At 72.3% G+C, this 54,245-nt stretch carries 57 protein-coding genes (1 of these 57 running past the window's edge); 40 read left to right on the top strand and 17 right to left on the bottom strand.

From position 1 onward, the window contains the following. On the bottom strand, window positions 1–3,000 hold a 3,000-nt coding region (gene putA, locus ACE3UN_RS12005), incomplete at its 3' end, for a bifunctional proline dehydrogenase/L-glutamate gamma-semialdehyde dehydrogenase PutA (RefSeq protein WP_374675187.1). Window positions 3,001–3,109: 109 nt separating this feature from the next. Here putA and ACE3UN_RS12010 point away from each other — a divergent pair. After that, the gene (locus tag ACE3UN_RS12010; protein ID WP_374675188.1) at window positions 3,110–3,592 is read left to right on the top strand and encodes an Lrp/AsnC ligand binding domain-containing protein; all 483 of its coding nucleotides are present in this window, start codon (window positions 3,110–3,112) and stop codon (window positions 3,590–3,592) included. Window positions 3,593–3,686: 94 nt separating this feature from the next. Beyond that, window positions 3,687–3,953: a hypothetical protein gene (locus tag ACE3UN_RS12015; RefSeq protein ID WP_374675189.1), complete on the top strand. Its 267-nt coding sequence runs from the start codon at window positions 3,687–3,689 to the stop codon at window positions 3,951–3,953. Between the two features lie 19 nt (window positions 3,954–3,972). Here ACE3UN_RS12015 and ACE3UN_RS12020 read toward each other — a convergent pair whose 3' ends face one another. Continuing rightward, window positions 3,973–4,698: a YggS family pyridoxal phosphate-dependent enzyme gene (locus tag ACE3UN_RS12020; RefSeq protein ID WP_374675190.1), complete on the bottom strand. Its 726-nt coding sequence runs from the start codon at window positions 4,696–4,698 to the stop codon at window positions 3,973–3,975. A gap of 52 nt (window positions 4,699–4,750) precedes the next feature. On the opposite strand from ACE3UN_RS12020, the gene ACE3UN_RS12025 reads away from it, so the two are divergent. From ACE3UN_RS12025 to ACE3UN_RS12040, 4 genes are all read left to right on the top strand, one after another. Then, window positions 4,751–5,794: a type IV pilus twitching motility protein PilT gene (locus ACE3UN_RS12025; protein WP_374675191.1), complete on the top strand. Its 1,044-nt coding sequence runs from the start codon at window positions 4,751–4,753 to the stop codon at window positions 5,792–5,794. 25 nt (window positions 5,795–5,819) lie between these two features. Beyond that, window positions 5,820–6,512, top strand: coding sequence for a cyclic nucleotide-binding domain-containing protein (locus ACE3UN_RS12030; protein WP_374675192.1), 693 nt, complete (start codon window positions 5,820–5,822; stop codon window positions 6,510–6,512). Between the two features lie 42 nt (window positions 6,513–6,554). Further along, window positions 6,555–7,691, top strand: coding sequence for a PilT/PilU family type 4a pilus ATPase (locus ACE3UN_RS12035; RefSeq protein ID WP_374675193.1), 1,137 nt, complete (start codon window positions 6,555–6,557; stop codon window positions 7,689–7,691). Window positions 7,692–7,994: 303 nt separating this feature from the next. Continuing rightward, window positions 7,995–8,894, top strand: a complete 900-nt coding sequence (locus tag ACE3UN_RS12040; protein ID WP_374675194.1) for an NAD(P)-dependent oxidoreductase — start codon at window positions 7,995–7,997, stop codon at window positions 8,892–8,894. A gap of 25 nt (window positions 8,895–8,919) precedes the next feature. On the opposite strand, the gene ACE3UN_RS12045 is transcribed toward ACE3UN_RS12040, so the two are convergent. Genes ACE3UN_RS12045 through ACE3UN_RS12055 form a run of 3 tightly spaced genes read right to left on the bottom strand, consistent with a single transcriptional unit; the run spans window position 8,920 to window position 10,609 of the window. Then, window positions 8,920–9,543, bottom strand: a complete 624-nt coding sequence (locus ACE3UN_RS12045) for a BON domain-containing protein (RefSeq protein WP_374675195.1) — start codon at window positions 9,541–9,543, stop codon at window positions 8,920–8,922. Between the two features lie 41 nt (window positions 9,544–9,584). Further along, entirely contained in the window at window positions 9,585–10,196 is a 612-nt protein-coding gene (locus tag ACE3UN_RS12050) for an SIS domain-containing protein (protein WP_374675196.1), read from the bottom strand. A 44-nt stretch (window positions 10,197–10,240) separates the two neighbouring features. After that, window positions 10,241–10,609: a YraN family protein gene (locus ACE3UN_RS12055; RefSeq protein ID WP_374675197.1), complete on the bottom strand. Its 369-nt coding sequence runs from the start codon at window positions 10,607–10,609 to the stop codon at window positions 10,241–10,243. Between ACE3UN_RS12055 and rsmI the strand changes: the two genes are divergently transcribed. Then, window positions 10,608–11,534: a 16S rRNA (cytidine(1402)-2'-O)-methyltransferase gene (gene rsmI / locus ACE3UN_RS12060; protein WP_374675198.1), complete on the top strand. Its 927-nt coding sequence runs from the start codon at window positions 10,608–10,610 to the stop codon at window positions 11,532–11,534. The genes ACE3UN_RS12055 and rsmI overlap by 2 nt on opposite strands. Window positions 11,535–11,561: 27 nt before the next feature. Here rsmI and ACE3UN_RS12065 read toward each other — a convergent pair whose 3' ends face one another. Next, window positions 11,562–11,972 (bottom strand): hypothetical protein, encoded by a 411-nt coding sequence (locus tag ACE3UN_RS12065; RefSeq protein ID WP_374675199.1) that lies wholly within the window; start codon window positions 11,970–11,972, stop codon window positions 11,562–11,564. A gap of 149 nt (window positions 11,973–12,121) precedes the next feature. On the opposite strand from ACE3UN_RS12065, the gene tldD reads away from it, so the two are divergent. Continuing rightward, window positions 12,122–13,585 carry a metalloprotease TldD gene (gene tldD / locus ACE3UN_RS12070; protein ID WP_374675200.1) on the top strand — a complete coding sequence of 488 codons (1,464 nt, stop codon included), beginning with the start codon at window positions 12,122–12,124 and terminating at the stop codon, window positions 13,583–13,585. Window positions 13,586–13,610: 25 nt separating this feature from the next. On the opposite strand, the gene ACE3UN_RS12075 is transcribed toward tldD, so the two are convergent. Then, window positions 13,611–14,345, bottom strand: a complete 735-nt coding sequence (locus ACE3UN_RS12075) for a hypothetical protein (RefSeq protein WP_374675201.1) — start codon at window positions 14,343–14,345, stop codon at window positions 13,611–13,613. Between the two features lie 115 nt (window positions 14,346–14,460). Here ACE3UN_RS12075 and ACE3UN_RS12080 point away from each other — a divergent pair, with 115 nt between their 5' ends. Further along, the gene (locus ACE3UN_RS12080) at window positions 14,461–15,342 is read left to right on the top strand and encodes a Stf0 family sulfotransferase (protein ID WP_374675202.1); all 882 of its coding nucleotides are present in this window, start codon (window positions 14,461–14,463) and stop codon (window positions 15,340–15,342) included. On the opposite strand, the gene ACE3UN_RS12085 is transcribed toward ACE3UN_RS12080, so the two are convergent. After that, window positions 15,311–16,621, bottom strand: a complete 1,311-nt coding sequence (locus tag ACE3UN_RS12085) for a hypothetical protein (RefSeq protein ID WP_374675203.1) — start codon at window positions 16,619–16,621, stop codon at window positions 15,311–15,313. The genes ACE3UN_RS12080 and ACE3UN_RS12085 overlap by 32 nt on opposite strands. A gap of 585 nt (window positions 16,622–17,206) precedes the next feature. Between ACE3UN_RS12085 and ACE3UN_RS12090 the strand changes: the two genes are divergently transcribed. Further along, the gene (locus ACE3UN_RS12090; RefSeq protein WP_374675204.1) at window positions 17,207–18,352 is read left to right on the top strand and encodes a 3-deoxy-7-phosphoheptulonate synthase; all 1,146 of its coding nucleotides are present in this window, start codon (window positions 17,207–17,209) and stop codon (window positions 18,350–18,352) included. A 15-nt stretch (window positions 18,353–18,367) separates the two neighbouring features. On the opposite strand, the gene ACE3UN_RS12095 is transcribed toward ACE3UN_RS12090, so the two are convergent. Next, the gene (locus ACE3UN_RS12095) at window positions 18,368–18,961 is read right to left on the bottom strand and encodes a cob(I)yrinic acid a,c-diamide adenosyltransferase (RefSeq protein ID WP_374675205.1); all 594 of its coding nucleotides are present in this window, start codon (window positions 18,959–18,961) and stop codon (window positions 18,368–18,370) included. Window positions 18,962–19,050: 89 nt separating this feature from the next. On the opposite strand from ACE3UN_RS12095, the gene ACE3UN_RS12100 reads away from it, so the two are divergent. From ACE3UN_RS12100 to ACE3UN_RS12115, 4 genes are all read left to right on the top strand, one after another. Then, window positions 19,051–19,416 carry a YciI family protein gene (locus tag ACE3UN_RS12100; RefSeq protein WP_374675206.1) on the top strand — a complete coding sequence of 122 codons (366 nt, stop codon included), beginning with the start codon at window positions 19,051–19,053 and terminating at the stop codon, window positions 19,414–19,416. A gap of 86 nt (window positions 19,417–19,502) precedes the next feature. Then, window positions 19,503–19,916, top strand: a complete 414-nt coding sequence (locus ACE3UN_RS12105) for a YciI family protein (protein ID WP_374675207.1) — start codon at window positions 19,503–19,505, stop codon at window positions 19,914–19,916. 26 nt (window positions 19,917–19,942) lie between these two features. Then, the gene (locus ACE3UN_RS12110; protein WP_374675208.1) at window positions 19,943–21,253 is read left to right on the top strand and encodes an RNA polymerase sigma factor; all 1,311 of its coding nucleotides are present in this window, start codon (window positions 19,943–19,945) and stop codon (window positions 21,251–21,253) included. A 35-nt stretch (window positions 21,254–21,288) separates the two neighbouring features. Then, window positions 21,289–22,671 (top strand): FAD-binding oxidoreductase, encoded by a 1,383-nt coding sequence (locus ACE3UN_RS12115; protein WP_374675209.1) that lies wholly within the window; start codon window positions 21,289–21,291, stop codon window positions 22,669–22,671. Window positions 22,672–22,679: 8 nt separating this feature from the next. Here ACE3UN_RS12115 and ACE3UN_RS12120 read toward each other — a convergent pair whose 3' ends face one another. The 4 genes from ACE3UN_RS12120 to ACE3UN_RS12135 all read right to left on the bottom strand — a co-directional run bounded on the left by ACE3UN_RS12120 (window position 22,680) and on the right by ACE3UN_RS12135 (window position 28,791). Continuing rightward, entirely contained in the window at window positions 22,680–24,299 is a 1,620-nt protein-coding gene (locus ACE3UN_RS12120) for a SpoVR family protein (protein ID WP_374675210.1), read from the bottom strand. Next, on the bottom strand, window positions 24,296–25,582 hold the full coding sequence (locus tag ACE3UN_RS12125) for a YeaH/YhbH family protein (RefSeq protein WP_374675211.1): 1,287 nt from the start codon (window positions 25,580–25,582) through the stop codon (window positions 24,296–24,298). Before ACE3UN_RS12125 ends, ACE3UN_RS12120 begins: the two co-directional genes overlap by 4 nt. A gap of 3 nt (window positions 25,583–25,585) precedes the next feature. Beyond that, window positions 25,586–27,508, bottom strand: coding sequence for a PrkA family serine protein kinase (locus ACE3UN_RS12130; protein WP_374675212.1), 1,923 nt, complete (start codon window positions 27,506–27,508; stop codon window positions 25,586–25,588). A gap of 350 nt (window positions 27,509–27,858) precedes the next feature. Further along, the gene (locus ACE3UN_RS12135) at window positions 27,859–28,791 is read right to left on the bottom strand and encodes a ParB/RepB/Spo0J family partition protein (RefSeq protein ID WP_374675213.1); all 933 of its coding nucleotides are present in this window, start codon (window positions 28,789–28,791) and stop codon (window positions 27,859–27,861) included. A 159-nt stretch (window positions 28,792–28,950) separates the two neighbouring features. On the opposite strand from ACE3UN_RS12135, the gene ACE3UN_RS12140 reads away from it, so the two are divergent. From ACE3UN_RS12140 to ACE3UN_RS12250, 23 genes are all read left to right on the top strand, one after another. Beyond that, window positions 28,951–29,733, top strand: a complete 783-nt coding sequence (locus ACE3UN_RS12140) for a beta-ketoacyl synthase chain length factor (RefSeq protein ID WP_374675214.1) — start codon at window positions 28,951–28,953, stop codon at window positions 29,731–29,733. Further along, a complete protein-coding gene (locus ACE3UN_RS12145; RefSeq protein ID WP_374675215.1) occupies window positions 29,726–30,511 on the top strand; it encodes a lysophospholipid acyltransferase family protein in 786 nt (261 codons plus the stop codon). Before ACE3UN_RS12140 ends, ACE3UN_RS12145 begins: the two co-directional genes overlap by 8 nt. Next, window positions 30,492–30,767, top strand: coding sequence for a phosphopantetheine-binding protein (locus tag ACE3UN_RS12150; protein WP_374675216.1), 276 nt, complete (start codon window positions 30,492–30,494; stop codon window positions 30,765–30,767). The genes ACE3UN_RS12145 and ACE3UN_RS12150 overlap by 20 nt, the downstream gene beginning before the upstream one ends. A gap of 30 nt (window positions 30,768–30,797) precedes the next feature. Continuing rightward, window positions 30,798–31,055, top strand: a complete 258-nt coding sequence (locus tag ACE3UN_RS12155; RefSeq protein ID WP_374675217.1) for an acyl carrier protein — start codon at window positions 30,798–30,800, stop codon at window positions 31,053–31,055. Beyond that, window positions 31,036–31,683: a hypothetical protein gene (locus ACE3UN_RS12160; protein WP_374675218.1), complete on the top strand. Its 648-nt coding sequence runs from the start codon at window positions 31,036–31,038 to the stop codon at window positions 31,681–31,683. The genes ACE3UN_RS12155 and ACE3UN_RS12160 overlap by 20 nt, the downstream gene beginning before the upstream one ends. Next, window positions 31,680–33,446, top strand: a complete 1,767-nt coding sequence (locus ACE3UN_RS12165) for an AMP-binding protein (protein ID WP_374675219.1) — start codon at window positions 31,680–31,682, stop codon at window positions 33,444–33,446. The genes ACE3UN_RS12160 and ACE3UN_RS12165 overlap by 4 nt, the downstream gene beginning before the upstream one ends. Next, the gene (locus ACE3UN_RS12170) at window positions 33,436–34,182 is read left to right on the top strand and encodes a glycosyltransferase family 2 protein (protein ID WP_374675220.1); all 747 of its coding nucleotides are present in this window, start codon (window positions 33,436–33,438) and stop codon (window positions 34,180–34,182) included. Before ACE3UN_RS12165 ends, ACE3UN_RS12170 begins: the two co-directional genes overlap by 11 nt. After that, complete coding sequence (locus ACE3UN_RS12175; protein WP_374675221.1) at window positions 34,179–35,174, top strand: acyltransferase; 996 nt, start codon at window positions 34,179–34,181, stop codon at window positions 35,172–35,174. The genes ACE3UN_RS12170 and ACE3UN_RS12175 overlap by 4 nt, the downstream gene beginning before the upstream one ends. Further along, window positions 35,171–36,733: a histidine ammonia-lyase gene (hutH, locus tag ACE3UN_RS12180; protein WP_374675222.1), complete on the top strand. Its 1,563-nt coding sequence runs from the start codon at window positions 35,171–35,173 to the stop codon at window positions 36,731–36,733. The genes ACE3UN_RS12175 and hutH overlap by 4 nt, the downstream gene beginning before the upstream one ends. Then, window positions 36,730–37,152, top strand: coding sequence for an acyl-CoA thioesterase (locus ACE3UN_RS12185; RefSeq protein WP_374675223.1), 423 nt, complete (start codon window positions 36,730–36,732; stop codon window positions 37,150–37,152). The genes hutH and ACE3UN_RS12185 overlap by 4 nt, the downstream gene beginning before the upstream one ends. Beyond that, the gene (locus ACE3UN_RS12190) at window positions 37,149–37,799 is read left to right on the top strand and encodes an outer membrane lipoprotein carrier protein LolA (RefSeq protein WP_374675224.1); all 651 of its coding nucleotides are present in this window, start codon (window positions 37,149–37,151) and stop codon (window positions 37,797–37,799) included. The genes ACE3UN_RS12185 and ACE3UN_RS12190 overlap by 4 nt, the downstream gene beginning before the upstream one ends. A gap of 13 nt (window positions 37,800–37,812) precedes the next feature. Further along, window positions 37,813–40,188 carry an MMPL family transporter gene (locus ACE3UN_RS12195; RefSeq protein ID WP_374675225.1) on the top strand — a complete coding sequence of 792 codons (2,376 nt, stop codon included), beginning with the start codon at window positions 37,813–37,815 and terminating at the stop codon, window positions 40,186–40,188. Further along, window positions 40,185–41,270, top strand: coding sequence for a class I SAM-dependent methyltransferase (locus ACE3UN_RS12200; protein WP_374675226.1), 1,086 nt, complete (start codon window positions 40,185–40,187; stop codon window positions 41,268–41,270). Before ACE3UN_RS12195 ends, ACE3UN_RS12200 begins: the two co-directional genes overlap by 4 nt. A 5-nt stretch (window positions 41,271–41,275) precedes the next feature. Next, window positions 41,276–41,881, top strand: a complete 606-nt coding sequence (locus tag ACE3UN_RS12205) for a DUF3261 domain-containing protein (protein WP_374675227.1) — start codon at window positions 41,276–41,278, stop codon at window positions 41,879–41,881. Further along, complete coding sequence (locus tag ACE3UN_RS12210; protein WP_374675228.1) at window positions 41,878–43,038, top strand: beta-ketoacyl-ACP synthase; 1,161 nt, start codon at window positions 41,878–41,880, stop codon at window positions 43,036–43,038. The genes ACE3UN_RS12205 and ACE3UN_RS12210 overlap by 4 nt, the downstream gene beginning before the upstream one ends. Before the next feature lie 2 nt (window positions 43,039–43,040). Next, on the top strand, window positions 43,041–43,532 hold the full coding sequence (locus tag ACE3UN_RS12215) for a hypothetical protein (RefSeq protein ID WP_374675229.1): 492 nt from the start codon (window positions 43,041–43,043) through the stop codon (window positions 43,530–43,532). Further along, window positions 43,529–44,092: a hypothetical protein gene (locus ACE3UN_RS12220; RefSeq protein WP_374675230.1), complete on the top strand. Its 564-nt coding sequence runs from the start codon at window positions 43,529–43,531 to the stop codon at window positions 44,090–44,092. The genes ACE3UN_RS12215 and ACE3UN_RS12220 overlap by 4 nt, the downstream gene beginning before the upstream one ends. Continuing rightward, the gene (gene fabG, locus ACE3UN_RS12225) at window positions 44,089–44,826 is read left to right on the top strand and encodes a 3-oxoacyl-ACP reductase FabG (protein WP_374675231.1); all 738 of its coding nucleotides are present in this window, start codon (window positions 44,089–44,091) and stop codon (window positions 44,824–44,826) included. Before ACE3UN_RS12220 ends, fabG begins: the two co-directional genes overlap by 4 nt. Further along, window positions 44,823–46,055: a beta-ketoacyl-ACP synthase gene (locus ACE3UN_RS12230; protein WP_374675232.1), complete on the top strand. Its 1,233-nt coding sequence runs from the start codon at window positions 44,823–44,825 to the stop codon at window positions 46,053–46,055. Before fabG ends, ACE3UN_RS12230 begins: the two co-directional genes overlap by 4 nt. 35 nt (window positions 46,056–46,090) lie before the next feature. Beyond that, entirely contained in the window at window positions 46,091–46,510 is a 420-nt protein-coding gene (locus ACE3UN_RS12235) for a hypothetical protein (protein ID WP_374675233.1), read from the top strand. Between the two features lie 10 nt (window positions 46,511–46,520). Further along, window positions 46,521–46,982, top strand: coding sequence for an excinuclease ATPase subunit (locus ACE3UN_RS12240; RefSeq protein WP_374675234.1), 462 nt, complete (start codon window positions 46,521–46,523; stop codon window positions 46,980–46,982). Between the two features lie 31 nt (window positions 46,983–47,013). Beyond that, window positions 47,014–47,718 (top strand): 4'-phosphopantetheinyl transferase superfamily protein, encoded by a 705-nt coding sequence (locus ACE3UN_RS12245; RefSeq protein ID WP_374675235.1) that lies wholly within the window; start codon window positions 47,014–47,016, stop codon window positions 47,716–47,718. A gap of 74 nt (window positions 47,719–47,792) precedes the next feature. Beyond that, a complete protein-coding gene (locus ACE3UN_RS12250) occupies window positions 47,793–48,398 on the top strand; it encodes a hypothetical protein (protein ID WP_374675236.1) in 606 nt (201 codons plus the stop codon). Between the two features lie 3 nt (window positions 48,399–48,401). Here the strand turns inward: ACE3UN_RS12250 and ACE3UN_RS12255 are convergent, their stop codons facing one another. Continuing rightward, the gene (locus ACE3UN_RS12255) at window positions 48,402–48,950 is read right to left on the bottom strand and encodes an RBBP9/YdeN family alpha/beta hydrolase (protein WP_374675237.1); all 549 of its coding nucleotides are present in this window, start codon (window positions 48,948–48,950) and stop codon (window positions 48,402–48,404) included. Between the two features lie 110 nt (window positions 48,951–49,060). Between ACE3UN_RS12255 and argC the strand changes: the two genes are divergently transcribed. Continuing rightward, complete coding sequence (gene argC / locus ACE3UN_RS12260; protein WP_374675238.1) at window positions 49,061–50,002, top strand: N-acetyl-gamma-glutamyl-phosphate reductase; 942 nt, start codon at window positions 49,061–49,063, stop codon at window positions 50,000–50,002. Between the two features lie 91 nt (window positions 50,003–50,093). On the opposite strand, the gene ACE3UN_RS12265 is transcribed toward argC, so the two are convergent. From ACE3UN_RS12265 to mnmG, 3 genes are all read right to left on the bottom strand, one after another. After that, window positions 50,094–50,912: a ParA family protein gene (locus ACE3UN_RS12265; protein WP_374675239.1), complete on the bottom strand. Its 819-nt coding sequence runs from the start codon at window positions 50,910–50,912 to the stop codon at window positions 50,094–50,096. Window positions 50,913–51,136: 224 nt separating this feature from the next. Then, window positions 51,137–51,799 (bottom strand): 16S rRNA (guanine(527)-N(7))-methyltransferase RsmG, encoded by a 663-nt coding sequence (gene rsmG, locus ACE3UN_RS12270; RefSeq protein WP_374675240.1) that lies wholly within the window; start codon window positions 51,797–51,799, stop codon window positions 51,137–51,139. Beyond that, window positions 51,796–53,769: a tRNA uridine-5-carboxymethylaminomethyl(34) synthesis enzyme MnmG gene (mnmG, locus tag ACE3UN_RS12275; protein ID WP_374675241.1), complete on the bottom strand. Its 1,974-nt coding sequence runs from the start codon at window positions 53,767–53,769 to the stop codon at window positions 51,796–51,798. Before mnmG ends, rsmG begins: the two co-directional genes overlap by 4 nt. Before the next feature lie 185 nt (window positions 53,770–53,954). Here mnmG and ACE3UN_RS12280 point away from each other — a divergent pair, with 185 nt between their 5' ends. Together ACE3UN_RS12280 and ACE3UN_RS12285 are read left to right on the top strand one after the other, a co-directional pair. Next, window positions 53,955–54,221: a YkgJ family cysteine cluster protein gene (locus tag ACE3UN_RS12280; protein WP_374675327.1), complete on the top strand. Its 267-nt coding sequence runs from the start codon at window positions 53,955–53,957 to the stop codon at window positions 54,219–54,221. Next, window positions 54,215–54,245: the 5' portion of a Crp/Fnr family transcriptional regulator gene (locus tag ACE3UN_RS12285; protein ID WP_374675242.1), read on the top strand. The gene runs 647 nt beyond the window's last position; only the first 31 of its 678 coding nucleotides appear in the window; it begins with the start codon at window positions 54,215–54,217; its stop codon lies off the right edge, out of view. The genes ACE3UN_RS12280 and ACE3UN_RS12285 overlap by 7 nt, the downstream gene beginning before the upstream one ends.

Consider the following 54,245-nt stretch of genomic DNA (forward strand, 5'->3'; position numbering starts at 1 on the left):
GGGCAGCGCGGCGGCCTCGACCGCGCCGGTGTGGCCGGCCCCGGGGCCGCCCACACCGGCCCCGCCCACGCGGGCGAAGCGGCGCAGGTAGTGCGGACCGCCGGCCTTGGGGCCGGTGCCGGACAGGGCCTCGCCGCCGAAAGGCTGCACGCCCACCACCGCACCGATCATGTTCCGGTTGACGTAGACGTTGCCGATGCGCGCGCGCTGGGCCAGGCGCTCGGCGCGGCTGTCGATGCGCGTCTGCACCCCGAAAGTGAGGCCGTAGCCGAGGGCGTTGATGCGCTCCACCACCGCCTCCGGTTCACCGGACCAGCGCACCACGTGCAGCACGGGGCCGAAGATCTCGGTGGTGAGCGACGCCACCGACGGCAGCTCGAACGCCACCGGCGCCACCAGCCGCGGAAAGGCGCCCGCCTCGATGGCCGTCTCGCCCAGCAGGCGCGCCTCGCGCTTGAGCCGCTGCACATGGCCGGTGATGCCGGCGTGGGCCTCGTCGTCGATGACCGGGCCCACGTCGGTGGCCAGCTGCGCCGGGTCGCCCACGCGCAGCTCGGCCAGCGCGCCGCGCAGCATCTCGACCACGCCATCGGCCACCTGCTCGTGCACGCACAGCAGGCGCAGCGCCGAGCAGCGCTGGCCGGCGGAACGGAAGGCGCTCTGCACCACCGCGTCCACGACCTGCTCGGGCAGGGCGGTGGAGTCGACCACCATGGCGTTCAGCCCCCCCGTCTCGGCGATGAGCGGCAGCGGCCGGCCGTCGGCACCGAGCCGGCCCGCGAGCGCGCGCTGGATCAGCCGCGCCACCTGCGTGGAGCCGGTGAAGCACACGCCTGCCGTGGCGGGGTGCGCCACCAGCGCGGCGCCCACGGTCTCGCCCGGGCCATGCAGCAGCCGCAGCGCGTCGGCCGGCACGCCGGCGTCGTGCAGCAGCGCCACCATGCGCGCCGCCACCGCCGGCGTCTGCTCGGCCGGCTTGGCCGCCACGGTGTTGCCGGCCACCAGCGCCGCCACCACCTGGCCGGCGAAGATCGCCAGCGGGAAGTTCCACGGGCTGATGCAGACGAAGACACCGCAGCCGGGCTCGGCGGTCTCGCGATCGGCCTGGGCGGCGTAGTAGCGGCAGAAGTCCACCGCCTCGCGCACCTCGGCGACGCAGTCCCCCAGCGTCTTGTGCGCCTCCCTGACCAGCAGGCCGCAGAACGCCGCGAGCTGCGCGTCCAGCAGGTCGCCGGCGCGCCGCACGATGGCGGCCCGCTCGGCCGCCGGCCGGGCCGCCCAGGCGGCGTGGCCGGCCTGCAGCGCGGCCATTGCGGCCTCGACATCCGCCGCCGACGCCTCCGCCACGGGCGGCACGGCCGTGGCGGCCACGGCCTGGCACAGCGGCTCGCGGTGCGCCAGGCAGGTGATGTCCACGCCGGTGCTGTTGCGCCGTGCCGCACCGTACAGCGCGGCCGGCAGCGGCAGCCCTTCGGTGGCCTCGGGCGGGCCGTCGTGCGCCAGGGCGAGCGGCGAGGCCAGCAGCTCTGCCGGCGCGACGCGCGGATCGGCCAGCTGGTGCACGAAGGAGGAGTTCGCGCCGTTCTCGAGCAGGCGGCGCACCAGGTAGGCCAGCAGGTCGCGGTGCTCGCCCACCGGCGCGTACACGCGGCAGGCCAGCCCGCCGGTCTTGAGCGCTTCGCGGTACACGCCGTCGCCCATGCCATGCAGGCGCTGCATCTCGAAATCGGCCCCGGGCCGGGCGCCCGCCTCGTCGGCCATGGCCAGCAGCGCGGCGATGGTGCCGGCGTTGTGCGTCGCGAACTGCGGGTAGATCACGCCGCGGTGGTCCAGCAGCGCACGCGCGCAGGCCAGGTAGGACACATCGGTGTGCGCCTTGCGGGTGAACACGGGGTAGCCGTCCAGGCCGAGCTCCTGTGCCCGCTTGACCTCGCCGTCCCAGTACGCGCCCTTGACCAGCCGCACCATGAAGCGCAGGCCGTGGCGGCGGGCGATGGCCGCCACCTCGTCGACGACCGACAGCGCCCGGGTCTGGTAGGCCTGCACCGCCAGACCGAAGCCCATCCACTGCGGGTGGTGCACGGCGATCCGCTCGGCCAGCGCCTCGAACACGTCCAGCGACAGCTCCAGGCGCTCGACCTCCTCGGCGTCGATGGTGAGGTTGAGCCCGGCCGGTGCGGCGCGCTCGACCAGCGTCCACACCCGCGGCAGCAGCTCGGCGAAGACCCGCTCGCGCTGCAACTCCTCGTAGCGGGAGAACAGTGCCGACAGCTTGATGGAAATGCCGTCGCGCTCGGCCGGCGTCGCGCCCTGGGCCTGCGCCGCGATGGCATCGATGGCATGGAGGTAGGCCGCCAGGTAACGCTCGGCGTCGCGCTCCGTGCGCGCGCCCTCGCCCAGCATGTCGTAGGAAAAGCGCAGCTGCGGCTGCTCGCGCCGCTGGCCGGCCGCCTCGCCCATGGCCTCACCGATGGTGCGTCCCAGCACGAACTGGCGGCCCAGCAGCTGGATGGCCCGCACGGTGGCCGCCACCACGGTGCGCGCGCCCAGGCGCTTGAGCAGGCCGGGCTCCTCCTGTGCGTCCGGCAGGAACTTCTTGGACAGGCCGATCGCCGTGGCCGACAGGCCCGCCAGCAGGCCCCCGGAGCCGTCGGCGCTGTCGAACTCCGCGCGCCCGAGCTGGTCGGCCGTGAGCGCGACGGCGGTCTCCACGTCCGGCACGCGCAGCAGCGCCTCCGCCAGCCGCATCAGGGCCAGGCCCTCGGCGCTGGAGATGGGGTACTCCTTGAGCAGGGACTCCATGGCCCAGAACGGTGCGGGGTGCTGGCGCACGGATTGCACCCAGGGCGTGGCGCGGGCCACGACGCCCTCCCAGCCGACGGCCCCGAGGCGCTGCCGGGCCGTCGACAGCGCCGCGTGCTCGCGGCGGTAGGGCTCGGGCAGCCGGGCCGCCGCAGGGGGCACCACGAAGGGGCGCGACAGGGCAGGAGAGGGGCGCATGGCGGTAGAAACCTGAATGGAAGGATTGGCAGCTTACGCGGACAATTCCAGAAAAAGATTCGGTCTTCTCAGCCCGAAACAAAGTTTTCGCAAGCCAGAACCCCTCACGATGAACGACCAATCACTGGCGGATCGCGGTCTCGACAAAATCGACCTGCGCATCCTGCGTGTCCTGCAGAAAGACGGGCGGATCAGCAACCTGAAGCTGGCCGAAGAGGTGCATCTGTCGCCCACGGCCGTGCTCGAGCGCGTCAAGCGCCTCACGCGGGACGGGTTCATCCTGGGCTACGAGGCCAAGCTCAACCCGCTCAAGCTGGGCGCCGGGCTCATGGTGTTCGTCGAGGTGCTGCTGGACCGCACCGTGCACGACGTGATGGACAGCTTCCGCGCCGCCGTGCAGGTGCGCCCGGAGATCCTGGAATGCCATCTGGTGGCGGGCGGCTTCGACTACCTGCTCAAGACGCGGGTGTCCGACATGGCGGCCTACCGCAGCTTCGTGGGCGACGTGATCTGGTCGTTGCCCGGCGTGCGCGAGACGCGCACCTACGCCGTGATGGAAGAAGTGAAGAACAGCACCTCGCTGAGCTTCTGAGGCGCGGCGGCGGGCAGCCCCACCTTCTGGGGGGCCGGGGGCCCCTCCTCGGGGCGATGGCGGGTGCCGGCGGCGGCCGGCAGCATCCGGGTCCATGCCGACGACACCGGCCCATGACACCCCCGACCCCAGCGACGACCCCGCCATGCTGCCCGCCGCCTTCCCCTCCCCCATCCCCGCCGCCCCGCCCTGGAGCCTGCCGCTGGCAACCCGGCCGCTGCGTGCGGCCGAGCCCGCCGGCCCGCTGGGCGGCTGGCATGCGTCCAGCCTGGACCTGCGCCTGGGCCTGGAGGTGCGTGACCTCGGGCCCGTGGAATGGCTGGAGGACGGCCCGGCCCTGGGTGGCGGGCCGCAGGCCTGAGCCCGCGGCCGAGCGCCGCTCAGCCCGCGCGGCGCGGCCGCTCGCCGAACACCGCGGTGCCCACCCGCACCAACGTGGCGCCCTCGGCGATGGCGGCCTCCAGGTCGGCGCTCATGCCCATGGACAGCGTATCCAGCGTGGCGCCGGCCGGCCCCAGGGTGGCCCGCAACGCCTCCAGCGCCTGCCGCAGCCGCCGGTGCGGGGCCCGCTGCACCACGGCATCCGCGGACGGCTCGGGAATGGCCATCAGGCCGCGCAGGCGCAGACGAGGCAAGCCCGCCACGGCCCGCGCCAGCGCCGGCAGCTCATCGAAGGCCACGCCGCTCTTGCTCGCCTCCCCGCTCACGTTGACCTGCAGGCACACCTCAAGCGGTGGCAGGCCGGCCGGGCGCTGCGCCGACAGGCGCTCGGCGGTCTTCAGCCGGTCCACGCTGTGCACCCAGTCGAAGGCCTCGGCCACCGCGCGTGTCTTGTTGGACTGCAGCGGCCCGATGAGGTGCCACTCCAGCTGCGCCCGCTGGTCGGCCAGGGCCTGGATCTTGTCCAGCGCCTCCTGCACGTAGTTTTCGCCGAAGGCGCGCTGTCCGGCGGCCAGGGCCTCGGCCACGGCGGCGGCCGGACAGGTCTTGCTGACCGCCAGCAGCGTGACATGCTCAGGGCTTCGGCCGGCTTCCTGGCAGGCACGGCCCATGCGCTGGCGCACCCGTGCCAGGTTCTCGGCGATACTGGACTGGTTCGTTTCCATCGGCGGCCGAGCATACGCGACACGCTGCGCACACCGCCCCTCGCATCGCACCATGGACATCACTCAGCTGCTGGCCTTCTCGGTGAAGAACAAGGCCTCCGACCTGCACCTGTCGGCCGGCCTGCCGCCGATGATCCGCGTACACGGCGACGTGCGACGCATCAATGTCGAGGCCATGACGCACAAGCAGGTGCACGCCATGGTGTACGACATCATGAACGACACCCAGCGCAAGCAGTACGAGGACACGCTGGAGTGTGACTTCTCGTTCGAGGTGCAGGGCCTGGCGCGTTTCCGGGTGAATGCGTTCCACCAGAACCGCGGCGCCGCGGCGGTGTTCCGCACGATTCCCTCCAAGATCCTCACGCTGGCGCAGCTGAACTGCCCGCCGGTGTTCGCCGACCTGGCCCTGAAGCCGCGCGGCCTGGTGCTGGTGACGGGGCCCACCGGCTCGGGCAAGTCCACCACCCTGGCCGCCATCATCGACCACCTGAACGAGAGCCACTACGGCCACGTCCTCACGCTCGAGGACCCGATCGAGTTCGTGCACGAATCGAAGAAGTGCCTGGTGAACCAGCGCGAGGTGGGGCCGCACACGCTGAGCTTCTCCAATGCCCTGCGCGCTGCGCTGCGCGAGGACCCGGATGCCATCCTGGTGGGCGAGCTGCGCGACCTGGAGACCATCCGCCTGGCGCTGACCGCCGCGGAGACCGGTCACCTGGTCTTTGGCACGCTGCACACCTCGAGCGCCGCCAAGACCATCGACCGCGTGGTGGACGTGTTCCCCGCCGCCGAGAAGGACATGGTGCGCGCCATGCTCTCCGAGTCCATGGTGGCCATCATCTCGCAGACCCTGTGCAAGACCAAGGACGGCTCGGGCCGCGTGGCAGCGCACGAGATCATGCTGGGCACCGCGGCCATCCGCAACCTGATCCGCGAGAACAAGATCGCCCAGATGTACTCGTCCATCCAGACGGGCCAGAACCTGGGCATGCAGACCCTGGACCAGTGCCTGGCCGACCTGGTGCGGCGCAACGTCGTGAGCCCGGCCGAGGCGCGCCAGAAGGCCAAGTTCCCCGAGAACTTCCCCGGCTGAGCCGGGCCCTGCTGCCCTGTTGCCCATGCGCGCCCGGTTTTCCCTGTTGTCCGCCCTGCCGGATCTGCTGGCGCTGTTCCAGCGGCCCAAGGCCGCGCCCCGCCCCCGGCCGGACGACTCGCGCTTCTTCGCCACGCAGTTCGTGGATCGCCACGAGGACACGCGGCTGTACGTGCCGTGGAGCCGGGCACCCGAGCTGCATGCGCGGCCGCACGACCGCCAGCGCGGCATCGACGCCGTGGTGCGGCTGATGGCGCTGGACCGGGGGCTCGCGCGCCTGGGTGAGCCGGCGCTGCGCCTGGCCGCCGGGCACATGGATTTCGTCGAGGCCGATGCCGGGCAGCGCCTGCTGCGCCAGGACGAGCAGGGCGACTTCCTGCTCATCGTGCTGCAGGGCACCGTGGCCGACGAGCGCGCGCAGCCGTCCGGCGCGCGCGTGCGCCTGGGCGAGGCCCGTGCGGGCGAGCTCCTGGGCGAGCTGTCGGTGCTCGATGGCGGCACGCGGCTGAGCGCCTGCACCGCGCTGACCCCCGTGACGCTCGCCGTGCTGGCGCAGCCGGCGCTGGACAAGCTGCTCGAGGACGAGCCGCGCCTGGCCGCGGCCCTCATCGGCTGGATCGGCAAGCGCCTGTCGCAGCGGCTGCGCCAGACCAGTGCGCGGCTGTCGGTGCTGCTGACCCGCCTGCCCGCCGAGGCGGGCGGCCGCGCCGTCCCCTGAGCCCTCCACTTCGCCCTTTCCCCGCTTTCTCGGAGACACCGCATGGAACGCGACCAGGCCTCGAAATTCGTCAGCGACCTGCTGCGCCTGCTCGTCACGCGCAACGGCTCGGACCTGTTCCTCACCGCCGATTTCCCGCCCGCGATCAAGGTGGACGGCAAGGTGAGCAAGGTGTCGCCGCAGCCCCTGACGGGCGCGCACACCATGACGCTGGCGCGCGCCATCATGAACGACAAGCAGGCGGCGGAGTTCGAGCGCACCAAGGAGTGCAACTTCGCCATCTCGCCCGCCGGGATCGGGCGCTTCCGCGTGAGCGCCTTCATGCAGCAGGGCCACGTGGGCATGGTGCTGCGCACCATCCCCGCGCACATTCCCACCGTGGACGAGCTGAACCTGCCGGCGATCCTGAAGGACGTGGCCATGACCAAGCGTGGCCTGGTCATCATGGTGGGGGCCACCGGCTCGGGCAAGAGCACCTCGCTGGCCGCGATGATCGACTGGCGCAACGAGAACGCGGCCGACCACATCATCACGGTGGAGGACCCGGTGGAGTTCGTGCACCCGCACAAGAACTGCATCATCACCCAGCGCGAGGTGGGCATCGACACCGAGGACTGGGACATCGCGCTGAAGAACTCGCTGCGCCAGGCGCCGGACGTCATCCTCATGGGTGAGATCCGCGACCGCAAGACCATGGAGCTGGCCGTCGCCTTCGCCGAGACGGGCCACCTGTGCATGGCCACGCTGCACGCCAACAGCGCCAACCAGGCACTGGACCGCATCATCAACTTCTTCCCCGAGGAGCGCCGCGACCAGCTGCTGATGGACGTGTCGCTGAACCTCAAGGCCATGATCTCGCAGCGCCTGGTGCCGCGCCAGGAGGGCAAGGGCCGCATGGCGGCGGTGGAGATCATGCTCAACACGCCGCTGATGGCCGACCTGATCTTCAAGGGCCAGGTGGGTGAGCTGAAGGAGCTGATGAAGCGCTCGCGCGAACTGGGCATGCAGACCTTCGACCAGGCGCTGTTCGACCTCTACGAGGGCAACGCCATCTCGTACGAGGACGCCCTGCGCAACGCCGACTCCATCAACGACCTGCGCCTGCAGATCAAGCTCAACAGCCAGCGCGCCCGCGTGAGCGACCTGTCCGCCGGCACCGAGCATTTGACGATTGTGTGAATAGTGCCCCCACGCCCCCTTGCCAGGGGGCTGCCCCCCGGGGGGGCTCGTGCAGCGGACCGGCGAAGCCGGATCCGCGCACGGCACTTGATGAGCGGCGGCTCCTGCGGAGCGCCGCCGTGTGAGGTGGGCAAGGGGCGTGCAGCGGACCGGCGAAGCCGGATCCGCGCACGGCACTTGATGAGCGGCGGCTCCTGCGGAGCGCCGCCGTGTGAGGTGGGCAGGGGGCTCGTGCAGCGGACCGGCGAAGCCGGATCCGCGCACGCCACTTGATGAGCGGCGGCTCCTGCGAAGCGCCGCGGAATGATGGAGCGAGAGATGAAGACGTATGAGCCGATTTCGCCGTGCCGCGTGGCGTTCCTGGGCCTGGGGGTGATGGGGGCGCCGATGGCGGCGCACCTGGCGGCGGCGGGCCATGCGGTGACGGTCTACAACCGCACCGGCGCGAAGGCGCAGGCCTGGGTGGCCGAGCACGGTGGTGCGATGGCCGGCACACCGCGGGCCGCCGCCGAAGGGGCCGAATTCGTCTTTGCCTGCGTGGGCAACGACGACGACCTGCGCGCCGTGACCCTCGGCGACGACGGTGCATTCGCCGGCATGGCGCCGGGCGCGGTGTTCGTGGACCACACCACCGCCTCGGCCGAGGTGGCGCGCGAGCTGCATGCCCAGGCGCGCACGCGGGGCCTGCATTTCGTCGACGCCCCCGTGTCCGGCGGCCAGGCCGGGGCCGTGAACGGGGTGCTCACCGTCATGTGCGGTGGTGACACCGAGCCGTTCGAGGCCATGAAGCCGGTGGCCATGGCGTTCGCCCGCGCCGTCACCCGCCTGGGCGACAGCGGCGCCGGTCAGTTGGCCAAGATGGTGAACCAGATCTGCATCGCGGGCCTGGTGCAGGGGCTGGCCGAGGCCATCGCCTTCGGCCAGCGTGCCGGCCTGGACATGGGCGCCGTGCTCGACGTGATCGGCAAGGGCGCCGCCCAGAGCTGGCAGATGGACAACCGCGGCAAGACCATGGTGGACGGCCGCTTCGACTTCGGCTTTGCGGTCGACTGGATGCGCAAGGACCTGGGCCTGGTGCTGGACGAAGCGCGGCGCAATGGCGCCAAGCTGCCCGTGACGGCGCTGGTGGACCAGTTCTACGCGGATGTGCAGGCCCAGGGTGGCGGTCGCTGGGACACGTCCAGCCTGATCCGCCGCCTCTGAGCCGCGGGCCGGCGGCCCGCTGGGCTCACTTCTTCTCCAGCGCCTTCAGCTCGGCCTCGGAGATGATCTCGAACACGCGCACCACCTTCTGCACGCCGCTCACGCCGCGCGCCACCTCGGCCGCGCGGTTGGCTTCGCGCTCGGTCACGCGGCCCATCAGGTAGACGGTGGCCCGCTCGGTGACCACCTTGATGGCGCTGGGCTGCAGGTTGCCGTCGTCGATCATGGCGGCCTTCACCTTGCTGGTCAGCAGGGTGTCGTTCGAGCGCGAGGTGAGCGAGCTCAGGCCCATCACGGCCGCCTCGTTGACCACCGAGCGCACGTTCTCCACGCCGGCCATGGCCTTCTCGGCGGCGGCGCGGTCCTCCTCGCTGGCCACCTCGCCGCTGACCAGCACCAGCCGGTTGTAGCTGGTGACGTTCAGGTGGGCGCGCTCGCCCAGGGCGTCCTTCAGCCGCGGGCCGGCCTTGAACTCGATGGCCTGGTCTTCGAGCTGCGCGCCGGAGGTGCGGCGGTCGGTGTAGAGCAGCGCGCCGGACATGGCGGCGCCGCCGATGACGAGCGGCGCGCAGCCGCTGGCCAGGGTGGTGGCGGCCAGCGCGGCGCCCAGGGCGAGCAGCAGGGGGCGGACGGGGCGGTGAGAGGTCATGGTCGTTCCGATGGGAGGGCGGTGGTCTGAGGGCGCACCGGTCAATCCGGTTCCGCGTCCCCCAGCAATTGCAGGTCGATGGCGTCGCACAAGGCATGCAGCACCAGCAGGTGCACCTCGTGCACGCGGGGCAGCCGCTCGTGCGGCACGGGAATCCACAGGTCCGTCTCCTGCAGCAGCGCGGGCAGCGTGGCGGCACCGTCGGCGGTGGAGCCCGACAGCAGCACCACGCTCATCTCCTTGGCGTGGGCCTCGCGGATGGCAGCGGCCAGCGTGGCATCGTCGCCCGAGGCGCTGCAGGCCAGCAGCAGGTCGCCGGGCTGGCCCAGCGCGCGCAGCTGCAGGGCGAGCGACAGCGTGGGGTCGCCCGCGAGCTCGTCGTGCGGGTAGGGTGGCAGCGCCAGCCACGGCCCGAGCGACATGGCCGCCAAGGGCGGGCGCTCGCGCTCGAAGCGCAGCATCAGCGCGGCGCTGAACCACTGCGCCAGCCACTGACCGCCGCCCTGGCCGCAGGCCAGCAGGCGGCCGCCCGAGGTGAGGCAGGCCACGACGGCCTGCGCGGCGTCCGCCACGGGCCGGGCGAGGCCATCGGCCACCTGGTAGACGAGGTCGGCGCTTTCGAAGAACTGCTGCTGGATCCGGGCTTCGAGCATGGTCGCCGATCATAAGCGGGGCACGCCCGCGGGCCGGCTGGCGCTCAGGCGGTGAACGCGCCCGGCAGCCACTGCAGCTGCGCGCCGTCGATGGCCACCACGTCGAACCGGCAGGGTGGCAGCCGGTCGAACCGCAGCAGGTAGTGCTGCGCCGCGTAGATGAGCCGCCGCTGCTTGCCGGCCTGCACGCTGGCGGCCGCACCACCGGCGCGGGCGTCGGCCCGCGCGCGCACCTCCACGAACACCAGCGTGCCGTCCGGACCGCGCATGACGAGATCCACTTCGCCGGCGCGCCGCGAGGGCCCGCGGGCCACCCGATAATTGCGCTCGACCAGCACCAGCCCCTGGCGCTGCAGATGCGCCAGGGCGCGGTCCTCGGCGCCTGCGCCGGTCGCCTGCCTGGAACCGAACATGTCCTCCCCTTCCCCCGCGGCCACCGTCTGGCGCGAAGCCGCCCGCGCTGCCGCGGGCGGCCAGCACCACCCCGGCGGCACCCTCTATGTGGTGGCCACCCCCATCGGCAACCTGGCCGACCTGAGCCTGCGAGCCCTGCACGTGCTGGGCGCAGTGGACGCGGTCGCCTGCGAGGATACGCGGGTCACCGGGGGGCTGCTGCGTCACCTGGGGCTGGACAAGCCGCTGATCGCGCTGCACGAGCACAACGAGCACGCGGCCAGCGCGACGGTGCTGGCACGCCTGGCCGCCGGCGAGCGCGTGGCCTATGTGAGTGATGCCGGCACGCCGGCGGTGTCCGACCCGGGCGCGCGCCTGGTCGCCCAGGCCCAGGCGGCGGGCTGCCGCGTCATGCCCTTGCCGGGGCCCAGCAGTGTGGTCACGGCGCTCAGCGTGGCGGGCGATGCGGCGGGCGCCGGCGGCTTTCACTTCGCCGGCTTCCTGCCCGCCAAGGGGGCCGAGCGCAGTGCCGCCCTGCAGCGGGCGCTCGACCAGCCGGTGCCCTGCGTGCTGTTCGAGGCGCCGCACCGCCTGGCCGCCCTGCTGGCCCAGCTGGCCGAGGCGGCGCCCCAGCGCCGCGTGACGCTGTGCCGCGAGCTGACCAAGCAGTTCGAGCAGGTGCACACGGCGCCCGCGACGGACCTGCCGGCATGGCTGGCGGCCGACCCCATGCACGGCAAGGGCGAGTTCGTGCTGGTGCTGCACGCCGCGCCGCTGGCGCCGGCGCAGGCCGGTGACGACGGCGTCGACGAGGCCGCCGCGCGCACGCTCGCGGTGCTGCTGCGCGAGCTGCCGCTGAAGCAGGCGGTGGGCCTGGCGGCGGAGATCACCGCCGCCCCCCGCAACGCGCTGTACACCCGGGCGCTGCGGCTGCGCGACGGCTGACCCGCGGCGCGGCGCCCGCGAGCACCTTTACTTTCCGGTGCCGCCAGCCGCCGCGTCCTTGGTCGCGTCCTTGGTGGCGCCATCGTTCTTCTGGCGGTGGATGTCCTTGGCGGCGTGGCGCTGCGCGTGGCGGATGCGCTTGCGCTCCCTGTCGGTCACGGTGCCATCGGCCTCGGCGCGGTTCTGCATGTGGTCGATGCCCTTCTGCTCGGCACGCAGGCGACGCCCTTCCTTCCTGGTCAGGTCACCGGATTCGCGTCCGGCGCGGATGCGGTCCTGCTGGCGCTGTTCGCGGCTGTCGATGAGCGGCGTGGCCGTGCCGCGGTCGGGCGTGGCGGCCGGGGCCGGCACGCTGGGCGTGGGCACGTCGGTCTGGGCCAGGGCGGCGGCAGAGGTGGCGGCCAGCACGGCGGCGGCCACGGCATGGCGGAACAGCATGGGCGATCCTTTCTTTCTGGTGTGTTCTGTGGGGCGCCGCCCGGCGGGCGGTGTCGGCTGACAACGCCCCGACTTGAGCACACGCGGACCGGAAATGTGAAAAGGCATGTAAACACCGCGGGCGGCCCCTGCCTTCCTACAATCGGCCGATGATCGCGCGCGAACCCACCCTCGAGCGTCTGGCGGTGGCGCACAGCCTGCTGCTGGATCCCTTCCACCTTGGCGAGCCGGCGCTGGCGCGGGCCCTGGCCACCATCGGCGAGCACCGGGTCGACGACGCCGACCTGTACTTCCAGTACACCCGCCACGAGGGCTGGAGCCTGGAGGAAGGCATCGTCAAGAGCGGCAGCTTCTCCATCGACCAGGGCGTGGGCGTGCGCGCGGTGGCGGGCGAGAAGACCGCGTTCGCCTACTCCGACGACCTCTCCGAGGCCGCGCTGATGGACGCCGCGCGCACCGTGCGCGCCATCGCCGCGGCCGGCCAGAGCCGGCGCGTCAAGCTGCGCAGCCGCACCCAGGTGGCCGGCAGCCGCACGCTGTACCCGCCGCTGGACCCCATCGCCACGCTGGACAGCACCCAGAAGGTGGAGCTGCTCGAGCGCGTGGAGCGCATGGCGCGCTCGCGCGACCCGCGCATCGTGCAGGTGATGGCCGGCCTGGCGGCCGAGTACGACGTGGTGCTCATCGCCCGGGCCGATGGCACCCGGGCCGCGGACGTGCGGCCGCTGGTGCGGCTGTCGGTGACCGTGATCGCCGAGCAGAATGGCCGCCGCGAGGTGGGCTCCGGCGGTGGCGGCGGGCGCTTCGGCCTGGGCTACTTCCAGGACGCCCAGCTCACCGAGTACGTGGACCAGGCAGTGAACGCCGCGCTCACCAACCTGGAATCGCGCCCCGCCCCGGCGGGCCAGATGACGGTGGTGCTGGGCTCGGGCTGGCCGGGCGTGATGCTGCACGAGGCGGTGGGCCATGGCCTGGAGGGCGACTTCAACCGCAAGGGGTCCTCCACCTTCGCCGGCCGCATCGGCCAGCGCGTGGCCGCCAAGGGCGTGACCGTGCTCGATGACGGCACGCTGGCCGACCGGCGCGGCTCGCTCAACATCGACGACGAGGGGCACGCCACGCAGCGCAACGTGCTCATCGAGGATGGCATCCTGCGCGGCTACATGCAGGACAGCCTGAACGCCCGCCTGATGGGCGTGAAGCCCACCGGCAACGGCCGGCGCGAGAGTTATGCCCACGTGCCCATGCCGCGCATGACCAACACCTACATGCTCGCCGGCGACAAGACCCAGGACGAGATCGTCGCCAGCATCAAGCGCGGCATCTACGCCACCAACTTCGGCGGTGGCCAGGTCGACATCACCAGCGGCAAGTTCGTGTTCTCGGCGTCCGAGGCGTTCTGGGTCGAGAACGGCCGCATCCTCTACCCGGTGAAGGGCGCCACGCTGATCGGCAACGGCCCCGACGCACTGACCCGGGTCAGCATGATCGGCAACGACCTCAAGCTGGACTCCGGCGTGGGCGTGTGCGGCAAGGACGGCCAGAGCGTGCCGGTGGGCGTGGGCCAGCCCACGCTGCGCATCGACGGGCTGACGGTGGGCGGCACGGCCTGACGCGAGGCCGCGTCCGCGCGGCGGTTCAACGCCGGCGCGACCAGTCCACGCCCTCGCGCAGCACGGTGGCCGGCGAGCCGCCCGCCATCACCTGCGCGGGCAGCTCGCCCCGCACGACCGAGCCCGGCTCCACCAGCGTGCCGGTGCCGATCCTGGTGTCGGGCAGCACGATGACGCGCCGCCCCAGCCACACGTGGCGGTCGACCTGGATGCGGCGCCGTTCGGTGTTGATGGGCTCGCCGCTGGCGCGGTCGATCACCGCCCCTGGCTCGCTGGTGTCGAACAGGCAGTCCTCGCTGATCTGTGCGTCGTCGCCGATCTGCACGTCCACGCGCGACAGGTAGAAGCGCGAGGCCGCGACCGTGGTGTTGTCGCCGATGAACAGCCGCGAGCGGCCGCTCAGCAGCACGTGCCCGCGCACCACGCAGCCGCTGCCGATGAGGAGCTTGCAGTGGTCGTCGGCCAGGGCCACGGTCAGCTGGGCGCGGGGGTCGAGCACGGCCAGGTGCAGCTCCTCGAAGCGGCGCTTCGCCCCCTGCAGCGTCAGCTTCAGGCCGTCGGCCGCGTCGAGCGCGTCCTCGGGCACGGTGAGCAGGCAGTTGTCGGCGAACTCGGCGTTCAGTCCCTGGACCAGCGGGGACTCGCGCAGGCGCAGCGTGTGCAGCGGCCGTTCGCGCGACACGGGCGCGAAACGTGCAAGGTCCGGCCGGAAGCCGGCGTAACGGAGCATCGGCTCGAGGGACTTGATCGGCGTGGCCATGGGGCGCGGATTCTACGGACTGCCCGCCCCGGGGCACGCCGATGTCGCGCTGTACCATTCCCCGCCTTGCCCCGCCACCATCGCGAGGCGGGGCCCTTGTCACGACCCATTTCCCATGAAACCACGGTCCATCGCCCAGCTGTTCGAGTCCCCCATCGCCGATGCGGCGAAGTACGAGCGGCTGCGCCAGCAGGAAGACCCGCGCGTGCGCTATGTGATCGCCATCACGCCGCGCTCGGGCAGCAGCCACCTGTGCGACGTCATCAAGACCAGCAAGTACCTGGGCCGCCCGGGCGAGATGCTCTCGCGCGAGTTCATCCCGAACATCCTCAAGAGCGTGCCGGCGCGCACCCCGGACGAGTACTTCGCCCATGTGTTCCGCGCCCTGCAGGCCAACGCCGCCGGCGGCATCTCGGGCATCAAGTGCAGCTGGTTCCAGTTCCGCGAGTTCCGCCAGGCCATGGCGGCGCCCGAGGCGATGGACGACCTGCGCTACATCTATCTCACCCGGCGCGACCTCACAGCCCAGGCCGTGTCGCTGTACCGCGCCACCGAGACCAAGGTGTTCCACACCAACATCGAGCACTCCGCGGAAGCGCTGGCGCAGCTCGAGGTGCTGCCCTACAGCTACGAGCGCATCCGGTACTGGCGCGAGCACATCGCGCAGCAGGAGGCGGGCTGGCAGCAGTACTTCGTGGACAAGAAGATCTTCCCGCTGCACCTGCACTACGAGGACATCGAGGCCGACGCCGCCGCGGTGGTGCACCGGCTGGCCACCTACATCGGCCGGCCGCGCGCCTCGCGCGAGGTGGCCCCCGAGGAATCGGTGTTCCGCAAGCTCGGCAACCGCACCAGTGTGGAGTGGACGGCGCGCTTCAACCTGGAGCACGACGCGCAGCTGCGCGCAGCGCAGGCGGCCCAGGCGGCGGTCGCGGCCCCCGCAGCGGCCGCCGCCGGTGCACCGCTCAGTCCTGCGGCCCCACGTACAGCGCGCTGAACGCGCCGCCGGCACGGGCTTCGCCGTCCGTGTAGGGGTTGTGCACTTCCTGCGCCACGGCCACCGTCAGCAGGCTCCATTGCGCCGGGTCGGCCCAGGCGCTGCCCCAGGTGGAGGCCATCTGCTCGGCACTGACCTGCGACGCCGGCACGCCGGCCTGGCGCCCGGCCACGATGCGCAGCACGGTGCGCAGCTGGTCGAAGCTGACCCGCATGTCGAAGGCCTTGTCCGCGAAGGCGCCGTGGCGGGCCGCCGAACCGGCCGACGTGAACAGGGCTGCACCCGTCTCCACGTCGTGCAGGGCCTGGCCGCGCGCGGGGGGGGCGCCTTCGACGATGGGCATGCCGCCCTGCACGGGGTCGAACCACACCCGGCCGCTGGTGAACCAGCCCACGCGTGACCAGTCGCTGACGCCCGCCTGGGCGATGGCCAGCGGGAAGAGGTACTTCACCTGGCAGGGCCGGGTGGCGCTCATGCCCCCCGCGGCACAGGCGTTGTTGATGAAGCCCACCGCCAGGAACTGCTTGGATTGCACCGGCTGGGTGTGGCCGGCCGGCGCGTTGGCCACCAGCGTGCCGATCGCCTGGCGCGTGTGGATGCGGGCCACGCCGGGCTGGCCGGGCAGCGCGTTGGACAGCCACGGCCGCTGGGGCGCCTGCCGCCAGTCCATGCGGAAGGTGACGAAGCTGCTGGTGTTGAAGGCGTTGGTGCCCTTGCCGTCCTGACCGGCGGCGTCATAGGGGGTCATCAGGGGCTCGCCGCCGCCGGCCTTGGCGGCGCTGGCGGTGTACAGGCCGACCGCGCCGGCGCGGGCATCGAGCACCACCCGGCCCGGGCCCTGGGCGTCGCGCGCTTCGCTGGCGCAGGCCGCCGTCTGGCCGCTGGGCTGCCAGTCGGCCACGAAGCCGTCGCCGCCGTCGCCCAGCGCCACGGCACGCCGCCAGGCGGCGTCGGGGGCCGCGGGCAGCTCCTGGACGGGGCCGTTGGCCACGCCGGTCTCGCACGAGGGCGCACGCCCGAAGAAATTCACCTTCAGGCCGGGCTTGAGCATGTCGCCGCCCACCGGGTTCCAGCTGGCGAAGCGCCGCTGGCCACCGGCCACCGCGTCCAGCGCCTGGCCGTTCGTCAGGGCCTTGGCCACTTCCACGTGGAAGGCATTGGCACCGCCCGCGAACGGGTCCGTGGCATCCACGCCGGTCGGCGGATTGCCGTCGTTGCCGGCCGGCGGCTCGGCATCGCCGCCGCCGCCACCGCCGCACGCCACGAGGGCCAGGGACATCGCCAGGGCAGTCAGCATGGGCCAGTGCGCGACGCCTTCGCGCTGAAGGGAGACGGAGGAAGAACTGTGGTGGTAGCCGATGCCGCGCATGACGACGCCTCTTGGGTCTTCGACGGCGCGATCTGCGCCGCCCATGCCCAGTGCATCGGCTCGCGCGGGGGGTGACTTGACAGCGAATACGCCGGTTCACGAACTTCTTCTTCCGCTTAACTGCCCCGCTTCCGCGCCGATATTCCGCGGGTGATGGGCGCTGCCGCGGGTGCCGGAGGCACGGCTGCGCGCGCCAGCGCGGCTTCGTCGGCGGCGCGCGAGGTTTCGCGCGCGGGCAAGGCTGGCTTGCCGTGCGGCACAGCACGCGATGTGCGCTGCCACGGGGGTGCGTGCTACATTCAAGCCGTGACCCACGCCGTGCCGTTCTTCTTTGCGTACTTTTGGTTCTCGCCCCGTCAGGCGGCTGGAGAGGCCAACGCACGCAGGTAAGTCAACAGCGCAGCGAACACCCCCAGAAACCGCCGGACCCCCGGCGGTTTTTTTTCGCCGGCGTCAAGGCAAGTTCCCACCGCCTTTGCCAGAGTGAGCCCTTCGATGAATGCCAAAGCCACCGCCCCGAGCGACAGCCATTCCGCCCGATCGGGCCTCGTGCTCAGCGAGCGCACGAGCGAGACCGACGACCAGCGCATCGAGGACGTCACGCCCTTGCCGCCTCCCGAACACCTGATCCGCTTCTTCCCGATCGCCGGCACGCCGGTGGAGCGGCTGGTGACGCAGACGCGCTCGGCCGTGCGCCACATCATGCAAGGCAAGGACGACCGCCTGCTGGTGGTCATCGGCCCGTGCTCGATCCACGACCCCGGCGCCGCGCTGGACTACGCGCGCCGCCTCGCCGACGAGCGCGCGCGCTACGCCGACACGCTGGAGGTCGTCATGCGGGTGTATTTCGAGAAGCCGCGCACGACCGTGGGCTGGAAGGGTCTCATCAACGACCCCTACCTGGACGAAAGCTACCGCATCGACGAGGGGCTGCGCATCGCCCGGCAGCTGCTGGTGGAGATCAACCGCCTGGGTGTGCCGGCGGGCAGCGAATTCCTCGACACCATCAGCCCGCAGTACATCGGCGACCTGATCGCCTGGGGCGCTATCGGCGCGCGCACCACCGAGAGCCAGGTGCACCGCGAGCTGGCCTCGGGCCTGTCGGCGCCGATCGGCTTCAAGAACGGCACCGACGGCAACCTGAAGATTGCCTGCGACGCCATCCAGGCGGCGGCCCGGCCGCACCATTTCCTGTCGGTCCACAAGAACGGACAGGTGGCGATCGTTGAAACCAAGGGTAACAACGATTGCCATGTGATTCTGCGCGGCGGCCGTCTGCCCAACTACGACGCCGGCAGCGTGGCCGCGGCCTGCCAGGCGCTGACCGAGGCCAAGCTGCGCCCCAGCCTGATGGTGGACTGCAGCCACGCCAATTCCAGCAAGCAGCACCAGAAGCAGGTGGACGTGGCGCGTGACATCGCCGCGCAGCTGGCCGGAGGCAGCCGGCAGGTCTTCGGCGTGATGGTGGAAAGCCACCTGTGCGACGGGGCGCAGAAGTTCACGCCGGGCAAGGACAACCCGGCGGCGCTGCGTTACGGCCAGAGCATCACCGACGCCTGCATCGGCTGGGACGACTCGCTGACGGTGCTGCAGGTGCTGAGCGACGCGGTGAAGGCGCGCCGCGCCCGCCAGCCCGGCTGAGGGGCCGCCCCGCGCTCAGGCCGCGGCGTCGGGCTCGTCGGCCTGGCGCTGCAGCCGCTCGCTGCGCCAGTAGACGTCGTCGCCGCCCAGGCCGTCGAGGTTGGCGCGGTTGAGCACACGCGCCAGCACGAACATCAGGTCCGACAGGCGGTTCAGGTACTGGCGTGGCGCCGCGTTCACGGCCTCCAGCGCCGACAGCGCCACCACGGCGCGCTCGGCCCGCCGCGCCACCGTGCGCGCCACATGGGCCAGGGCGGCGCTGCGCGTGCCCGCCGGGAGGATGAACTCGGCCAGCCGGGGCAGGGCCGCGTTGTAGTGCGCCAGCGCCTCGTCCAGGCGCAGCACCGCATCGGCCTTGAGCAGCTCGTAGCCGGGGATGCACAGCTCGCCGCCGAGGTTGAACAGCTCGTGCTGCACGGTGACCAGCAGCTCGCGCACGTCGTCGGGCAGCGGCTCGGCCAGCAGCACGCCGAGCTGGGAGTTGAGTTCGTCCACATCACCCATCGCGGCGATGCGCAGGTGGCTCTTGGGCACGCGTTGCCCGTCGCCGAGCCCGGTGGTGCCGTCGTCGCCGGTGCGGGTGGCGATCTGAGTCAATCGGTTGGCCATGGGGGGAGTGTAGGCGGGGGGCGCCATGCTCCAATCCGGTGCTTCCAGATGGCCTCGCCCGGTGGCGGGGCCCCCTTGACGAGGTGCCCATGCGCTACATGCTCCTGATCGTCGAACCCGCCGGCCAGCGCGCCGAACGCACCCGCGCCGAGGGCGAAGCCGCGTACGCACGCATGCGCGCCTTCGGCGACGAACTGCAGGCCGAGGGCCGCCTGCTGGCGGTGGAATCGCTGGCCGCCATGTCGCAGGCCACCCGGGTCCAAGTGCGCGGCGGCAAGCGCCAGCTGCTGGACGGCCCGTTCGCCGAGGCCAAGGAAATGGTCGGCGGCTTCTACCTGGTGGACTGCAGCGGGCCGGAGGAGGCCCTGGCGCTCGCCGCCCGGTGCCCGGCCGCCGAATGGGCCACGGTGGAGGTGCGGCCCGCGGCGCCCTGCTACGACGAATCGCGCGGCTGACGGCGCCCACCCGGCGGCCGGCGTGTCGAAACGCCCGCCTGCGGTTCGTCGTCCTGGCAACTGCCATCCCTCCAGGAGCAACGACGATGCGATTCCTGATCATGGTGCGCGCCAACGCGGTGAGCGAATCCGGCGCCCTGCCCGAGGAGGCCCTCATGGCCGCCATGGCGAGCTACCACGAGGAGCTGTCGCGCGCCGGCGTGCTGCTCGACGCCAACGGCCTGAAGCCCAGCCGCGACGGTTTCCGCGTGCGCTACCGGGGCGGCCAGCCCACGCTGGTGGACGGGCCCTTTGCGGAAACCAAGGAGCTGATCGCCGGCTACACGCTCATCCAGGCCCGTTCGCGCGAGGAAGCCATGGAGTGGGCGCGCCGCTTCCCCGCCCCCTTCGGCCAGGCGCTGGACAGCGAGATCGAGGTGCGGCCGCTGGTCGAGCTGGACGACTTCACGCCCAACGCGGCCGTGGAACGCTTTCGCCAGCTCGACACGCCGCGCCCCTGACCCCGGCGCGCGCCGCCACCACGCCCATGGCCGATCCGTCACCGCCCTTGCCTGCGGGCCATGCCACCCACCGCGCCATCGACGCCGTCTGGCGCATCGAGCAGGCCCGCATCGTGGCCGGCGTGGCCCGGCTGGTGCGCGACATCGGCCTGGCCGAGGAGCTGGCGCAGGACGCGCTGGTGGCGGCCCTGGAGCACTGGCCCCGCGAGGGCGTGCCGGCCAACCCGGGGGCATGGCTCATGACCACCGCCAAGCACCGCGCGCTGGACCGCCTGCGGCGGGACAAGAACCTGGCCGCCAAGCTGGAACAGATCGGCCTGGACCTGGAGGCGAGGGAGGCGCTGGTGGTGCCCGATTTCGTGGACGCCCTGGATGCGGCGCGCCAGGACGACATCGGCGACGACCTGTTGCGCCTGGTCTTCACCGCCTGCCACCCGCTGCTGTCGCCGGAGGCGCGCGTGGCCCTGACTCTCAAGCTGCTGGGCGGCCTGAGCACCGCCGAGATCGCCCGCGCCTACCTCGTGCCCGAGCCCACCATCGCCCAGCGCATCGTGCGCGCCAAGCGCACCCTCGCCGAGGCGCGGGTGCCGTTCGAGGTGCCGCGCGGCCCGGCGCTGGCCGACCGGCTGGCCTCGGTGCTGGAAGTGGTCTACCTCGTCTTCAACGAGGGCTACACCGCCACCGCGGGCGAGGACTGGATGCGCCCCGCCCTGTGCGACGAGGCCATGCGCCTGGCGCGCATCCTCGCCGAGCTGGCCCCCCAGGAGCCCGAGGCGCACGGCCTGTCCGCCCTGCTGCAACTGCAGGCGTCGCGCACGGCGGCACGCACCGATGCGCAGGGACGCCCGGTGCTGCTGGCCGACCAGAACCGCGCCCGCTGGGACCCCTTGCTCATCCGCCGCGGCCTGGCCGCGCTGGACCGTGCGCAATCGCTGTGCGACGTCCAGGGCCGGGCCTTCGGGCCCTACGCGCTGCAGGCGGCCATCGCGGCCTGCCATGCACGCGCCGTCGTGCCGCAGGACACGGATTGGGCGCGCATCGCGGCGCTGTACGACGCCCTGGCGGCGACCACACCCTCACCCGTGGTCGAGCTGAACCGTGCGGTGGCCGTCGCGATGGCGTTCGGCCCGGAGGCGGGGCTGGCCATCGTCGACGCGCTGCAGGACGACCCGGCGCTGCGGGCCTACCACTGGCTGCCGGCCGTGCGGGGCGACCTGCTCGCGCGGCTGGGCCGGGTGGAAGAGGCCCGCGCGGCCTTCGTGCACGCCGCCGGGCTGGCGCGCAATGCACAAGAACGCGCGCTGCTGCAGCAGCGCGCCGGCGCGCTGACCCAGTGAGCGCAGGGGGTCCGGGCAGCCTCCACAATGGGGCCATGGAACGCACCCTGCCCGCCCCCGCCCTCGCCGCGCTGCAGCAGCGCTTCGGTGACCGCCTGTCCCTGGCCCGCGCCGTGCGCGAGCAGCACGGTCGCGACGAATCGCCCTTCGACGTGCCGCCGCCCGATGCGGTGGTGTTCGCCGAGTCCACCGACGACGTGGCCTTCGTGGTGGCCCTGGCGCACGGGCATGGCTTCCCGGTCATTCCCTTCGGCGTCGGCTCCTCGCTCGAAGGCCACTTGCTGGCCGTGCAGGGGGGCATCAGCATCGACCTGTCGCGCATGAACCGCCTCCTGCAGGTCAACGCCGAGGACCTCACCGTCACCGTGCAGGCCGGCGTGACACGCGAGCAGCTCAACCGCGAGATCCGCGACACGGGCCTGTTCTTCCCCATCGACCCCGGCGCCAACGCCACGATCGGCGGCATGGCGGCCACGCGGGCGTCCGGGACGAACGCCGTGCGCTACGGCACCATGCGCGAGAACGTGCTGGCGCTCACCGTCGTCACGGCCAGTGGCGAGGTGCTGCACACCGGCACGCGCGCCCGCAAGTCGAGCGCCGGCTACGACCTCACCCGCCTGTTCGTGGGCAGCGAGGGCACGCTGGGCGTGATGACCGAGGTCACCCTGCGGCTGTACCCGCTGCCGCAGGCGGTGTCGGCCGCGGTGTGCCACTTTCCCGATGTGGCGAGCGCGGTGAACACCACCATCGCCATCATCCAGATGGGCGTGCCCATCGCCCGCTGCGAGCTGCTGGACGCCAACGCCGTGCGCGCGGTGAACCGGGCCGAGAAGATGGCGCTGGCCGAGGCGCCCATGCTGCTGATGGAGTTCCACGGCAGCGACGCCGGCGTGCAGGAGCAGGCCGAGCTGGTGCAGGAGATCGCCGCCGAGCACGGCGGCCAGGCCTTCGAGTGGGCCACCACGCCCGAGGCGCGCACGCGCCTGTGGACGGCCCGGCACCGGGCGTACCTGTCGGGGCTGCAGATGAAGCCGGGCTGCCGCGCAGTGACGACCGACGCCTGCGTGCCCATCTCGCGCCTGGCCGAAGCCATCGTCGATTCGGTGGCCGAGGTGGAGGCCTCGGGCCTGCCGTACTTCATCGTCGGCCACGTGGGCGACGGCAACTTCCACGTCGCCTACCTGATCGACCCCGAGCGGCCCGAGGAGCGCGAGCTGGCCGAACGCCTGAACCACCAGCTGGTGCAGCGTGCGCTGCGCCTGGAGGGCACCTGCACCGGCGAGCACGGCGTGGGCCTGCACAAGCAGGGCTTCCTCCGCGAGGAAGCGGGCGAAGGCGGCGTGGCGGTGATGCGTGCGCTCAAGGCCGCGCTGGACCCGCGCGGCATCCTCAACCCCGGCAAGATCTTCGCCGCCTAGCGGCGCCGTCAGCCGGGGGCGGGCACGCTCCAGCGCCGGGTGATGTCGCCGCGCGCGTTCACGCTTTCCAGCTGCACGCCGAAGCCCCACAGGCGCGCGACGTGCTTGAGCACCTCGTGGGCCGATTCGTCCAGCGGGCGGTCGTTGTGCTGCGTGTGGCGCAGCGTGAGCGAGCGGTCACCGCGCAGGTTCACGTTCCACACCTGGATGTTGGGCTCGCGCGCACCCAGGTCGTACTGGCGTGACAGCGCCTCGCGCACGCGCCGGTAGCCACTCTCGTCGTGGATGGCGCTCACCTCGATCTCGGGCTCGTGCTCATCGTCGGTGATCTGGAACAGGCGGAAGTCACGCATCAGCTTGGGGCTGAGGAACTGGCCGATGAAGCTCTCGTCCTTGTAGTTGCGCATGGCCTGGTCCAGCGTGGGCAGCCAGGGCTTGCCGGCGATGTCGGGGAACCAGTGGCGGTCCTCGTCGGTGGGGGCGTCGCAGATGCGCTTGATGTCGGTGTACATCGCGAAGCCCAGCGCGTACGGGTTCAGGCCCGAGTAGTTGCGGTCGCCCACCCGGGGCTGGTAGATCACGTTGGTGTGCGACTTGAGCCACTCGATCATCACGCCGTCGGTGAGGTAGCCGTCGTCGTACATGGTGTTGAGCAGCTTGTGGTGCCAGAAGGTGGCCCAGCCCTCGTTCATGACCTGGCTCTGGCGCTGCGGATAGAAGTACTGCGCGATCTTGCGCACGATGCGCACCAGCTCGCGCTGCCAGGGCTCGAGCAGCGGCGCGTTCTTCTCGATGAAGTACAGCAGGTTCTCCTCGGGGTCGGCCGGGAAGCGCTTGGGCGCCGCCGCCTCCTCCTCCTTCTCGGCCCGCCGGGGCAGCGTGCGCCACAGGTCGTTGACCTGCGCTTGCGCATACTGCTCGCGGTCGCGGCGCTGGGCCAGTTCCTCGGCGAGCGACTTCTTGCTGGGCCGGCGGTAGCGGTCCACGCCATGGTTCTGCAGCGCGTGGCAGGAATCGAGGAACTCCTCCACCGCGCCGATCCCGTGCCGCTCCTCGCACTCGGCCACGTAGTTCTTGGCGTAGACGAGGTAGTCGATGATGGACGAGGCATCCGTCCACATGCGGAACAGGTAGTTGCCCTTGAAGAAGCTGTTGTGCCCGTAGGCGGCGTGGGCGATGACCAGCGCCTGCATGGCCATCGTGTTCTCCTCCATCAGGTAGCTGATGCAGGGATTGGAGTTGATGACGATCTCGTAGGCCAGGCCCATGTGGCCGCGGCGGTAGTTCTTCTCCGTGGAGATGAACTCCTTGCCGTAGCTCCAGTGGCGGTAGTTCACCGGCATGCCCACGCTGGCGTAGGCATCCATCATCTGCTCCGCGGTGATGATCTCCAGCTGGTTGGGATAGGTGTCCAGGCCGAACCGGCGCGCCGTGGCCCGGATCACCTCGTGGTACTGGTGGATGAGCTCGAACGACCAGTCGCTCGGGTCCGGCAGCGGGTGCTCGGGCCGCGGCGGCGGCGGCAGGGGCTGGTCCAGCGCCGCACGCGGCCGCCGGCGGTCGCCGGTCTCAGGGATCTTGGCGGGGTTGTGCACGAAACGGCGGTCCTGGGAGTATTCAACGCTCATGCCGGAGCCCCCTGCTTCTTGAAGAGGTCGCGGAACACGGGGTAGATCTGGTCGGCGGCGATGGCCTTGCGCATGGCGAAGTGCCTGTGCGTCTCGGCGATGCGCGTGTACTCCTCCCAGAGGTTCTGTTCTTCCTCGGCCACCTGCACGTAGGCGTAGTAGCGGCAGGCCGGCAGCAGCTTCTCGGTGAGCAGCTCGCGGCAGCGGCCCGAGTCGTGGTGCCAGTTGTCGCCGTCGCTGGCCTGCGCGCCGTAGATGTTCCACTCGTGCGGGTTGTAGCGGCTCTGGATGATCTCGTGCATCAACTCCAGTGCGCTGGACACCACCGTGCCGCCCGTTTCGCGGGCGTGGAAGAAGTCCTCCTCGTTCACCTCCTGGGCCTGGGTGTGGTGGCGGATGAAGACCAGCTCGATCTTGTCGTAGTGCTTGGTGAGGAACAGGTACAGGATGATGAAGAAGCGCTTGGCCAGGTCCTTGCGCGCCTCGTCCATGGAGCCCGACACGTCCATCAGGCAGAACATCACCGCCTTGGAGCTGGGCACCGGCACGCGCACGCGGTTGCGAAAGCGCAGGTCGATGGGGTCGAGAAAGGGGATGCCGGCCAGCTTGCCGCGCAGCTCCGCGATGCGCTTCTCGGCGTCGGCGAGCTCCTTCTGCGCCACCGGGTCGTCCGGATGGTGGCGGCGGATCTCGGCCACGCGGTCCTGCAGCGCATGCAGCTCGCGCCGCGCATCGCCACCCAGCGCGATGCGGCGGCTCAGCGCGCCGCGCATCGAGCGCACGATGTGCAGGTTGTTGGGCGTGCCGTCGCTCGAGAAGCCGGCGCGGTGGGTCTTCCACTCCGGCACCTCGGCCAGCTGGGTCTTCACCAGGTGCGGCAGGGCCAGGTCCTCGAAGAAGACCTGCATGAACTCTTCCTTGGTCAGCGCAAAGACGAAGTCGTCCTCGCCTTCGCCGGAATCGCTTGCCTGGCCCTTGCCGCCGCCCTGGCCGCCGCCGCCCTGCGGCCGGGCGATGCGGTCGCCGGCCACGTACTCCTTGTTGCCGGGGTGCACCATCTCCCGCTTGCCGCCCTGGCCGTGGTGGAACACCGGCTCGGAGATGTCCTTCTTCGGGATGCGCACCTCTTCGCCGCGCTCCAGGTCGCGGATGCCACGGCCGTCCACCGCCCGCTTGACCGCTTCGCGGATCTGGTCCTTGTAGCGCCGCAGGAAGCGCTCGCGGTTGCCGATCGACTTGTTCTTCCCGGCCAGCCGTCGATCAATGATGGATTGGAGCGCCATGGGTCAGGAGCTCTTGCGCACCCGCAGGTACCACTCGCACAGCAGCCGCACCTGCTTGGCGGTGTAGCCCTTCTGCACCATGCGCTGCACGAAGTCCTCGTGCTTCTTGGCCTCGTCGGCGCTGGCCTTGGCGTTGAAGCTGATGACCGGCAGCAGTTCCTCGGTGTTCGAGAACATCTTCTTCTCGATCACCGTGCGCAGCTTCTCGTAGCTGGTCCAGTTGGGGTTCTTGCCGGCGTTGTTGGCGCGCGCACGCAGCACGAAGTTGACGATCTCGTTGCGGAAGTCCTTGGGGTTGGCGATGCCCGCGGGCTTCTCGATCTTCTCCAGCTCGGCGTTGAGCGAGGCGCGGTCGAACACCTCACCGGTGTCGGTGTCGCGGTACTCCTGGTCCTGGATCCAGTAGTCGGCGTAGGTGACGTAGCGGTCGAAGATGTTCTGGCCATACTCGCTGTAGCTCTCGAGGTAGGCGGTCTGGATCTCCTTGCCGATGAACTCGGCATAACGTGGCGCGAGCTGCTCCTTGATGAAGCCGATGTACTTCTGCTCGAGCTCGCCAGCGAACTGCTCGCGCTCGATCTGCTGCTCGAGCACGTACATCAGGTGCACGGGGTTGGCCGCCACCTCGGTGGAATCGAAGTTGAAGACCTTGGACAGGATCTTGAAGGCGAAGCGGGTGGAGATGCCGCTCATGCCCTCGTCCACCCCGGCGTAGTCGCGGTACTCCTGGTAGCTCTTGGCGCGCGGGTCGGTGTCCTTCAGGTTCTCGCCGTCGTAGACCTGCATCTTGCTGAACAGCGAGGAGTTCTCCGGCTCCTTCAGGCGCGTGAGGATGGCGAACTGGCTCATCATCTTCAGCGTGCCCGGCGCGCAGGCCGCCTCGGCCAGCGACGAGTTGCGGATCAGCTTCTCGTAGATCTTGACCTCCTCGCTGACGCGCAGGCAGTACGGCACCTTGACGATGTAGACGCGGTCGAGGAAGGCCTCGTTGTTCTTGTTGTTGCGGAAGGCCTTCCACTCGCTCTCGTTCGAGTGCGCCAGGATCACGCCGTCGAAGGGGATGGCGCCGAAGCCCTCGGTGCCCTTGAAGTTGCCCTCCTGGGTGGCCGTGAGCAGCGGGTGCAGCACCTTGATGGGCGCCTTGAACATCTCCACGAACTCCATCAGCCCCTGGTTGCTCAGGCACAGGCCGCCGGAGTAGCTGTAGGCGTCGGGGTCGTCCTGGGCGTAGGTCTCCAGCTTGCGGATGTCCACCTTGCCCACCAGCGAGCTGATGTCCTGGTTGTTCTCGTCGCCCGGCTCGGTCTTGCTGACACCCACCTGCTTGAGCACGCTGGGGTAGCGCTTGACCACCTTGAACTGGCGGATGTCGCCACCGTACTCCTCCAGCCGCTTCACGGCCCACGGGCTCATGATGCGGTTGAGGTAACGGCGAGGAATGCCGTACTCCTGCTCCAGCAGGGGGCCATCCTCGTCGGCGCTGAACAGGCCCAGCGGTGATTCGTTCACCGGCGAGCCCTTGATCGCGTAGAAGGGCACCAGCTCCATGAGCTGCTTCAGCCGCTCGGCGATGGAGCTCTTGCCCCCGCCCACCGGGCCCAGCAGGTAGAGGATCTGCTTCTTCTCCTCCAGCCCCTGCGCGGCATGGCGGAAGTACGACACGACCTGCTCGATCGAGTCTTCCATGCCGTAAAACTCGGCGAACGCCGGGTAGATCTTGATGACCTTGTTGGCAAAGATGCGCGACAGCCGCGGGTCGTTGCGGGTGTCGACGAGTTGCGGTTCACCGATGGCCTTGAGCATGCGCTCGGCAGCGGTGGCATAGGCCAGCGGATTGCGCTTGCACTCCGCCAGGTAGTCCGCGAGGGACATTTCCTCCTCGCGGGTGCGCTCGTAGCGGGCGGCGAAGCTGCTCATCACGTCCATGCAAGACCTCCTGTGGAAGCATCAGGGCGGCGTCCGCGCGACGGACAGGCGTGTCCGGCTTCGCGGCGTCTGGGAAGTTCTGATGGCGTCCCGGCTGTACGGACCCGGGCGTCATCAGAGCTTTCCGGTCTTGATGGGTGTCAACGCATCAGCAGGCGTCGACGGTGACCAGCGTGAGCGAATCTCCTGCGGGGCTATCCAGCAAAAAGCGGACCATGTGGGTGGCAGATCGGGCGTTCCGTGCGCCCGGGGCCTGCGGCCACCGTGCGTCGGTTATAGCGCGTTTGTGTCGGCCGTGCAGACAGGGTTCCCGCGGCGTGCGCGGCACGCCGGCCCATGGCGTGCAGGATTCAGCGTTCCGACACGCCCAGCTTGTCCAGCAGGCCCGACAGCTCGTCGAGCGACGAGAAGCGGATGGCGATCTCGCCCTGCTCGCCCCGGCGCGTCTTGCGCTGCACGCGGATCTCCACGTCCGCGGTCAGCACGTCGGCCAGCTGCTCCTCCAGCCGCACGATGTCGCGCGACTTCTCCTGCGCCACGCGCAGCAGCGGCGCCTGGCGGCCGGGGTTGAGGGCCTTGGTGGCCAGCTTCTCCGCGTCACGCACCGAGAGCTTCTTCGCCACCACCTCGTTCGCCGTGAGGATCTGCTCGGCCGCGGGCAGCGGCAGCAGCGCCCGCGCATGGCCCATGTCGAGGTCGCCCGCCATGAGCATCTGCTGCACCGGCGCGGCCAGGTTGAGCAGGCGCAGCAGGTTGGTGGCGGCGCTGCGCGAGCGGCCCACCGCCTGCGCCGCCTGCTCGTGGGTCAGGCCGAACTCGTCGACCAGGCGCTTGAGGCCCTGCGCCTCTTCCAGCGGGTTCAGGTCCTCGCGCTGGATGTTCTCGATGAGCGCCATGACGGCGGCCGCCTCGTCGGGCACCGCCTTGACCAGCACCGGCACCTCGTCCAGGCCCGCCAGCTGCGCCGCGCGGAAGCGGCGCTCGCCGGCGATGATCTCGTAGCGTGCCGCCCCGGTGGCGCCCGGCCCGGGCGCGTCGCCGAGCGGGCGCACCAGGATGGGCTGCATCACGCCCTGGCTCTTGATGCTCTCGGCCAGCTCGTACAGCGAGCCCTCGTCCATGCGCGTGCGAGGCTGGTACTTGCCCGCCTGCAGCTGCCCCACCTTGAGCACGCTCGGCGCGCCCGCCGCCGCCTCGGCACCGGCGGACGGCACCTCGCTCACCTTGGGGCCGAGCAAGGCCTCCAGGCCCATGCCCAGGCCCTTGGGTTTCTTCGTTGCCATGGCCGGATTGTCACCCCACCGCCACGCCCGACCGCCTGCACAGGCAATAGTTGGCGGCCAGTCGTCACGTGCGCGCGTATTAGGGGAAGCCGTCAGTGGGCCGCGGGGGAGTGCCTACTTACAATTGGATGTCCCCACGCCGCGCCTGCCCTTTTTCCCTTGAACGTCGAGTTTGTCATCCGCGACTGGACCGCGTGGGCACCTGGCCTCGAGCGGCGTGAGCAGTGGGGGGCGTGGGCCGGGCAACCGGCCCGGGTGCCCGACGCCGTGCCGTCGATTGCCGCCCCCGTGGCCGGCATGCCGCCCATGGTGCGCCGGCGCCTGAACCCGCTCGGTCGCATGGCGGCAGACGTGGCCTACCAGCTCCTGGGTCCGCAGTCGGCCAGCCCGCCCGGCGCCTGCCCCGTGGTGTTCGCCTCGCGCTACGGCGACGCCGAGCGCGCCCTGGCCCTGCTCGCCGAGGCGGCGCGCGGCGAGCCGCTGTCGCCCACCGCGTTCGGCCTGTCGGTGCACAACGCCATCGGCGCCACCTGCTCCATCGCGCGCGGCGACCGCGACAACCACACCGCCCTGGCGGCCGGGCCGGCCACGGCCGCGCTCGGCCTGCTGGAGGCCGCCGCGCTGCTGGCCGACGGCGCGCCCGAGGCGGCCGTGGTGTGCTACGACGCGCCGCTGCCGGGCGAGTACGCCGCCTTCATGGACGAGCCCGTGGCCGCGCACGCGTGGGGCTGTCGCATCGCGCTGCCCGGCTCGGCCGACGCGCCGCGCATCCGCCTCGGACTGGCCTCGCCGCCGCCGGGGGCCGCCGCGCAGGCCAGCCCGGACGACGCCCTGCCCTTCTCGCTGTCGCTGCTGCGTTTCCTCATCGGGCAGGCGCCCGCCTGGCAGCGCCGCGCCGAACCGGGCGCCGCCGCATGCTGGCAAGGCAGCCGGCATGGGTGAGCGGCTGGACATCGCGTGGCGCACCGCCGCCACCGGCCTGTGCTTCGCCACCTTCGGGGTGGGCGGGCTGATGCTGCGCACCCTCGTGTTCCCGGTGCTCGGCCTGATGGTCACCCAGCCGGCGCGCCGCCAGCGCTGGGCACGCGCCTGCATCAGCCGCGCATTCCGCCTGTTCGTGCGCCTGATGTGCGGCCTGGGCGTGATGTCCATCGAGATCGTGGGGGCCGAGCGGCTGCAGCGCCGCGGCCTGCTGATCCTGGCCAACCACCCGACCCTGATCGACGTGGTGCTGCTGATGTCGCTGGTGGACGGGGCGGACTGCATCGTCAAGGCGTCTCTGGCGCACAACCCCTTCACCCGCGGCCCGGTGCGGGCGGCCGGGTTCGTGTGCAACGATTCCGGCCCTGCCATGGTCGAGGACTGCGTGGGCACCCTGCAGCGCGGCCACAACCTCATCGTCTTTCCCGAAGGCACGCGCACGCCGCGCACCGGCGCGCGGCCCCTGCAGCGCGGGGCCGCCAACATCGCCGTGCGCGGCCGCTGGGCCGTCACGCCCGTGCGCATCTGCGCCCAGCCGCTCACCCTGGCCAAGGGCGACCGCTGGTACCGCGTCCCGCCGCGGCGCATGCACATGCGCCTGGAGGTCGGGCCGGACATTCCCGTGGCCCCTTTCCTGGCCGACGGCTGCAGCGACGCGGTCGCCGCGCGCCGCCTGACCGACCATCTGACCGACTACTTCTTCGACAAGGGAGCCCACCGTGCAGGCCATCACCACTGAGGCACTGGAACAGGACATCAAGGAGCTGGTGATCTCGTCACTGGCGCTGGAGGACATCCAGCCCGACGACATCGACCCGGCCGCGCCACTTTTCGTCGAGGGCCTGGGCCTCGATTCCATCGATGCGCTGGAGCTCGGCCTGGCGCTGCAGAAGCGCTACGGCGTGCACATGTCCGCCGACGGCGAGGAAACGCGCCGCCACTTCGCCAGCGTGCGCGCCCTGTCCGCCTTCGTGGCCGCGCACCGCAACCGCTGACGCCTCACCCGCGAGACCCGAGGGATCACCATGACACAAGACGACATCCTGCAGACGATCGTCAACACCCTGCACGAGACGTTCGAGATCGAGCGCGAGCGCATCCGGCCGGAATCGCGCCTGTACGAAGACCTGGACATCGACAGCATCGACGCGGTCGACCTGATCGTCCGGCTCAAGCCGCTGGTGGGCAAACGCATGAACCCCGAGGCGTTCAAGACGGTGCGCACCGTGCAGGACGTGGCCGACGCCCTGGCGCGCCTGGTCAATGACCCGGCGCCCATCTGACGCGCCGCACCGCATCGCTCCGGCCCGCTCCGCCCCGGCCCCCCGGCTGCGGGCGGCGGCCACGGCCGCCGTGCTCGTGCTGACGCTCGCCTACCCCTTCGTCGTGGCATTCGGCGCCGACCGCCTGCCGCCGGGCGGGGTGGCGGCGGCGCTCGTCGCCGTGGCGGTGCTGCGCGCCGCGCTGGCCCGCGACCCGGTGTGGTGGCTGGCCGCGGCCGGCGCCGTCGCGCTGGCGGCCGTCAGCAGCCTGGGCCACGGCTGGCTGCCGCTCAAGCTGTACCCGGTGCTGGTGAACGCCTCGCTGCTGGCCGTCTTCGGGCTCAGCCTGCACCACGGTCCGCCGCTGGTGGAGCGCCTGGCGCGCGTGGCCGAGCCGGCGCTGCCCGCCGAGGCGGTGGCCTACACGCGCCGCGTCACGCAGGCCTGGTGCGTGTTCTTCCTGGCCAATGGCCTGGTGGCCGCCGCCACGGCGGTCTGGTCGTCCACGCGGGTCTGGGCGGCGTACAACGGTTTCGTCGCCTACCTCCTCATCGGCGCCATGTTCGGTGGCGAATGGCTGCTGCGTCGCCGCCTGAAGGCCCGGCTGGCTGCCGCCCCGGACGCCGCCGTCCCCCGGAGCGCCGCATGACCCAGGCCCCCCGGCGCGCCACGTGGCGAGCCCTCACCCACGTCGCCTGCGGCGCACCCGACCCCGCGCGTCCCGTGGCACGGCGCCAGGGCCGCCTGCTCACCCATGCAGACTGGCTGGCCGAGGTGAAGGGCTGGCGCCAGCGCCTGGCCGGCGAGCCCGGCACGCGGTGGGCGCTGTTCACCGAAGACGCCTACGATTTCTCCACCCGCCTGTTCGGCGCCTGGCTGGCCGGCAAGACGGTGGTGCTGCCCGGGGACACCCAGCCGGCCACGCTGGCCAGCCTGGCCGACCGCTGCGACGGGTGGCTGGGCGAGCTGCCCGGCGCCCTGGCGGCGTCCACCGGCCCGGTGGACCAGGCCCCCTGCGCCCCGCTCGACCTGCAGCGCACGCACCTGGTCGTCTTCACCTCGGGCTCGTCCGGCGAGCCCGATGCCATCGACAAGCGGCTGGCCCAGCTCGACGCCGAGATGCACACGCTGCAGGCGGCGTTCGGCGAGCGGGTGGATGCCGACGGCGTGGCCACCGTGGCGGCCACCGTCTCGCACCAGCACATCTACGGCCTGCTGTTCGTGGTGCTGTGGTCCCTGGCCGCCGGTCGGCCGTTCCTCGCGCGCCGGCTCGACTACCTGGAGGCCCTGCCCACGGCCCTGCAGGGCGAACCGGGCGTGCTGGTGGCCAGCCCGGCGCACCTGCGCCGCGTGCCGGACGAGCCCGCCCTCGTGCAGGCCGGCGCCCGGCTGCGCGCGGTGTTCTCCTCCGGCGGCCCGCTGCCCCCCGAGGCGGCCACCGAGTGCCTGCTGCGGCTGGGCCACTCCCCCATCGAGGTGTTCGGCAGCTCGGAGACGGGCGGCATCGCGTGGCGCCAGCGCGCCGTCGATGGCGACCACTGGCAGCCCCTGCCGGGCATCGACTGGCGCATGGACGGCGACCTGCTGCAGGTGCGGTCGCCGCACCTGCCCAGCGCCGAGTGGGCCGGCACGGCCGATCGTGTCCGGCCGGCGGCCGGCCCGCGCGGTGCCGCGGGATTCATCCTGCTGGGCCGCGCCGACCGCATCGTGAAGATCGGCGAGAAGCGCGTGTCGCTGACCGCGATCGAGCGCACCGTGGTGGACGACGGGCAGTGGGTGGCCGAGGCCCGCGCGCTGGTCCTGCCCGATGTGGGCGGCGGCCCGCGCCTGGCGGTGGTCGCCGTGCCGGGACCCGCCGGGCACGACTGCCTGGCCCTGGAAGGCCGGCGCGCCCTCGGCCAGCGGCTGGCCTCGCGCCTGCTGGCCCAGGTCGAGCGTGTCGCGCTGCCGCGGCGGTGGCGCTTCGTCCCGGCGCTGCCGGTCAACCCGCAGGGCAAGGTGACCGAGGCCGCCCTGGCCGCCCTGTTCGGCGCCCAGGTGCACGAGCCGCCCGGTGCGCAGTGGCTGGAGCGCGGCGCCCAGGCCGCGCGACTGCGCTTCGCCCCGCCCGCGTCCCATCCGGTGTTCGACGGCCACTTTCCCGGCCAGCCCATCCTGCCCGGCGTGGCCCAGCTCGACTGGGCGCTCACCTGGGCCCGGCAGGCCTTCGACCTGCCCGCCGAGTTCCTGCGCATCGACGCGCTGAAGTTCCAGCAGGTGGTGCCACCCGACGCCGAGCTGGAGCTGGCCCTGCAATGGGACGCGCCGCGCGGCGTGCTGACGCTGCGCTACACCTCGGCCCTGGGCGTGCACGCCAGCGGCAAGGTGGTCTTCGCTCCCGCCGTGCCGCAGGAGGCGCCCGGTGCGCACTGACGTCGTCGCCGTGATCCCCGTCTACAACCACCCCGCCACCATCGGCGCCATGGTGGACGGCGTGCACGCGGGTGGCCTGCATGCGCTGCTGGTGGACGACGGCAGCGAGCCGGGCTGTGCGGCCGTGCTCGACGCGCTGGCCGCCCGCCACGGGCCCGATCGCCTGACGCTGGTGCGCCTGCCGCACAACCAGGGCAAGGGCGGCGCCCTGATGGCCGGCCTGCGGGCGGCAGGGGCACGGGGCTTCACCCATGCGCTGCAGATCGACGCCGACGGCCAGCATGCGGTGGGCGACATCCCGCGCTTTCTCGCGGCCAGCGCCGCGCAGCCGGGCGCGGTGATCGTCGGGCAGCCCATCTACGACGACAGCGTGCCGCTGGGGCGGCTGGTGGGGCGTTATGCCACCCACATCTGGGTGTGGATCAACACCCTGTCGCTGGCGATCCGCGACTCGATGTGCGGCTTCCGCGTGTACCCGCTGGCGCCCACCCTGCGCCTGCTCGACGAGGTCGCGCTGGGCAAGCGCATGGACTTCGACACCGAGGTGCTGGTGCGCCTGGCCTGGCGCGGCGTGCCCATGGTCAACCTGCCCACCCGCGTGACCTACCCGCAGGACGGCATCTCGCATTTCCGCCTGGGCCGCGACAACGTGCTGATCTCCGCCATGCACGCGCGGCTGTTCGGCGGCATGCTGCTGCGGCTGCCGCTGCTGCTGTGGCGCCGGGTAGCCGGATGAACGCGCCCGCTGCCGGCCGCGCGCCGGCCCACTGGGCCCACATCGGCGAATCCACCTGCGCCGGCGGGCTGTGGCTGCTGTACCAGGTGCACCGCTGGCTGGGGCGCTGGCCCTACCGCCTGTGCGTCGTGCCGGTGGTGGCCTGGTACTGGCTCAGCCGCCCGGCGGCGCGTGCCGCCTCGCGCGGCTACCTGGCACGCGTGGCCGCCCACACCGGCCGCCCCGCGCCCGGGCCGGGGGCCTCGTGGCGCCACCTGCTGTCCTTCGCCGACACCCTGCTCGACAAGCTGCTGGCGATGAGCGGGCGCTACCGCTTCGAGCACCTGCGCTTCGAGGGCCACGAGCCCGTGCTGCAGATGATCGCCGAGCGGCGCGGCGGCATGCTCGTCACCGGCCACGTCGGCTGCCTGGAGCTCTGCCAGGCCGGCGCCGGCCGGCGCGAGGGGTTCGACCTCACCATCCTGGTCCACACGCGCCACGCCGAGCAGTTCAACCGCCTGCTGCGCCGCCTGGACCCCGGCTCGCGGGTGGAGCTCATCCAGGTCACCGAGATCACGCCGGCCACCGCCGCGCTGCTGGCCGAGCGCGTGGCGCGCGGCGGCTTCGTGGCCATGGCCGGCGACCGCGTGCCGGTGCGGCCCACGCCCGGCAGCACGGCCATGGCGCCCTTCCTCGGCCAGCCGGCGCCGTTCCCCGTCGGGCCGTACGTGCTGGCCATGCTGCTGCAGTGCCCGCTGTACTTCATGGCCTGCACCCGCTCGGCGGACCGTGCCCGGCCCGGCCATGTGGTGCGCTTCGTGCGCCTGGCCGAGCGGGTGAGCCTGCCGCGTGGCCAACGCGCCCAGGCGCTGGCCGGCCACGTGGCCGCCTATGCCCGTGCGCTGGAGGCCGTGGTGGCCGAGGCGCCGTTCGAGTGGTTCAACTTCTTCGATTTCTGGGCCCAGCCCGTGGCCACCCCCGCCACGGCCGCCACGCCCACCGCCTGCCCATGAGCACCTTGCCTGCCCCCCTGCCCACCGTCCGCTTCGACGGCCAGCGCCTGCGCATCGAGGACGTCGTCGCCCTCGCCGAGGGCCGCGCCCGCGCCGAGCTGTCCACCGACCCGGCCTTCCGTGCGCGCATCGCCCGCGGGGCCGATTTCCTGGACCGCCTGCTCGCCGAGGACGGCGTGGTCTATGGCGTCACCACCGGCTACGGCGACTCGTGCACCGTCAGCATCCCGCCGGCGCTGGTGGACGAGCTGCCGCACCACCTGTACACCTACCACGGCTGCGGCGCGGGCCGCTGGCTGTCGCCGCCCGAGACACGCGCGGTGCTGGCGGTGCGCCTGGCCTCGCTGGCGCAGGGCGTCTCGGGGGTGAGCGTGGCCTTGCTGGAGCAGATCGAGCAGCTGCTGGTGCACGACGTGCTGCCGCTCATCCCCGCCGAGGGCTCCGTGGGCGCCAGCGGCGACCTCACGCCGCTGTCGTACCTGGCCGCCGTGCTGTGCGGCGAGCGCGAGGTGGTGTGGCGCGGCGAGCGCCTGCCCGCCGCCCAGGCGCTGGCGGCCATCGGCCGCGCGCCGCTGCGCCTGCGTCCCAAGGAGGCGCTGGCCCTCATGAACGGCACCGCCGTGATGACCGCCCTGGCCTGCCTGGCGTGGCAGCGCGCCGACTACCTGGGCCGCCTGGCCACCCGGCTGACCGCCTGCAACGTGGTGGCCAGCGCCGGCAATGCGCACCACTTCGACGAGCGCCTGTTCGAGCTCAAGCCCCATCCCGGCCAGCAGCGCGTGGCGGCCTGGCTGCGCCACGACCTGGCCAGTGACCGCCCGGCGCGCAACGAGCAGCGCCTGCAGGACCGCTACTCGCTGCGCTGCGCGCCGCATGTCATCGGGGTGCTCGAGGATGCGCTGCCCTTCCTGCGCCAGCTGGTCGAGAACGAGCTGAACAGCGCCAACGACAACCCGCTGATCGACCCCGACGCCGAGCGCGTGCTGCACGGCGGCCATTTCTATGGCGGCCACATCGCGTTCGCCATGGACGCGCTGAAGGCGGCGGTGGCCAACGTGGCGGACCTGCTGGACCGCCAGCTCGCGCTGCTGGTGGACAGCCGCTACAACCACGGCCTGCCCGCCAACCTGTCGGGCGCGACCGGCGACCGCGCCGCCATCAACCACGGCCTCAAGGCGGTGCAGATCAGCGTGTCGGCCTGGACCGCCGAGGCGCTGAAGCTCACCATGCCGGCCTCGGTGTTCTCGCGCTCCACCGAGTGCCACAACCAGGACAAGGTGAGCATGGGCACCATCGCCGCACGCGACGCGCTGCGTGTGCTCGAGCTCACCGAGCAGGTGGCCGCCGCGATGCTCGTCGCCGCGCGCCAGGCGCTGGCGCTGCGCGGCCGCCTCGACCCGTCGCTGAGCCTGCCGGTGCCGCTGGCGGCGTTCCTGGCCGCGCTGGCCGACGAGATTCCGCTCGTGACGGAGGACCGCGCCCTCGACCGCGAGCTGCATGCGCTGGCCGAGGGGATACGCGCCCGCCGTTTCGCCGTCGCCGCCACGGAGGCCCGATGAGCGCGCCCGACCTCAGCCACACCATCGAGGTGGTGCCCGCCTTCTACGACATCGACGTGATGGAGATCGTCTGGCACGGGCACTACGTGAAGTACCTGGAGCTGGCTCGCAGCGCGCTGCTGCAGCGGTACGACTACGACTACCCGCAGATGCGCGCCTCGGGTTATGCCTGGCCCATCGTGGAGCTGAAGCTGAAGTACGTGCGCTCGGCCGTGTTCGGCCAGCCGCTGAAGGTGCGCGCGCGCATCGTGGAGTGGGAGAACCGCCTGCGCATCGACTACCTGCTCAGCGATGCCGCCACGGGCGCCAAGCTCACCAGCGCGCAGACCACCCAGGTGGCGGTGGACATCGCCACGCGCGAGATGTGCTTCGTGTGCCCGCCGGTGCTGTGGCAGCGCCTGGGCGTGGAGGCGCCGTGAGGTCGCGCCGCCGTTGCGTCGTCGCGCTGGCGGCCGGCATGGCCGCCCTGGCGGCGGGCCGCCCGGCCTCGGGCGCTGCCGCGGCCCCCGCCGAGGCCCTGGCGGCCCGCCTGCGCCAACGCCTGTCCGACGCGCCGGTGCAGCGCGGCCAGTTCGAACAGCGCAAGACCGTGGCCGGCTTCAAGCACCCGCTCGTCTCGCGCGGCGACTACCTGTTCGCCCGCGAGCGCGGCGTGGTGTGGCGCACGCGCGAGCCCTTCGCCTCCACGCTCGTGCTCACGCGCGACCGGCTGGTGTCGCGCACCGATGATGGCCGCGGCGGCACGCCCGCCGCCGACACGCAGCAGTCGCCTGCGCTGCGTGCCGTGAACGGCCTGATGTTCGCCCTGCTCGCTGCCGACCTGGCCGCGCTCGGCGAGCGTTTCCGCATTGACGGCGAGGTGCCGGCGCAGGGCACATGGCGCCTGGTGCTCACGCCGCGCGATGCCGCGCTGGGCGCCTGGATCCAGCACATCGAGCTGCAGGGCGACCGCCAGGTGCAGGCCGTGCAGTGGCGCGAGCCCAGTGGCGACGAGACCCACCTGCGGCTGAGCGGCCAGAGCACGGCCGTCCAGCTCGACCGCGACGAGGCGGCCCGCTTTGAGTGAGGCCCGCGCCCCGGTGACCCGGCACGGGCAGGCCACTGCCTGGCTGCGCCTGCTGGCGGCGGTCTGGCTGCTGGCGGTGCTGGCCATCGCCGCCCACCAGTGGCGGTTCTGGTCCGCCGCCCGCCTGGACACCGACGTGATGGCCTTGCTGCCGCGCGACGAGCACGAGCCGGCCGTCGCCGCGGCCACGCAGCGCCTGGCCCGCTCGGCCGAGGGCCGGGTGGTGGTCATGCTGGGCGCCGCCTCCGATGGTGACGCGCGCCGTGCCGCCCAGGCGTGGCGCCTGGCGCTGCCCGCGGCCCTGGGCTGGCGCGAACAGCGCGTGGACGAGGCGGCCGCGGCGGCGAGCGTGGCGTTCTACCGCCCATGGCGTGACCGCCTGCTCACGGCGGGGCAGCGCGAGTGGCTGGTGGCCCAGCCGGCCGATGTGGCCGCCGAGCGGGCCCTGTCGGCCCTGCACCAACCTGGGCCAGGCGGTCGCCTGACGCCCTGGGCCGCGGACCCGCTGGGCCTGTGGCCGGCGTGGTGGGCCGCGCGTGGCGGCGAGACACTGGCCCGCCCCGAGCAGGGCGAGCTGGTGCTGGCCTCGGGTGACGGCGCCGGGCGCCGGCACTGGGTCGTGCTGCTGTACGACACCGGCCGGCCGGCCTTTGCGCTCGACGGTGAAGCGCGCATCGCAGACGCCCTGGCCACGGCCGAGCAGGCGGCGCGCGCCGCCGTGCCCACGCTCGTGCTGCACCGCGCCGGCTTGCCCTTGCACGCCGAAGCGGCGGCCGTGCAGGCCAGCCGGGAGGTCAACTCGATCGGCTGGGGCTCGCTCGCGGCGGTCATGGCGCTGGTGTGGCTGGCCTTCCGCCGCGTCCGCGCCCTGGCGCTGGTGGCCTTGTCGCTGGGCATCGGCGTGGCCGCCGGCGTGTCGGCCACGGCGCTGGTGTTCGGCCAGGTGCACCTGCTCACGCTCGTCTTCGGTGCCAGCCTGGTCGGCGTGGCCGAGGACTACGGCATCCACTGGTTCGCCAGCCGGCAGGCCGCGCCGGACGAGGCGCCGGCGCGGCTGCTGCGCCACCTGCTGCCCGGCCTGGTGCTGGCGCTGGTGACGAGCGTGCTGGGGTATGCCGTGCTGGCCTGGGCGCCCTTCCCGGGGCTGCGCCAGATGGCGGTGTTCTCCGCCGCGGGCCTGAGCGCGGCCTTCCTTACCGCCCTGTGCTGGTTTCCCCTGCTCGACGGCCGCGCCCCGGCCATGACCGGGCTGTCGCGCCGCATCGCCGCCAGCCTCGCGCGGTGGCCACGCTGGCACGGACAGGCGGCGCAGACCGTGGGGCTGGTGGCCCTGGGCCTGGTGCTGGCCACCGGGCTGAGCCGGGTGCAGCCCAACGACGACATCCGCCAGCTGCAGTCCTCGCCCGCCGCCCTGGTGGCCGACCAGCGCGAGGTCGGCCGCCTGCTCGGCCTGCCCAGCCCCGGCCAGTTCTATGTCGTCATGGCGGCGGACGAGGCGGGCCTGCTGGCGCGCGAGGAAGCGCTCACTGCGCGGCTGGCGCCGCTGCGCGCCTCGGGGGTGCTCGCCGGCTGGCAGGCACTGTCCGACTGGGTGCCTTCGCCGGATCGCCAGCGGGCCGACGCCGCGCTCACCGCGCGCACCGAGGCCGCCGTGCTGCAGGCGGTGAACAGCCGGCTGGGCGAATCCATCACCCGTCCGCCCTTCGCCGCCGAGCCGCTCACCCTGGCGCAGTGGCGCCAGGGGGCCGCGGCGGCCGCCGGCGCGCACCTGTGGCTGGGCGAGGTGCCCCAGGCCGACGGCGGCACCGCCGTCGCCAGCCTGGTGATGCTGCGCGGCGTCGAGGGCGCCGCGGCGCTGCCCCGCCTGGCCGCCGCGGCGGACGGGCTGCCCGGCGTGCGCTGGGTGGACAAGCCGGCCGAGGTCTCGCAGCTGCTGGGCCGCTACCGCGCCAGCATGACGTGGCTGCTGATCGCCGGCCACGCGCTGGTGCTGGCGGCCCTGGCCTGGCGCTTCGGCCACCGCGCCTGGCGCGCGTGGGCGCCGACGGCCATCGCCTCCGTCGCGGCCGTGGCGGTGCTGGGCCTGCTCGGCATGCCGCTGCAACTGTTCAACGTGCTGGCGCTGCTGCTGCTGCTGGGCGTGGGCGTGGACTACGGCGTGTTCCTGCTCGAGCATCGGGGCGACGGCGCGGCCTGGCTCGCGGTGGTGCTCGGTGCCGCCAGCACCGCCTTGTCGTTCGGCCTGCTGGCCGTGTCCTCCACCCCCGCCCTGCGCGCCTTCGGCCTCACCCTCGGCATCGGCCTGGCCGCCGTCAGCCTGCTCGCCCCCTGGCTGCGCGCCGGCCGCGACACCCCGGACGCCACCCCTTCCGTCCTGACCGCCCCATGACCCACCTGAGCTTCTCCCCCGCCCGCCAGACGGCCTTCGACGCCCGTTTCGCCGCCCAGCGCATCGCCTTCGGCCCCGTGGTGTTCCAGTGCGTGCGTTATGCGTGGAAGCGCGGCATGCTGCAGGCCCTGTCCGAATCCGGCACCGACGGGCGCTCGGTGGACGAGCTGGCCGCCACCGGCCGCTGGACCGCCTACGCGCTGAAGGTGGCGCTCGAAACCTGCCTGTCGGCCGGCGTGGTGCAGCGCCGCGAGGACGGCCGCTACGTGCTGGACAAGACCGGCTACTGTCTGCTGTCCGACCGCATGACGCAGATCAACCTGAACTTCGTGCACGACGTCTGCTACCGCGGCCTGGCCGACCTGGACACCGCGCTCGACACCGAGCGCCCGGTGGGCCTGAAGGCGCTGGGCGACTGGCCCACGCTGTACGAGGGCATGGCCGAGCTGCCCGAGCCGGCCAAGACCAGCTGGTTCGAGTTCGACCACCTGTATTCCGACACCTCGTTCCCCGACGTGCTGCCCGACGTGATGGCGACGGCACCGCGCCATGTGATGGACATCGGCGCCAACACCGGCAAGTTCGCCCGCCTGGCCCTGGCCGCGGAGCCCTCGCTGCACCTGCACCTGGTGGACCTGCCGCAGCAGCTGGCCGTGGCCGAGCGCACCCTCGTCGAGGCCGGCACCCGCGAGCGGGCCACCCTGCATGCCCGCGACATGCTGGACCCGTCGGCCACCCTGCCCACGGGCATGGACCTGGTGTGGATGAGCCAGTTCCTGTCCTGCTTCAGCGAGCCCGTCATCGGCTCCATCCTGCAGCGGGCGGCGCAGGCGCTGGCGCCGCAGGGCCAGGTGCTGATCCTGGACACGCTGTGGGACAGCCAGCGCTACGACATCGCCACCTTCTGCCTGATCAACACCTCGCCGTACTTCACCGCCATGGCCAGCGGCAACAGCAAGATCTACGAGAGCGGCGACTACATCCGCCTGGCCGAGGCCGCCGGCCTGCGGCTGGTGGCCCGGCGCGACGGCATCGGCTACGGCCATTCGCTGCTGCGCTTCGCCCGCGCCACCGGGGCCTGATCGCCGTGGCACCGCCCCTGCCCCTGCGTGCTGCCGCCGTGTCGGCGCTGCTGGCCGCCTGCGTGACGCTGGGCGCCGTGTCCGGCTGCGCCGGCGTGCCCACGTCCACCCCGCCGGGCGCGGGGGCGTCCGCGCCGCTGCCCTTGTTCCGCCTGCCTCCCGCCACCCTGGGCCGGCGTCTCGCCTGGCAGCAGCGCCTGCAGCTCGAGCGCGACGGCCAGGCGATGGCGCCGCTGGAGGCCCTGCTGGAAGTGGACGCGCAACGCCTGCAGCTGGCCCTGCTGGCCCCCGGCCGCACCCTGGCGCGCCTCACCTGGGACGGCCGGGACCTGCACAGCGAGACGGCCGCCGGCTGGCCGCCGGCCGTGCCGCCCGAGCGTGTGCTGAGCGACCTGCAACTGGCGCTGTGGCCGGCGCAGGCGCTGCGACAGGCGCTGCCCGCGGGCTATCGCCTGGATGACACGGACGGCCAGCGCGTGCTGTGGCAGGGCGACGAGGCCGTGGTGCGCGTCCAGGGCGCCGGCAGCCCCCGCATCGAGCTCGTGCACCACCGGCTCGCGTACCGGCTGCGCATCGACTCGGTGCCGCTCGCCGAGGAGCCCGGCGCATGAGCTCCCCTGCCGTGTACCTGCAGGCCATGGGCCTGAGCTGCGCCCTGGGGGCCGACGCCGCGGCGGTGCGCGAGGGCCTGTTCACGTCCCGGCCGCCGCAGGTGCCACGCACCGACGCCTTCAGCCCCGGCCGCCCCGTGGCCCTGGGCGTGGCCAGCGTGCCGCCCGGCGCCCCGCGCACCCATGCGCTGGCCAGCCAGGCCCTGGCCGGGATCGCGAGCGACGTGGCCCGGGCCGTCGACCGCTTCGGCCCCGCCCGCGTGGCCGTGGTGGTGGGCAGCAGCACCGCGGGCGTGGCCGAGGGCGAGGCCGCCGAGCTGGCGCGCGCCGTGCACGGCCACTGGCCGGCCGGCTACCACTACGCGCTCCAGGAAATGGCCAGCCCGGCGCGGCACGTGGCCGCCGCGGTCGGCGCGGCGGGCCCCGTGTACGGCATCTCCACCGCATGCTCGTCCGGCGCCAAGGCCCTGGCGGCGGGCGCCCGGCTGCTGCAGGCCGGCCTGGCCGACGCGGTGGTCTGCGGTGGCGCCGATGCGCTGTGCCGGCTCACCGTGGCCGGCTTCAGCGCGCTGGAGTCGGTGTCGGCCGGCGTGTGCAACCCCATGTCCCGGCACCGCGACGGCATCCACCTGGGCGAAGGCGGGGCCCTGTTCCTGCTCGGCCGCGAGCCCGGCCCGCTGCGCCTGGCCGGCTGGGGCGAAACGTCCGACGCGCACCACATGTCCGCGCCAGACCCCACCGGCCGGGGCGCCGAGGACGCCATGCGCCGGGCGCTGCAGCGCGCCGGCCTGGGCGCGGGGGCGATCGACTACCTGAACCTGCACGGCACCGCCACGCCGCACAACGACGCCATGGAAAGCCGCGCCGTGGCGGCGGTGTTCGGCAGTGCCCTGCCCGCCAGCTCCACCAAGCCGCTCACCGGCCACACGCTGGCCGCGGCCGGGGCTCTGGAGGCGGCCTTCTGCTGGCTCACGCTGGTGGACAACCCCGGTGGCCGGCTGCCTGCGCACTGGTGGGACGGCGCGGTCGACGAGACGCTGCCCGCGCTGCACCTGGTGCGCCCGGGCGAGACGGCGCCGCGGCCGCCCCGCACCGCGCTGAGCAACTCCTTCGCCTTCGGCGGCAGCAACGTGAGCCTGCTGTTCGCCGCGGAGTGACCATGACCGCCCCCGCCGAGACGCCCCACGACATCGCCCACTACGTGCCGCACCGCGGCACCCTGCTGCTGCTGGACCGGCTGCTGGCGGTGGATGACCAGGCCGCCCGTGCCGAGCTGACGGTGCGCGAGGACAGCCCGTTCGCCCGCGACGGCGCCGTGCCCGCGTGGGTGGGCATCGAGTACATGGCCCAGACCATCGCCGCCTGGGCCGGCGCCCGCGCCCGCGCCGCCGGCCGCGAGCCGGGCATCGGCTACCTGCTCGGCAGCCGCCGCTACATGCCGCACTGCCCGCGCTTCCCCGCCGGCCAGGTCCTGCACATCAGCGCGCGCTGCGAACTGATCGGCGACAACGGCCTGGGACAATTCGACTGCCACATTCGAGACGCGCACGGCCAGCTGCTGGCCGAGGCCATGGTCTCGGTGTTCGAGCCGCCCCCCGAGGGCGCCGGCACCGGGCCCGCCACACCACACGAGGGAGCTGCCACACCATGACGATCCGAGCCCGCCTGGCGCTGGCGGCCTGCCTGCTGGCCGCCCAGCCAGCCGCCCACGCCCAACGCACACCCGTGCCGGTGATGGACTTCATCGACGTGCCGGTGAGCCTGGCCACCGACCGGCCGCAGACGGCCGAGACGGTGCAGGCCGCCTTCCTGCGCGCCGCGCCGCGGCGCGGCTGGCAGGTGCAGCCCGAAGCGCCTGGAACGCTGAAGGGCGTGTACGAGAAGGGGGAAAAGCACCGCGTGGTGGTGGCGATCACCTATGACGCCCAGCGCTACTCGGTGCGGTACGTGGACAGCGTCAACATGAAGTACGGTGACGCACCGATGGAACTATCGGTCGCGCGATCTACCAGGGTTGCAGCAGCGGAACAGCGCGCGATGTTCATGGATCGGCCGGAGTCGGCATACGCCAAGCCCTCCGCGTTCGTCATCCATCCCTTTTATGAGCGCTGGGTGCACGAGTTGCTGAGCGCAGTTCGCAGCGAGCTGGGCGCGAGCGCGGGTGCCACCGCCGTGCCGCCAGCCGCCATCGCCTCGCAGGGGGCGCGATGAGCACCGCCGCTGCCCGCACCGTGCTCGTCACCGGCTCCAGCCGCGGCATCGGCCGCGCCATCGCCCTGCGCCTGGCGCGTGACGGGCTGGGCGTGGTGGTGCACGGGCGCAGCGCCTCGCCCGCGGCGCAGGCGGTGGTGGACGAGGTCGCGGCCGCCGGCGGCACGGCGCGCCTGCTGTGCTTCGACGTCGCCGATCGCGCCGCCGCGGCGGCCGCGCTGGAGGCCGACATGGACGCGCATGGCGCCTACTACGGCGTGGTCTGCAACGCCGGCATCGCCCGCGACGCGGCCTTCCCCGCCATGACGGGCGAGGAATGGGACAGCGTGATCCACACCAACCTCGATGCCTTCTACAACGTGCTGCAGCCGGTGGTGATGCCCATGGTGCGGCGCCGCCAGCCCGGGCGCATCGTCACGCTGGCGTCCGTCTCGGGCCTGGTGGGCAACCGCGGCCAGGCCAACTACAGCGCCGCCAAGGCGGGCCTGATGGGCGCCACCAAGGCCCTGGCCATCGAGCTGGCCAGGCGCGACATCACCGTCAACTGCGTGGCACCCGGTCTCATCGAGACGGAGATGGTGCCGCCCGAGGTGGTGGACGAGGCGATGAAGATGATCCCGGCACGCCGCATGGGGCGGCCGGAGGAAGTGGCCGCGCTGGTGGCCTTTCTCATGTCCGCCGAGGCGGGCTACATCACCCGCCAGGTGATTTCGGTGAACGGAGGCATGGTGTGAGCAAGCGGGTCGTCATCACGGGCATGGGGGCGCTCAGCCCCATCGGCCACGACTGGGCGACGGTGCACGACCGCCTGCGCTCGCGGCGCAACGCGGTGCAGCGCATGGCCGAGTGGGACGTCTACGACGGGCTCAACACGCGCCTGGGCGCGCCGGTGGCGCCCTTCGACCTGCCGGCCCACTACAACCGCAAGACCACCCGCAGCATGGGCCGCGTGGCCATCATGGGCACGCGGGCCAGCGAGCTGGCGCTGATCGACGCCGGCCTGCTGGGCAGCCCGCTGCTGGGCAGCGGGCGCGTGGGCATCTCGTACGGCTCGTCGGCCGGCACGCCCAAGGCCATCGGCGACTTCGGCCGCATGATCACCGAGAAGACCACCGAGGGCATCACGGCGAGCACGTACATCAAGATGATGTCGCACACCGCCGCGGTGAACATGGGCGTGTTCTTCGGCATCACCGGCCGCATCATCACCACCAGCAGCGCCTGCACGTCCGGCTCGCAGGGCATCGGCTACGCCTACGAGGCCATCCAGCAGGGCAAGCAGGTGGCCATGCTGGCTGGCGGCGCCGAGGAGCTGGACGCCACGGAAGCCGCGGTGTTCGACACGCTCTTCGCCACCAGCGTGCGCAACGACCGGCCCGACGCCTCGCCCCGTCCGTTCGACGCCGAGCGCGACGGCCTGGTGCTCGGCGAGGGCGCCTGCACGCTCGTGCTGGAGGAGCTGGAGCACGCCCGCTCGCGCGGTGCACGCATCCATGCCGAGGTGATCGGCTTCGGCACCAACAGCGACGGCCAGCACGTGACCCACCCGCAGCACGACACCATGGCGCAGGCCCTGCGGCTGGCGCTGGACGACGCCGGCCTGCCGCCGCAGGCCGTGGGCTACGTGAACGCGCATGGCACCGCCACCGACCACGGCGACGTGGCCGAGTCGCTGGCCACGCAGGCCGTGTACGGCAGCCGCGTGCCGATCAGCTCGCTCAAGAGCTACATGGGCCACACGCTGGGCGCCTGTGGCGCGCTGGAGGCCTGGATGAGCATTGAGATGATGCGCGAGGGCTGGTTCGCCCCGACGGTGAACCTCACCCGCGTGGACGAGCGCTGCGCCCCGCTCGACTACATCATGGGCGAGGGCCGCCACATCGAGACCGACGTGGTGGTCAGCAACAATTTCGCGTTCGGCGGCATCAACACCTCGCTGGTCTTCCGGCGCTGGCCCGGCTGACGCGTTCCCCATCTGCACCCCGGAGGAGAAGACCGATGACCCGACCCCCCTCAGCCATGCGTGGCTGGCTGCTCGCCCTGGCCCTGGCCGCGGCGCTCGGCACGGCCCATGGCCGCGACGCACCGATGGTGCAACCCGGCCGCGTGCTGCTGGCCACGGCCGACGGCCAGGCCAGTGGCACCCCCGCGGTGCGTGCCGCGATTCTCAAGGGGGCGCAGGGCCTGGGCTGGATGCTCGGCGCCGAGGAGCCCGGCAAGCTCACGCTCAAGTTCAACAAGCAAGGCAAGCACGAGGTGGTGATCGCGGCCGTGTACGACGACAAGGGCTACGAGCTGACGTACGTGGACAGCACGAACATGAATTTCAGCCGCCATGCCGACGGCAGCATGGAGATCCACCCCAACTACAACCGCTGGATCGCCAACCTGATCAAGCACATCGCCACCGCCCCCTGAGGAGACGCCCATGAACCGATCGAACACCCTTCTGCACCTGGTCGCCGCGCTGGCCGCGACCGCCACGCTGGCCGCGGCCCCGGCCGCCCAGGCGCGCGACACGGAGTACAAGATTCCCTTCGCCGAGGTAATGGAGATGCCCGAGGCCAAGCAGCAGCTCGACGGCTCGGTGAAGTTCTACTTCGGCGACGAGAAGCCGGGCAAGGTGATCACCACGCTGGGCGACGACGTCTCCAACAAGAAGACCAACGGCGTCGGCAAGGACGACCGCTTCGGCTGCAAGTGGGCCGCCCTGTCCGCCCTGGTGGCGCTGCAGGACAGCGCCAAGCGCCAGGGCGCGAACGCCGTGATCAACGTGGTGAGCTACTACAAGCGCGACACCTTCAAGAGCAACACCGAGTTCGAGTGCCACGCCGGCGCCATCGTGATCGGCGTGGCGCTCAAGGGCACCTACGCCAAGGTCGCGCCCTGATCCGCGGCCCGGGCCATCGCCCCGCCGAGCCATGGCCGACCCCGTGCTCGCGTGGCAGGTGGACCGGGTGGACGCGGTGCTGGCGCGGGCCCCGGCAGAGCCGGGCTGGCTCAGCGCCAGCGAGGCCGCGCGGCTGCCCGGGCTGGCCCATGGCGGCCGCCGCGGCCAGTTCCTGGCCGGACGCTGGCTGCTGCGCGAGCTGCTGGCCCGCCGCGCCCCGGCAACCGACCCGCGCGACTGGGCGCTCGATGGCACCCCGGGCCGCGCGCCCGCCCTGGCGCCAGGCTGCCCGCACGTGCCCGGGCTGGACACGCTGAGCCTCAGCCACAGCGGCGACTGGGTCGCCGCCGCCGCGGGCACCGGCCCGCTGGGCATGGACATCGAATCGTGGCCGCCACGCCGCCCGCGGGATGCGGCGGCCCTGCTGGGCGCCATCTGCCAGCCGCCGGAGCAGGCGCACTGGCTGGCGGGGCCGCCCGAGGGCCTGGCCTGGCGGCTGCATGTGTGCTGGACGCTGAAGGAAGCGGCGGCCAAGGCGCTGGGCCATGCCGCCCTGCCCGAGCCGCTGCGGGCCCTGCCCTGCCGGCCCGCGGCGCCTGGCGAGCCGCCGAATGCCGGCTCGTGGCACGGGCCGCGCTGGGTGGCGGCGCTGTGCCAGGCGCGGGGCCTTCGGGCCCCGCTTCCCGCGGGGTGGCGGGCCTGGTGCGTGGACGAGCTTCCCCCGCTCATGGTGTAGGCGCGCTCGGGCGCCGCGGCTATGCTGCCGCCTCCGCGCACCTGCGCTAATCCGTTATTCCCCTGGAGTTCCCCATGATCCGTTCCAGCCGCCGTGCGGCCGTGGTGCTGGGCCTGGTGGCGGCCGTGGCCGTCACCACCGGCTGCGCCTCCAAGGTCAAGGCCACCCGCACGCAGAACCCGCCGCCCACCGAAGCCTATGGCGCGTTCGGCCGCATCGAGGTCAAGCCGATCGTGCTGGCCCCCGCCTTTGCCGGGGACGACGCCAACCAGCGTGCCATGGCGAAGATCCAGGAGAACCTGGACAAGGAGCTCGCGCCGCACCTGGCCGGGTGGAACAAGCGGGCCGACAACGGCCGCCGGCTGGTGCTCGAGCCGGTCATCGAGGAGATCCGCTTCATCGGCGTGGGCGCCCGCATCTGGACCGGCCCGCTGGCGGGCAGTTCCGGCGTGCGCATGACGCTGCGGGCCAAGGACGCCGCCACCGGCAAGCCGGTGGACAACGCCGAGTTCTACCAGCGCTCCAGCGCCGGCTCGGGCTTTGCGCTCGGCGTGGCGGACAACCTCATGCTGACCCGCACCGCCCAGCTCATCGCCCAATACGTCGTGCGCAACCACGCGCAGGCCGTGGGTGGCCCCACGGGCGCGACCGAGGAGCTGGTGGCCCCGGCCGCCAAGTGAGGCTCAGGGCCGGGCGGTGGCCAGCAGCCAGCGTCGGCCCTCGTCCCAATCGCCCAGCCCCGATTCGGCGTTGATGTGGCCGCGCGCCCCGATGGACTGGGCCGGCACGGCCCAGTCGGCCGCCAGCCGGCGGGCCGCCTCGGGACGGCAGAAGGGGTCGTCCTCGCTGTAGACCAGCCGCGCCGGACACGTCAGCGGCCGGCGCACGGCGGGCCGCCAGCCCTGCAGCTGCGGCGGCAGGTCCGGCTTGTCCAGGTCGGGTGGGGCCACCAGCAGCGCCCCGTGCACCCGGCCAGCATGCCGGGAGTGGGCCGCCCAGGCCGCCACCAGGTGGCAGCCCAGGCTGTGTGCGGCCAGCAGCGCCGGGCGTTCGTCGGCCAGCACCGCCTGCTCCAGCTGGGCCATCCAGTCGCCGCGCCGCGGCCAGACCCAGTCGTCCTGCAGCACGCGCTCGTCGCCATGCCGCCCCTCCCACCGGGTCTGCCAGTGGCCCGGCCCGGAATCGAGCCAGCCGGGCACAAGCAGGACGCGCAGAGGCTGGGAGTCGGTCATCGCTTGGCTTATCCTCGGGTGCAACAGCAGCCCATTCTGCGGCACGCGGCCTGCCGGGTGTCCCGCACGCGCCGGCGGCCCTCGCCCGCTCTCCCACCCAAGGATTTCCCATGACGACCCGTGTCTATGTCGACGGCCAGGAAGGCACGACCGGACTGCGCATCCACGAGATGCTCGCCTTGCGTGGCGACATCGAGGTGCTGAAGATCGACCCGGACAAGCGCAAGGACGCGGACGAACGCGCCCGCCTGCTGAACGCCGCCGACGTGGCATTCCTGTGCCTGCCCGACGCGGCCGCGCGTGAAGCGGCGGCACTGGTGACCAACCCGCGCACCTGCCTGATCGACGCCAGCACGGCCCACCGCACGGCCCCGGGCTGGGTCTTCGGCCTGCCGGAGCTGGCGCCCGGCCAGCGGGACCTGCTGCGTGCGGCCAAGCGCATCGCCAACCCGGGCTGCCACGCGACGGCCTTCATCCTGCTGATGCGGCCACTCGTCGACGCCGGGCTCGTGCCGCCCGACTACCCGCTGAGCGTCACCTCGATCACCGGCTATTCCGGCGGCGGCAAGAAGATGATCGAGCAGTACCAGGCGGGCGGCGACGCCGCGCTGCAGTCCCCCCGCCCCTACGCGCTGGGCCTGGCGCACAAGCACCTGCCCGAGATGACCACCCACTCGCGGCTCACCCGCCTGCCGGTGTTCATGCCGGTGGTGGCCAATTTCTACAAGGGCCTCGCCGTGAGTGTGCCCTTGCATCTGGGCCACCTGCCGGGCACCGTGACGGGCGCGGCCCTGCACGACGCGCTGTCCGCCCACTACGCACACGAGCGCTACATCCGGGTCATGCCACTGTCCGATCCGGAGACCCTGGCGCATGGCTTCTTCGACGTGCAGGCGTGCAACGACACGAACCGGGCCGACCTCTTCGTGTTCGCGAACGAGCAGCACGCGGTGCTGATCGCCCGTCTGGACAACCTGGGCAAGGGGGCCAGCGGCGCCGCGGTGCAGTGCATGAACGTGCACCTGGGCAAGGACGAGGCGCTGGGCCTCTGACGCGCCGGGGCGCGGTCACGGGACGCCGGCGCGCCGGGGCGCGGTCACGGGACGCCGGCGCGCCGGCTGGCCAGGCCGGCCCGGCGTGGCGTCAGCCGCCGGCCGCCGCAGGCGCTGCGTCGGCCGGCACGCCGGGCGGCGCGCTCCCCGCCACGCGGGCCACCATCTCGCGCGCGAAGTCGACGAAGGCCTGCGCGCCCTTGGACGACGGGTCGAAGACCACACCGGGCAGCCCATAGCTCGGTGCCTCCGCGAGACGGACGTTGCGCGGGATCACGGTGTTGAACACCTTGTCGCCGAAGTGGGCCTTGAGCTGGTCGCTGACCTGCGTCTGCAAGGTGATGCGGGGGTCGAACATCACGCGCAACAGGCCGATGAGCTGCAGGTCGCGGTTCAGGTTGGCGTGCACCTGCTTGATGGTGTTGACGAGGTCGGTCAGCCCCTCGAGCGCGAAGTACTCGCACTGCATGGGCACGATGACGCCGTGTGCGCTGCACAGCCCATTGAGCGTGAGCAGGCTCAGTGACGGCGGGCAATCGATGAGCACGAAGTCGTAGTCGGCCTCGGCCGCCTTGAGCGCGCGGCGCAGGCGCTCGTTGCGGTGGTCGAGGCTCACCAGCTCGACCTCGGCGCCCGCCAGTTCGCGGTTGGCGCCAAGCACGTCATAACCGCCCTTGTCCGAACGCACCCGCGCCTCGGCCACGCTGGCGCTGTCCAGCAGCACGTCGTAGACGGTGGACGCCAGGGTGCGCTTGTCCACGCCGGAGCCCATGGTGGCATTGCCTTGCGGGTCCAGGTCCACGAGCAGCACCCGCTGCCCCACGCGCGCCAGGCCCGCCGCGAGGTTGACGGTGGTGGTCGTCTTGCCGACGCCGCCTTTCTGGTTGGCAATGCAGAAGATCCGGGACATGGGGCGATTGTCGCCGCTCCGCCGCCCTGCGCGGGGCACGCCATGTGCGCTTCCTCGCGCCCGTGGCGTGCGCGATGGCGTCAACGCGCTGGATCCACGCGCCGCCTCACCGAGTGGCAGACGGAGCAGCGGCCCGGCCCCGGCGCGCCTGTGGACAAGCCTGTGCACAGGCGGTGCATGCCGGGTGGGCAGACGGTGGACAGGCTGCCGACGGAGGCGTCCGGTCAGCGGCCGGGGCGCATCCAGACCAGGCAGCGGTCGGCCACCAGGCCGGGGACCTGCAGAGGTTCCACGTGAAACACCGTCACGGTGGGGGGCAACTCGGCCAGCTCGTCCGCGGCGGGCTTGCCTTTCATGGCGACCCACACGCCGCCCGGGGCCAGCGACGTGACCGTCAACGCGGTGAAGTCGGCCAGCGACGCAAACGCCCGGGAGATGACCAGGTCGTAAGGGGCCTCGCTCAGGTTCTCCACCCGAGCGTGCAGCGCCTGCAGGTTGGTCACGCCAAGCTCGGCGGCCACCTGGCGAATGAAGCTGGCCTTCTTGGCGACCGTGTCGACGCAGCTCACACGCCAGGCGGGTTCGCACAGCGCCAGCACCGCGCCGGGCAGGCCCGCACCGCTGCCCACGTCCAGCACGCGCGGCGCCGGCTGCCCCGCGAGGTGGCCGCGCAAGGCCGGCAGGGCGGCCAGGCAGTCCAGCAGGTGCTGGCGCAGCATGGCCTCGGGCTCCCGCACCGCCGTCAGGTTGTAGACCTGGTTCCAGCGGGCGATCAGCGCCAGGTAACGCAGCAGCTTGGTCCGGGTGGCGGCCGGCAGGTCCAGACCGAGCTGGCGCAGGCCATCGTCCAGATCGGGCGCCAGGCTGTCCCAATCGCTCGGCATCATGCGCGCAGCTCCCGGCCGGCATCGGCGGCGAAGCCGGGGAAGCGGCGCTTCTTCAGGTGCACCAGCAGCAGCGACACCGCCGCGGGCGTGACCCCCGAGATGCGCGACGCCTGGCCCAGCGTCTCGGGCCGGTGGCGGCTGAGCTTCTGGCGCACCTCGTGGCTGAGCGCGGTGACCTGCTCGTAGTCGAGCTCTGCGGGCAGACGCAGGTTTTCGTAGGCCTGCGCACGCCGCACTTCATCCACCTGCTTGTCGATGTAGCCGGCGTACTTCGTGGCGATTTCCACTTGTTCCACCACAGCGGCCGCCAGATCGTCACCCAACTCCGCCTGCAAGGTTTCACGTGAAACACCCGCCTCGGGGCGCGCCACGGCCGCCAGCTGCGACAGGCCCGCATAGTCCACACCCGGCCGGCGCAGCAGGTCGGCCAAGGTGTATTCCCGCTCGATGCCCTGCCCCAGCACCGGCTCGGCCACCTCCACCGGCAGGCGACCGGGGTGCACCCAGGTGCTGCGCAGCTTCTGCATTTCGCGCTCGATCGCCTCCCGCTTGCGCTCGAAGGCCACCCAGCGGACCTCGTCCACCAAGCCCAGCTCGCGCCCCAAGGCGGTCAGCCGGGCGTCGGCGTTGTCCTCGCGCAGCTGCAGGCGGAACTCCGCCCGGCTCGTGAACATCCGGTACGGCTCGGTCACGCCCTTGGTGACCAGGTCGTCCACCAGCACGCCCAGGTAGGCCTGGTCACGCCGCAGCGACAGGGGCGCCCGCCCCAGGGCCTGGGCAGCCGCATTGGCACCCGCGTACAGGCCTTGCGCCGCCGCCTCCTCGTAACCCGTGGTGCCATTGATCTGGCCGGCGAAGAACAGGCCGCCGATGGAGCGCGTCTCGAAGCTGCCCGTCAGGGCACGCGGGTCGAAGTAGTCGTATTCGATGGCGTAGCCCGGGCGCAGGATGTGCGCGTTTTCCAGGCCCACCATGGAACGCACCGCCGCCAGCTGCACGTCGAAGGGCAGCGAGGTGGAGATGCCGTTGGGGTAGACCTCGTGGGTCGTCAGCCCCTCCGGTTCCAGGAAGATCTGGTGGCTCGCCTTGTCGGCGAAGCGGTTGATCTTGTCCTCGATGCTCGGGCAGTAGCGCGGCCCCACCCCCTCGATGACGCCCGTGAACATGGGGCTGCGGTCGAAGCCTGAGCGGATGATGGCGTGCGTGCGCTCGTTGGTGTGCGTGATCCAGCACGGCAGCTGCCGTGGGTGCATGGCCGCCGCGCCGAGGAAGCTGAACACCGGCACCGGGTCGTGGTCGCCCGGCTGCTCCTCCAGCCGCGAGAAATCGATGCTGCGGCCGTCGATGCGCGGCGGGGTGCCGGTCTTCAGGCGCGCTTGCGGCAGCTGCAGCTCCTTCAGCCGGGCCGACAGCCGCACCGCCGGCGGGTCGCCCGCCCGGCCCGCGGCGTGGTTCTCCAGGCCCACATGGATGCGCCCGTCCAGAAAGGTGCCCGCCGTGAGCACGACGGCCCGCCCCCGGAAGGTGATGCCCACCTGCGTGACGGCGCCCACGACCCGGTCCTGCACGCCGTCCGATTCCACCACCAGATCGTCCACCGCCTGCTGGAAGAGCCACAGGTTGGGCTGGTTCTCCAGGCGGCGACGGATGGCGGCCTTGTAGAGCACGCGGTCGGCCTGGGCGCGCGTGGCGCGCACGGCCGGCCCCTTGCTGGAGTTGAGGATGCGGAACTGGATGCCGGCCTCGTCGGTGGCCAGGGCCATCGCGCCACCGAGCGCGTCGACCTCCTTGACCAGGTGGCCCTTGCCGATCCCGCCGATGGACGGGTTGCAGCTCATCTGGCCGAGCGTCTCGATGTTGTGCGTCAGCAGCAGCGTGGCCGCGCCCATGCGGGCGGCGGCCAAGGCCGCCTCCGTGCCGGCATGGCCGCCGCCGACCACGATCACGTCGAATTCCTGGGGGTAGAGCACGGGGGCCTTCCTGTCGCCGCAGGCACGCGGGACTCCGCATGCAAGGCCTTGATTTTAAAGGGCAATGCCGCCAGTGCGCCGGCGGACGGGAAAGAGTAGTGTGTGCTCACCTCTGTCGTACGATACAGCGCCCGCGGTGGTGAGCGAGGCGGCACAATCGCCCCATGCGCCCGCCCGACACGCCCATGGATTGCCGCCCGGCGTGCGGCGCCTGCTGCACCGCCCCGTCCATCACCAGCCCGATCCCCGGCATGCCCGCGGGCAAGCCGGCCGGTGTGCGCTGCGTGCAGCTGGACGACCACGCGCGATGCCGCCTGTTCGGCCGGCCGGAGCGGCCCGCCGTCTGCGGCTCGCTGCAGCCCAGCGCCGCCATGTGCGGGCGCACCCGCACCGACGCCCTGCGCTGGCTCACCGAGCTGGAGCGCCAGACGGCGCCCGCGGCCGCATGGTGAGCGCCGCTTCGGCCGACTGGGCGG

The organism is Ideonella sp., from assembly GCF_041918995.1.
Taxonomy (GTDB): domain Bacteria; phylum Pseudomonadota; class Gammaproteobacteria; order Burkholderiales; family Burkholderiaceae_C; genus Ideonella.

Coding starts and splice junctions, on each gene's coding strand:
- ACE3UN_RS12010 (WP_374675188.1), top strand. CDS start 3,110: ATGAACGACCAATCACTGGCGGATCGCGGTCTCGACAAAATCGACCTG.
- ACE3UN_RS12015 (WP_374675189.1), top strand. CDS start 3,687: ATGCCGACGACACCGGCCCATGACACCCCCGACCCCAGCGACGACCCC.
- ACE3UN_RS12020 (WP_374675190.1), bottom strand. CDS start 4,698: ATGGAAACGAACCAGTCCAGTATCGCCGAGAACCTGGCACGGGTGCGC.
- ACE3UN_RS12025 (WP_374675191.1), top strand. CDS start 4,751: ATGGACATCACTCAGCTGCTGGCCTTCTCGGTGAAGAACAAGGCCTCC.
- ACE3UN_RS12030 (WP_374675192.1), top strand. CDS start 5,820: ATGCGCGCCCGGTTTTCCCTGTTGTCCGCCCTGCCGGATCTGCTGGCG.
- ACE3UN_RS12035 (WP_374675193.1), top strand. CDS start 6,555: ATGGAACGCGACCAGGCCTCGAAATTCGTCAGCGACCTGCTGCGCCTG.
- ACE3UN_RS12040 (WP_374675194.1), top strand. CDS start 7,995: ATGATGGAGCGAGAGATGAAGACGTATGAGCCGATTTCGCCGTGCCGC.
- ACE3UN_RS12045 (WP_374675195.1), bottom strand. CDS start 9,543: ATGACCTCTCACCGCCCCGTCCGCCCCCTGCTGCTCGCCCTGGGCGCC.
- ACE3UN_RS12050 (WP_374675196.1), bottom strand. CDS start 10,196: ATGCTCGAAGCCCGGATCCAGCAGCAGTTCTTCGAAAGCGCCGACCTC.
- rsmI (WP_374675198.1), top strand. CDS start 10,608: ATGTCCTCCCCTTCCCCCGCGGCCACCGTCTGGCGCGAAGCCGCCCGC.
- ACE3UN_RS12055 (WP_374675197.1), bottom strand. CDS start 10,609: ATGTTCGGTTCCAGGCAGGCGACCGGCGCAGGCGCCGAGGACCGCGCC.
- ACE3UN_RS12065 (WP_374675199.1), bottom strand. CDS start 11,972: ATGCTGTTCCGCCATGCCGTGGCCGCCGCCGTGCTGGCCGCCACCTCT.
- tldD (WP_374675200.1), top strand. CDS start 12,122: ATGATCGCGCGCGAACCCACCCTCGAGCGTCTGGCGGTGGCGCACAGC.
- ACE3UN_RS12075 (WP_374675201.1), bottom strand. CDS start 14,345: ATGGCCACGCCGATCAAGTCCCTCGAGCCGATGCTCCGTTACGCCGGC.
- ACE3UN_RS12080 (WP_374675202.1), top strand. CDS start 14,461: ATGAAACCACGGTCCATCGCCCAGCTGTTCGAGTCCCCCATCGCCGAT.
- ACE3UN_RS12085 (WP_374675203.1), bottom strand. CDS start 16,621: ATGTCCCTGGCCCTCGTGGCGTGCGGCGGTGGCGGCGGCGGCGATGCC.
- ACE3UN_RS12090 (WP_374675204.1), top strand. CDS start 17,207: ATGAATGCCAAAGCCACCGCCCCGAGCGACAGCCATTCCGCCCGATCG.
- ACE3UN_RS12095 (WP_374675205.1), bottom strand. CDS start 18,961: ATGGCCAACCGATTGACTCAGATCGCCACCCGCACCGGCGACGACGGC.
- ACE3UN_RS12100 (WP_374675206.1), top strand. CDS start 19,051: ATGCGCTACATGCTCCTGATCGTCGAACCCGCCGGCCAGCGCGCCGAA.
- ACE3UN_RS12105 (WP_374675207.1), top strand. CDS start 19,503: ATGCGATTCCTGATCATGGTGCGCGCCAACGCGGTGAGCGAATCCGGC.
- ACE3UN_RS12110 (WP_374675208.1), top strand. CDS start 19,943: ATGGCCGATCCGTCACCGCCCTTGCCTGCGGGCCATGCCACCCACCGC.
- ACE3UN_RS12115 (WP_374675209.1), top strand. CDS start 21,289: ATGGAACGCACCCTGCCCGCCCCCGCCCTCGCCGCGCTGCAGCAGCGC.
- ACE3UN_RS12120 (WP_374675210.1), bottom strand. CDS start 24,299: ATGAGCGTTGAATACTCCCAGGACCGCCGTTTCGTGCACAACCCCGCC.
- ACE3UN_RS12125 (WP_374675211.1), bottom strand. CDS start 25,582: ATGGCGCTCCAATCCATCATTGATCGACGGCTGGCCGGGAAGAACAAG.
- ACE3UN_RS12130 (WP_374675212.1), bottom strand. CDS start 27,508: ATGGACGTGATGAGCAGCTTCGCCGCCCGCTACGAGCGCACCCGCGAG.
- ACE3UN_RS12135 (WP_374675213.1), bottom strand. CDS start 28,791: ATGGCAACGAAGAAACCCAAGGGCCTGGGCATGGGCCTGGAGGCCTTG.
- ACE3UN_RS12145 (WP_374675215.1), top strand. CDS start 29,726: ATGGGTGAGCGGCTGGACATCGCGTGGCGCACCGCCGCCACCGGCCTG.
- ACE3UN_RS12155 (WP_374675217.1), top strand. CDS start 30,798: ATGACACAAGACGACATCCTGCAGACGATCGTCAACACCCTGCACGAG.
- ACE3UN_RS12160 (WP_374675218.1), top strand. CDS start 31,036: ATGACCCGGCGCCCATCTGACGCGCCGCACCGCATCGCTCCGGCCCGC.
- ACE3UN_RS12165 (WP_374675219.1), top strand. CDS start 31,680: ATGACCCAGGCCCCCCGGCGCGCCACGTGGCGAGCCCTCACCCACGTC.
- ACE3UN_RS12175 (WP_374675221.1), top strand. CDS start 34,179: ATGAACGCGCCCGCTGCCGGCCGCGCGCCGGCCCACTGGGCCCACATC.
- hutH (WP_374675222.1), top strand. CDS start 35,171: ATGAGCACCTTGCCTGCCCCCCTGCCCACCGTCCGCTTCGACGGCCAG.
- ACE3UN_RS12185 (WP_374675223.1), top strand. CDS start 36,730: ATGAGCGCGCCCGACCTCAGCCACACCATCGAGGTGGTGCCCGCCTTC.
- ACE3UN_RS12200 (WP_374675226.1), top strand. CDS start 40,185: ATGACCCACCTGAGCTTCTCCCCCGCCCGCCAGACGGCCTTCGACGCC.
- ACE3UN_RS12210 (WP_374675228.1), top strand. CDS start 41,878: ATGAGCTCCCCTGCCGTGTACCTGCAGGCCATGGGCCTGAGCTGCGCC.
- ACE3UN_RS12215 (WP_374675229.1), top strand. CDS start 43,041: ATGACCGCCCCCGCCGAGACGCCCCACGACATCGCCCACTACGTGCCG.
- ACE3UN_RS12220 (WP_374675230.1), top strand. CDS start 43,529: ATGACGATCCGAGCCCGCCTGGCGCTGGCGGCCTGCCTGCTGGCCGCC.
- fabG (WP_374675231.1), top strand. CDS start 44,089: ATGAGCACCGCCGCTGCCCGCACCGTGCTCGTCACCGGCTCCAGCCGC.
- ACE3UN_RS12235 (WP_374675233.1), top strand. CDS start 46,091: ATGACCCGACCCCCCTCAGCCATGCGTGGCTGGCTGCTCGCCCTGGCC.
- ACE3UN_RS12240 (WP_374675234.1), top strand. CDS start 46,521: ATGAACCGATCGAACACCCTTCTGCACCTGGTCGCCGCGCTGGCCGCG.
- ACE3UN_RS12245 (WP_374675235.1), top strand. CDS start 47,014: ATGGCCGACCCCGTGCTCGCGTGGCAGGTGGACCGGGTGGACGCGGTG.
- ACE3UN_RS12250 (WP_374675236.1), top strand. CDS start 47,793: ATGATCCGTTCCAGCCGCCGTGCGGCCGTGGTGCTGGGCCTGGTGGCG.
- ACE3UN_RS12255 (WP_374675237.1), bottom strand. CDS start 48,950: ATGACCGACTCCCAGCCTCTGCGCGTCCTGCTTGTGCCCGGCTGGCTC.
- argC (WP_374675238.1), top strand. CDS start 49,061: ATGACGACCCGTGTCTATGTCGACGGCCAGGAAGGCACGACCGGACTG.
- ACE3UN_RS12265 (WP_374675239.1), bottom strand. CDS start 50,912: ATGTCCCGGATCTTCTGCATTGCCAACCAGAAAGGCGGCGTCGGCAAG.
- rsmG (WP_374675240.1), bottom strand. CDS start 51,799: ATGATGCCGAGCGATTGGGACAGCCTGGCGCCCGATCTGGACGATGGC.
- ACE3UN_RS12280 (WP_374675327.1), top strand. CDS start 53,955: ATGGATTGCCGCCCGGCGTGCGGCGCCTGCTGCACCGCCCCGTCCATC.